The organism is Pseudomonas sp. P9_2, assembly GCF_034008255.1.
Lineage (GTDB): Bacteria > Pseudomonadota > Gammaproteobacteria > Pseudomonadales > Pseudomonadaceae > Aquipseudomonas > Aquipseudomonas synxantha_A.
The window spans coordinates 2,298,843-2,354,407 of the sequence record NZ_CP125376.1; the positions used below are offsets into that span (position 1 = coordinate 2,298,843).

Consider the following 55,565-nt stretch of genomic DNA (forward strand, 5'->3'; position numbering starts at 1 on the left):
TGGCTAAGGGTGTCCCGTGGCTAAGCGTTGGTACGTTGTGCATGCTTACTCGGGTTACGAGAAGCATGTTATGCGCTCTTTGCTGGAGCGCGTAAAGCTGGCAGGCATGGAAGATGGCTTCGGCGAAATTCTGGTTCCCACTGAAGAAGTGGTTGAAATGCGGAATGGCCAGAAGCGCAAGAGTGAGCGCAAGTTCTTCCCTGGCTACGTGCTGGTACAGATGGACATGAATGAAGGTACTTGGCACTTGGTCAAGGACACTCCTCGTGTCATGGGTTTCATTGGCGGTACTGCTGATAAGCCTGCTCCGATCACTGACAAGGAGGCAGAAGCAATTCTGCGTCGTGTTGCTGACGGTAGCGACAAACCCAAGCCGAAGACATTGTTCGAGCCGGGTGAGGTTGTTCGTGTTACAGATGGTCCGTTCGCTGATTTCAATGGCACCGTCGAAGAAGTTAACTACGAAAAGAGCCGGATCCAAGTGGCAGTGCTCATTTTCGGTCGCTCTACTCCGGTAGAGTTGGAGTTCAGCCAGGTCGAGAAGGTCTAGCTGAAAAAGCATCCCAACCCCGCAGCCTTAGGCTGTGGGGTTTTGTCGTCACTGGGATAAACGCGCAAGTAACCGGGGAGCCTTTTTAGGCGTTTGAACCCGTAATTGGAGTGCCTCATGGCCAAGAAGATTACCGCTTACATCAAGCTGCAAGTGAAGGCCGCTCAGGCCAACCCTAGCCCACCCGTCGGTCCAGCTCTGGGTCAGCACGGCGTGAACATCATGGAATTCTGCAAGGCCTTCAACGCCCGTACTCAGGGTCTTGAGCCAGGTCTGCCGACTCCAGTGATCATCACTGTATATAGCGACCGTAGCTTTACTTTCGAAACCAAGTCGACCCCGGCTTCGGTTTTGTTGAAGAAAGCTGCTGGTCTGACTAGCGGTTCCGCTCGTCCGAACACCGTTAAGGTTGGCACCGTAACTCGTGCTCAGCTGGAAGAAATCGCGAAAACCAAAAACGCGGATCTGACTGCAGCTGATATGGATGCAGCCGTGCGTACCATCGCCGGTTCTGCTCGTAGCATGGGCCTTAACGTGGAGGGTGTGTAATGGCTAAGCTGACCAAGCGCCAAAAGGCTATCGCCGGCAAAATCGAAGCAGGCAAGTCCTACAACTTCGTAGACGCTGCTGCTCTGCTGACCGAGCTGTCGACTGTCAAGTTCAGCGAGTCTGTTGACGTTGCTGTGAACCTGGGTGTTGACCCGCGTAAATCCGACCAGGTCGTTCGTAGCGCTACTGTGCTGCCACACGGTACTGGCAAGACTGTACGTGTTGCTGTCTTCACTCAGGGCCCGGCGGCTGAAGCTGCTCTGGCTGCCGGCGCTGATCGCGTTGGTATGGACGACCTGGCTGCCGAAATGAAAGGCGGCGACCTGAACTATGACGTCGTTATTGCTTCCCCGGATGCAATGCGCGTTGTAGGTCAGTTGGGTCAGATCCTGGGTCCACGTGGCCTGATGCCTAACCCTAAAGTCGGCACCGTAACGCCAGACGTAGCTACCGCGGTTAAAAACGCCAAGGCTGGTCAGGTTCGTTATCGCACCGACAAAAACGGCATCATTCACACCTCCGTTGGCAAGGTCGGCTTCGACGCCGTCAAGCTGAAGGAAAACGTTGAAGCCCTGATCGCTGATCTGAAGCGTATCAAGCCAGCTTCCTCGAAAGGCATCTACGTCAAGCGCGTTACCCTGAGCACCACTATGGGCCCAGGTCTGGTCATCGACCAAGGCTCGCTGGACGTATAAGACACAAATTGGCGCAAGCGATTGCGCCAATTGAAAGATTGGGGTCCCTGCCTGGCGGGGGCTATCCAAGACCGTAGGCGACGCAAGTCTTAAACCAACAAGCCTACGCAGATGGTGCTCCCGGTTCCTTACCGAATCAGACACCAAAACGACATCCGGCCTCGGCCAGATGAAACGGTAACAAGCAGGAGTTAAACCCGTGGCAATTAATCTCGAAGACAAGAAGGCCATCGTCGCTGAAGTCAACGAGGCTGCCAAAGCTGCTCTGTCCGCTGTCGTGGCTGATGCCCGTGGTGTGACAGTAGGCGCTATGACCGGACTCCGTAAAGAGGCTCGTGAAGCTGGCGTATACGTACGTGTTGTACGTAACACCCTGCTCAAGCGCGCTGTTGCGGACACTGAATACAGTGTTCTCAACGACGTGTTCACTGGCCCGACTCTGATCGCGTTCTCCAAGGACCATCCAGGCGCTGCTGCCCGTTTGTTCAAAGAGTTCGCCAAGAGTCAGGATAAGTTCGAGATCAAGGCAGCTGCGTTCGAGGGCAAGTTCCTCGCAGCTAACCAAATCGACGTACTGGCAACACTGCCGACCCGCGACGAAGCCATTTCGCAGCTGATGAGCGTGATTCAAGGCGCTACCAGCAAGCTGGCTCGTACTCTGGCTGCAGTTCGCGAGCAAAAAGAAGCTGCCGCAGCCTAAAGCTGAGCAACTTCTCTCGCGTATTTTTGTTTATTTCGATGGCCGCGTAGGCCGTCCCCCAATTCAGGAAATACAGCAATGTCTATCTCCCAAGACGATATCCTCAACGCCGTAGCTGAAATGTCGGTTCTGCAGGTTGTTGAGCTGATCAAAGCTTTCGAAGAAAAATTCGGCGTTTCCGCTGCCGCTGCTTCCGCTGGCCCAGCTGCTGCTGCTGCCGTTGTTGAAGAGCAAACCGAATTCAACGTCATGCTGACCGAAGCTGGCGAGAAGAAAGTAAACGTGATCAAGGCAGTACGTGAACTGACCGGTCTGGGCCTGAAAGAAGCCAAGGCTGTAGTTGACGGCGCTCCTGCCATGGTTCTGGAAGCTGTTGCCAAAGACGCAGCTGACAAAGCCAAAGCTACTCTGGAAGAAGCAGGCGCTAAAGTCGAGCTGAAGTAAGCATCGACCTTGCGTCTCCAGCCCAAGCGTTAAGCTGAAGGCTGATGGCTGGTGGCTCTTGCCACCGGCCTTTTTCCGTTCTTGGCTGTCGACTCGGTCGCCGCCATTAACGCGCTGTAGCCACCCGAAGCGGTGGTGCAAACCATGGGGTTTGCAAGATTTTCTGGCTGCTCCCGTCGGAGGGGCCAAACAAGCAGGTGACCAAGCTGGGGAACGCTGATGGCTTACTCATATACTGAGAAAAAACGTATCCGCAAGGACTTTAGCAAGTTGCCGGACGTCATGGATGTCCCGTACCTTCTGGCTATCCAGCTGGATTCGTATCGTGAATTCTTGCAGGCGGGAGCGACCAAAGATCAGTTCCGCGACGTGGGCCTGCATGCGGCCTTCAAATCCGTTTTCCCGATCATCAGCTACTCCGGCAATGCTGCGCTGGAGTACGTCGGTTATCGCCTGGGCGAACCGGCATTTGATGTCAAAGAATGCGTGTTGCGTGGCGTTACGTACGCCGTACCGTTGCGGGTAAAAGTCCGTCTGATCATTTTCGACAAAGAATCGTCGAACAAAGCGATCAAGGACATCAAAGAGCAAGAAGTCTACATGGGCGAAATCCCATTGATGACTGAAAACGGTACCTTCGTTATCAACGGTACCGAGCGTGTAATCGTTTCCCAGCTGCACCGTTCCCCGGGCGTGTTCTTCGACCACGACCGCGGCAAGACGCACAGCTCCGGCAAACTCCTGTACTCCGCGCGGATCATTCCGTACCGCGGTTCGTGGTTGGACTTCGAGTTCGACCCGAAAGACTGCGTATTCGTGCGTATCGACCGTCGTCGCAAGCTGCCGGCCTCGGTACTGCTGCGCGCGCTCGGCTATACCACTGAGCAAGTGCTGGACGCGTTCTATACCACCAACGTATTCAGCCTGAAGGATGAAACCCTCAAGCTGGAGCTGATCGCTTCGCGTCTGCGTGGTGAAATTGCCGTCCTGGACATCCAGGATGAGAAGGGCAAGGTCATCGTTGAGGCTGGCCGTCGTATCACTGCGCGCCACATCAACCAGATCGAAAAGGCCGGTATCAAAGAGCTGGAAGTGCCTCTGGACTACGTTCTGGGTCGCACGACCGCCAAGGTCATCGTTCACCCGGCTACAGGCGAAATCCTGGCTGAGTGCAATACCGAGCTGAACACCGAGATCCTGGCGAAAATCGCCAAGGCCCAGGTTGTTCGCATCGAGACCCTGTACACCAACGATATCGACTGCGGTCCGTTCATCTCCGACACTCTGAAGATCGACTCCACCAGCAACCAATTGGAAGCGCTGGTCGAGATCTATCGCATGATGCGTCCTGGCGAGCCACCAACCAAAGACGCTGCCGAAACCCTGTTCAACAACCTGTTCTTCAGCCCTGAGCGCTATGACCTGTCTGCGGTCGGCCGGATGAAGTTCAACCGTCGTATCGGTCGTACCGAGATCGAAGGTTCGGGCGTGCTGTGCAAGGAAGACATCGTCGCGGTACTGAAGACGCTGGTCGACATCCGTAACGGCAAAGGCATCGTCGATGACATCGACCACCTGGGTAACCGTCGTGTTCGCTGCGTAGGCGAAATGGCCGAGAACCAGTTCCGCGTTGGCCTGGTGCGTGTTGAGCGCGCGGTCAAAGAGCGTCTGTCGATGGCTGAAAGCGAAGGCCTGATGCCGCAAGACCTGATCAACGCCAAGCCAGTGGCCGCGGCAGTGAAAGAGTTCTTCGGTTCCAGCCAGCTTTCCCAGTTCATGGACCAGAACAACCCGCTGTCCGAGATCACCCACAAGCGCCGTGTATCCGCACTGGGCCCGGGCGGTCTGACCCGTGAGCGTGCTGGCTTCGAAGTTCGTGACGTACACCCGACGCACTACGGTCGTGTTTGCCCGATCGAAACGCCGGAAGGTCCGAACATCGGTCTGATCAACTCCCTGGCCGCTTATGCGCGTACCAACCAGTATGGCTTCCTCGAGAGCCCGTACCGTGTGGTGAAAGACGCTCTGGTCACCGACGAGATCGTGTTCCTGTCCGCCATCGAAGAAGCTGATCACGTGATCGCTCAGGCTTCGGCCACGATGAACGACAAGAAAGTCCTGATCGACGAGCTGGTAGCTGTTCGTCACTTGAACGAGTTCACCGTCAAGGCGCCGGAAGACGTCACCTTGATGGACGTTTCTCCGAAGCAGGTAGTTTCGGTTGCTGCGTCGCTGATCCCGTTCCTGGAGCACGATGACGCCAACCGTGCGTTGATGGGTTCCAACATGCAGCGTCAAGCTGTACCGACCCTGCGTGCTGACAAGCCGCTGGTAGGTACCGGCATGGAGCGGAACGTAGCCCGTGACTCCGGCGTTTGCGTCGTGGCTCGTCGTGGCGGCGTTATCGACTCCGTTGATGCCAGCCGTATCGTGGTTCGTGTTGCCGATGACGAAGTTGAAACTGGCGAAGCCGGTGTCGACATCTACAACCTGACCAAATACACCCGCTCGAACCAGAACACCTGCATCAACCAGCGTCCGCTGGTGAGCAAGGGTGATCGCGTTCAGCGTAGCGACATCATGGCCGATGGCCCGTCCACCGACATGGGTGAACTGGCTCTGGGTCAGAACATGCGCATCGCGTTCATGGCATGGAACGGCTTCAACTTCGAAGACTCCATCTGCCTGTCCGAGCGTGTGGTTCAAGAAGACCGCTTCACCACGATCCACATTCAGGAACTGACCTGTGTGGCACGTGACACCAAGCTTGGTCCTGAGGAAATCACTGCAGACATCCCGAACGTGGGTGAAGCTGCACTGAACAAGCTGGACGAAGCCGGTATCGTTTACGTAGGTGCTGAAGTTGGCGCAGGCGACATCCTGGTGGGTAAGGTCACTCCGAAAGGCGAGACCCAACTGACTCCGGAAGAGAAGCTGCTGCGTGCCATCTTCGGTGAAAAAGCCAGCGACGTTAAAGACACCTCCCTGCGTGTACCTACCGGTACCAAAGGTACTGTCATCGACGTACAGGTCTTCACCCGTGACGGCGTTGAGCGTGATGCTCGTGCACTGTCCATCGAGAAGACCCAGCTCGACGAGATCCGCAAGGACCTGAACGAAGAGTTCCGTATCGTTGAAGGCGCGACCTTCGAACGCCTGCGCTCCGCTCTGGTAGGCCACAAGGCCGAAGGCGGCGCAGGTCTGAAGAAAGGTCAGGACATCACCGACGAAGTTCTCGACGGTCTTGAGCACGGCCAGTGGTTCAAACTGCGCATGGCTGAAGACGCTCTGAACGAGCAGCTCGAGAAGGCCCAGGCCTACATCGTTGATCGCCGCCGTCTGCTGGACGACAAGTTCGAAGACAAGAAGCGCAAACTGCAGCAGGGCGATGACCTGGCTCCAGGCGTGCTGAAAATCGTCAAGGTTTACCTGGCAATCCGTCGCCGCATCCAGCCGGGCGACAAGATGGCCGGTCGTCACGGTAACAAAGGTGTGGTCTCCGTGATCATGCCGGTTGAAGACATGCCGCACGATGCCAATGGCACCCCGGTCGACGTCGTCCTCAACCCGTTGGGCGTACCTTCGCGTATGAACGTTGGTCAGATCCTTGAAACCCATCTGGGCCTCGCGGCCAAAGGTCTGGGCGAGAAGATCAACCGTATGATCGAAGAGCAGCGCAAGGTCGCAGACCTGCGCAAGTTCCTGCACGAGATCTACAACGAGATCGGCGGTCGCAACGAAGAGCTGGATACCTTCTCCGACCAGGAAATCCTGGATCTGGCGAAGAACCTGCGCGGCGGCGTTCCAATGGCTACCCCGGTGTTCGACGGTGCCAAGGAAAGCGAAATCAAGGCCATGCTGAAACTGGCAGACCTGCCGGAAAGCGGCCAGATGCAGCTGTTCGACGGTCGTACCGGCAACAAGTTCGAGCGCCCGGTTACTGTTGGCTACATGTACATGCTGAAGCTGAACCACTTGGTAGACGACAAGATGCACGCTCGTTCTACTGGTTCGTACAGCCTGGTTACCCAGCAGCCGCTGGGTGGTAAGGCTCAGTTCGGTGGTCAGCGTTTCGGGGAGATGGAGGTCTGGGCACTGGAAGCATACGGTGCTGCATACACTCTGCAAGAAATGCTCACAGTGAAGTCGGACGATGTGAACGGTCGTACCAAGATGTACAAAAACATCGTGGACGGCGATCACCGTATGGAGCCGGGCATGCCCGAGTCCTTCAACGTGTTGATCAAAGAAATTCGTTCCCTCGGCATCGATATCGATCTGGAAACCGAATAACACGTGACGCGAATCGAGAGCGTGGCCGTTTGGTCCGCTCTCTGCTCCGCCAGGAGGAAAGGCCTTGAAAGACCTACTGAATTTGCTGAAAAACCAGGGTCAAGTCGAAGAGTTCGACGCCATCCGTATTGGATTGGCATCGCCTGAGATGATCCGTTCGTGGTCGTTCGGTGAAGTTAAAAAGCCGGAAACCATCAACTACCGTACGTTCAAACCTGAGCGTGACGGCCTGTTCTGCGCCAAGATCTTTGGCCCGGTAAAGGATTACGAGTGCCTGTGCGGTAAGTACAAGCGCTTGAAGCACCGTGGTGTGATCTGCGAGAAGTGCGGCGTTGAAGTCGCACTGGCCAAGGTTCGTCGTGAGCGTATGGCGCACATCGAACTGGCTTCGCCAGTCGCCCACATCTGGTTCCTGAAATCCCTGCCGTCCCGTATCGGCTTGCTGATGGACATGACTCTGCGTGATATCGAACGCGTTCTCTACTTCGAGAGCTATGTCGTTATCGATCCAGGCATGACCACCCTTGAAAAAGGTCAGCTGCTGAACGACGAGCAGTACTTCGAAGCGCTGGAAGAATTCGGTGACGATTTCGATGCCCGCATGGGTGCCGAAGCTGTCCGCGAACTGCTGCACGCTATCGACCTGGAACACGAGATTGGCCGCCTGCGTGAAGAAATTCCGCAAACCAACTCCGAAACCAAGATCAAGAAACTGTCCAAGCGTCTGAAGTTGATGGAAGCCTTCCAGGGTTCCGGCAACTTGCCAGAGTGGATGGTGCTGACCGTTCTGCCGGTTCTGCCGCCAGACCTGCGTCCGCTGGTACCGTTGGACGGTGGTCGTTTCGCGACGTCCGACCTCAACGACCTGTATCGCCGCGTGATCAACCGTAACAACCGCTTGAAGCGCCTGCTTGACCTGTCCGCTCCGGACATCATCGTGCGCAACGAAAAGCGTATGTTGCAGGAAGCTGTCGATGCCTTGCTCGACAACGGTCGTCGTGGCCGCGCTATCACCGGTTCCAACAAGCGTCCTCTGAAATCCCTGGCTGACATGATCAAGGGTAAGCAAGGTCGTTTCCGTCAGAACTTGCTCGGTAAGCGTGTTGACTACTCCGGTCGTTCGGTAATTACCGTAGGCCCGACCCTGCGTCTGCACCAGTGCGGTCTGCCCAAGAAGATGGCACTCGAGCTGTTCAAGCCATTCATCTTCGGCAAGCTGGAAATGCGCGGTCTCGCGACCACCATCAAAGCGGCCAAGAAAATGGTCGAGCGCGAACTGCCAGAGGTTTGGGACGTTCTCGCCGAGGTGATCCGCGAACACCCGGTTCTCCTCAACCGTGCACCGACCCTTCACCGTCTGGGTATCCAGGCGTTTGAACCAGTACTGATCGAAGGTAAGGCTATTCAGCTGCACCCTCTGGTCTGTGCCGCGTACAACGCCGACTTCGACGGCGACCAAATGGCCGTGCACGTACCGCTGACACTGGAAGCCCAGTTGGAAGCGCGCGCGTTGATGATGTCGACCAACAACATTCTGTCGCCAGCCAACGGTGAGCCAATCATCGTTCCGTCGCAGGACGTTGTATTGGGTCTGTACTACATGACCCGTGAAGCGATCAATGCCAAGGGCGAAGGTCGTGTGTTCGCTGACCTGCAGGAAGTTGACCGTGTGTTCCGTGCCGGCGAAGCCGCACTGCACGCCAAGGTCAAAGTGCGGATCAACGAAACCGTCAATGATCGTGACGGCGGCAGCGTGAGCAACACCCGTATCGTCGACACCACTGTCGGCCGCGCGCTGTTGTACCAGGTTGTGCCAAAAGGTCTGTCGTACGATGTCGTCAACCTGCCGATGAAGAAGAAGGCGATCTCCAAGCTGATCAACCAGTGCTACCGCGTGGTTGGTTTGAAAGAGACCGTTATCTTCGCTGACCAGTTGATGTACACAGGTTTCGCTTACTCCACTATCTCCGGCGTTTCCATCGGTGTTAACGACTTCGTTATCCCGGATGAAAAAGCTCGCATCATCAGTGCCGCCACTGACGAAGTGAAAGAGATCGAGAGCCAGTACGCCTCCGGCCTGGTAACCCAGGGCGAGAAGTACAACAAGGTGATCGACCTTTGGTCCAAGGCGAACGACGAAGTTTCCAAGGCGATGATGGCCAACCTCTCGAAAGAGAAAGTCATCGACCGTCACGGCGACGAAGTTGACCAGGAATCCTTCAACTCGATGTACATGATGGCCGACTCGGGCGCACGGGGTTCTGCTGCGCAGATCCGTCAGCTCGCCGGTATGCGTGGCCTGATGGCCAAGCCGGATGGCTCCATCATCGAAACGCCGATCACTGCGAACTTCCGTGAAGGTTTGAGCGTACTTCAGTACTTCATCTCCACTCACGGTGCTCGTAAGGGTCTTGCGGATACCGCGTTGAAAACCGCTAACTCCGGTTACCTGACTCGCCGTCTGGTAGACGTTGCACAAGATCTGGTTGTAACCGAGATCGATTGCGGCACCGAGCACGGCCTGCTGATGACTCCGCACATTGAAGGCGGTGACGTTGTAGAGCCGCTGGGTGAGCGCGTATTGGGTCGTGTGATAGCCCGTGACGTGTTCAAGCCAGGTACCGAGGAAGTTATCGTTCCTGCTGGCACCCTGGTTGACGAAAAGTGGGTCGAGTTCATCGAACTCAACAGCATCGACGAAGTGATCGTTCGCTCGCCGATCAGCTGCGAAACCCGCTATGGCATTTGCGCCAAGTGCTACGGCCGTGACTTGGCTCGTGGTCACCAGGTAAACATCGGTGAAGCGGTCGGCGTTATCGCTGCCCAGTCCATCGGTGAGCCGGGTACCCAGCTGACCATGCGTACGTTCCACATCGGTGGTGCGGCAAGCCGGACCTCCGCAGCCGACAGTGTTCAGGTGAAGAATGGCGGTACCGTCCGCCTGCACAACCTCAAGCACGTTGAGCGAGTGGATGGCCACCTGGTTGCTGTGTCCCGTTCCGGTGAGCTGGCAATCGCTGATGACTACGGTCGTGAGCGCGAGCGTTACAAGCTGCCGTACGGTGCTGTGATTTCGGTTAAAGAAGGTGACAAGGTCGACGCTGGCGCAATCGTGGCCAAGTGGGATCCGCACACTCACCCAATCGTTACCGAAATGAAAGGTACCGTGACCTACGTGGGCATGGAAGAAGGCATCACGATCAAGCGTCAGACTGACGAATTGACCGGTATGACCAACATTGAAGTACTCGACGCCAAAGATCGTCCAGCTGCCGGTAAAGACATCCGTCCTGCCGTGAAGATGGTTGATGACAACGGCAAGGATCTGTTGCTGCCAGGCACTGACGTAATCGCTCAGTACTTCCTGCCAGCCAACGCCCTGGTCGGTGTAGCGGATGGTGCGAAGATCGCGATCGGTGATGTTATCGCGCGTATCCCGCAAGAAACTTCGAAGACCCGTGACATCACCGGTGGTCTGCCGCGTGTTGCCGACTTGTTCGAAGCTCGTCGTCCGAAAGAAGCGTCGATTCTGGCTGAAGTCAGCGGCACCATCGCGTTCGGTAAAGAAACCAAAGGCAAGCGCCGTCTGGTCATTACTCCGAACGACGGTAGCGATCCGTATGAAGAGCTGATTCCGAAGTGGCGTCACCTGAACGTGTTCGAAGGCGAACAGGTAAACCGCGGCGAAGTTATCTCCGACGGCCCGAGCGATCCACACGACATCCTGCGTCTGCTGGGTGTGAGTGCGCTGGCCAAGTACATCGTTAACGAGATCCAGGACGTTTACCGTCTGCAAGGCGTGAAGATCAACGACAAGCACATCGAGACCATCCTGCGTCAGATGCTGCGTAAAGTTGAAATCGCTGAATCCGGCGATTCCAGTTTCATCAAGGGCGACCAGATGGAACTGACTCACGTACTGGTAGAAAACGAGCGCCTGGCGAACGAAGAGAAATTCGTTTCCAAGTTCACTCGCGTGCTGCTGGGTATCACCAAGGCGTCGTTGTCCACTGAGTCGTTCATCTCGGCGGCCTCCTTCCAGGAGACCACTCGCGTACTGACCGAAGCAGCGGTAACTGGCAAGCGCGATTACCTGCGCGGCCTGAAAGAAAACGTGGTCGTGGGTCGTCTGATCCCGGCGGGTACCGGTTTGGCTTACCACAGCGAGCGTAAGCGTCGCCGTGATGCTGACAAGCCGCTGCGCGTGAGCGCCAGTGAAGTGGAAGCTGCACTGACCGAAGCACTGAACTCAAGCGGTAACTGAGTTCTGCGATAGATGAGTCTGGGCCCTGACACTCCCGTTCGTCGGATCGAGGCATTTTTGCCCCGGTTCGGCGCGAGGGGAGGTCGGGGCCTTGCCTTGACTGGGGACAAGATCCTCTTTAGACTCTTGTACCCCTAAATTTGGCGGGAATTCGTTCCTGCCATTTTGCTTTTCTTGCAAGACAATAGCGTCGCAAGACAACAGTGGAGCTAGTAGATGGCAACTATCAACCAGCTGGTACGTCAGCCGCGTAAGCGTATCGTCGAGAAATCCGACGTACCTGCGCTGCAGAACTGCCCGCAACGTCGTGGCGTATGCACCCGTGTGTATACCACCACGCCGAAAAAACCTAACTCGGCACTGCGTAAAGTATGCCGTGTGCGTCTGACCAACGGTTTCGAGGTTTCCTCGTACATCGGCGGTGAAGGCCACAACCTGCAAGAGCACAGCGTGGTACTGATCCGCGGCGGTCGTGTAAAAGACTTGCCAGGTGTTCGTTATCACACCGTACGCGGCTCCTTGGATACTTCCGGCGTTAAAGGTCGTAACCAGGGTCGTTCGAAGTACGGTACCAAGAAGCCTAAGTAGTAGCGGCTTTTTGTAAACCTGAATCATCTTATTTTCTGAGTCGATAAGAGTAAGGTCGGAGGCGTCCCGAAAGGGCACCGATTCCGAGCGAACCTGAAGACCGTTTGAGGGCTTATCCATGCCAAGAAGACGCGTAGCAGCCAAGCGCGAAGTGCTTGACGATCCAAAATACGGAAGCCAAATTCTGGCCAAGTTCATGAACCACGTGATGGAAAGCGGCAAAAAAGCCGTTGCCGAGCGTATCGTTTATGGCGCGCTGGAAAAGGTTAAAGAACGCAAGAACAGCGACCCCCTGGAAATCTTCGAGAAAGCTCTCGACGCCATCGCTCCGCTGGTCGAAGTGAAGTCGCGCCGTGTAGGCGGTGCTACTTACCAGGTTCCGGTTGAAGTTCGCCCGTCCCGTCGTAACGCTCTGGCAATGCGCTGGTTGGTAGACTTCGCCCGTAAGCGCGGCGAGAAGTCTATGGCTCTGCGTTTGGCCGGCGAACTGTTGGACGCTGCTGAAGGTAAAGGTGCTGCTGTTAAGAAGCGTGAAGACGTGCACCGTATGGCTGAAGCTAACAAAGCTTTCTCGCACTACCGCTTCTAATTTTAGCTTCACTAATTTTGCGAGGGCTTTATGGCTCGTACTACTCCGATTAGCCGCTACCGTAACATCGGTATCGTCGCTCACGTGGATGCTGGTAAAACCACCACCACCGAGCGCGTACTGTTTTACACCGGCAAAAGTCACAAAATGGGCGAGGTGCATGACGGCGCCGCGACCACAGACTGGATGGTTCAGGAGCAGGAGCGTGGTATTACCATTACTTCTGCTGCTATTACCGCCTTCTGGAAAGGTTCCGAGAAGCAGTACAAAGACGAGCATCGCTTCAACGTAATCGATACCCCGGGCCACGTAGACTTCACTATTGAAGTTGAGCGTTCCCTGCGTGTACTCGACGGCGCTGTCGTTGTGTTCTGCGGCACCTCGGGTGTTGAGCCTCAGTCGGAAACCGTATGGCGTCAAGCCAACAAGTACGGCGTTCCACGTCTTGTTTATGTAAACAAGATGGACCGTGCTGGCGCCAACTTCCTGCGCGTGATCGGTCAGATCAAGCAGCGTCTGGGTCACACTCCGGTGCCTATCCAGTTGGCTATCGGTTCCGAAGACAACTTCCAGGGTCAGATCGATCTGATCAACATGGAAGCTGTTTACTGGAATGATTCCGACAAAGGTATGGTTCCTGTTCGCAAGCCTATCCCTGAAGAGCTTCAGGAGCTGGCTGACGAGTGGCGCAACAACATGGTTGAGGCTGCTGCCGAAGCCAGCGAAGAACTGATGAACAAATACCTCGAAGGTGAAGAACTCACCAACGTGGAAATCAAGGCCGCTCTGCGTCAGCGTACTATCGCTGGTGAGATCGTCTTGGCTGTTTGCGGTTCTTCCTTCAAGAACAAGGGTGTTCCCCTGGTTCTCGATGCCGTTATCGACTACCTGCCTGCTCCAACCGACATTCCTGCTATCAAGGGTACCAACCCTGATAACGAGGAAGAAGAGATGGAGCGTCATGCTGACGACAACGAGCCGTTCTCGGCTCTGGCGTTCAAGATCGCTACAGACCCATTCGTGGGTACTTTGACCTTCGTTCGCGTTTACTCGGGCGTGTTGGCCTCCGGCGACGGCGTGATCAACTCGGTTAAAGGCAAGAAAGAGCGCGTGGGTCGTATGGTGCAAATGCACGCAAACGCTCGCGAAGAGATCAAGGAAGTACGCGCTGGTGACATCGCGGCCCTGATCGGCATGAAGGACGTCACCACTGGTGAGACTTTGTGCGACGCTGCCAAGCCAATCATCCTGGTTCGCATGGACTTCCCGGAGCCGGTTATCTCGGTTGCCGTAGAGCCTAAGACCAAGGATGACCAGGAAAAAATGGGTATCGCTCTGGGCAAGCTTGCTCAGGAAGATCCATCTTTCCGCGTCAAGACTGATGAAGAGACTGGTCAAACGATCATCTCTGGCATGGGCGAGCTGCACCTGGACATCCTGGTTGACCGGATGCGCCGTGAGTTCAACGTCGAAGCCAACATCGGTAAGCCTCAGGTTTCCTATCGTGAGCGCATCACGAAGAACTGTGAAATCGAAGGCAAGTTCGTTCGTCAATCCGGCGGTCGTGGTCAGTTCGGTCACTGCTGGATCCGTTTTGCTCCTGCTGACGAAGGTCAGGAAGGTCTGCAATTCGTGAACGAAGTAGTAGGTGGTGTGGTTCCTAAGGAATACATCCCTGCTATCCAGAAGGGTATCGAAGAGCAGATGAAGAACGGTGTTGTTGCCGGCTATCCGCTGATCGGCCTGAAAGCAACCGTTTTTGACGGTTCTTACCACGACGTCGACTCCAACGAGATGGCGTTTAAGGTGGCTGCTTCCATGGCAACCAAGCAACTGGCCCAGAAGGGCGGTGGTGAGTTGCTTGAGCCAATCATGGCGGTAGAAGTTGTTACACCTGAAGACTATATGGGTGATGTCATGGGCGACCTTAACCGTCGTCGCGGCATGATCTTGGGTATGGAAGACACGGTTTCCGGCAAAGTGATTCGCGCCGAGGTTCCGTTGGGTGAGATGTTCGGTTATGCGACCGACGTTCGCTCCATGTCCCAGGGTCGCGCAAGCTACTCTATGGAATTCAAAAAATACAACACAGCTCCGGCGCACATCGCTGAAACTGTATCCAAAAAACAAGGCTGATTCAGTCCTTTAGGCAAGGAGTTAATTGTCGTGGCTAAAGAAAAATTTGATCGTTCCCTACCGCACGTAAACGTTGGCACCATCGGCCACGTTGACCACGGTAAAACCACTCTGACCGCTGCTCTGACTCGCGTCTGCTCCGAAGTTTTCGGTTCGGCTCGTGTTGACTTCGACAAGATCGACAGCGCACCAGAAGAAAAAGCTCGTGGTATCACCATCAACACCGCGCACGTTGAGTACAACTCGACTATTCGTCACTACGCTCACGTTGACTGCCCAGGTCACGCTGACTATGTGAAGAACATGATCACTGGTGCTGCCCAGATGGACGGCGCGATCCTGGTTTGCTCGGCCGCTGATGGTCCGATGCCACAAACTCGTGAGCACATCCTGCTGTCCCGCCAGGTTGGCGTTCCGTACATCGTGGTTTTCCTGAACAAGGCTGACCTGGTAGACGACGCTGAGCTGCTGGAACTGGTTGAGATGGAAGTGCGCGACCTGCTGAGCACTTACGACTTCCCAGGTGACGACACTCCGATCATCATCGGTTCTGCTCGTATGGCTCTGGAAGGCAACGACGAAAACGAAATGGGCACCACTGCCGTTCGTAAACTGGTTGAAACTCTGGACAGCTACATCCCAGAACCAGTTCGTCTGACCGACAAGCCGTTCCTGATGCCAATCGAAGACGTATTCTCGATCTCCGGTCGCGGTACTGTTGTGACTGGTCGTATCGAGCGCGGTATCGTTCGCGTTCAGGATCCACTGGAAATCGTTGGTCTGCGTGACACTACCGTCACCACCTGCACCGGTGTTGAAATGTTCCGCAAGCTGCTCGACGAAGGTCGTGCTGGCGAGAACTGCGGCGTTCTGCTGCGTGGTACCAAGCGTGACGACGTTGAGCGTGGCCAGGTTCTGGTTAAGCCAGGTTCGGTCAAGCCGCACACCAAGTTCACCGCAGAAGTTTACGTTCTGAGCAAAGAAGAAGGCGGTCGTCATACTCCGTTCTTCAAAGGCTATCGTCCACAGTTCTACTTCCGTACTACTGACGTGACCGGTAACTGCGAATTGCCAGAAGGCGTTGAAATGGTAATGCCAGGTGATAACATTCAAATGACTGTTACCCTGATCAAAACCATCGCAATGGAAGACGGTCTGCGCTTCGCAATCCGTGAAGGCGGCCGTACCGTTGGTGCTGGCGTTGTAGCTAAAATCATCGAGTAATCTCTCTTTTGAGTGAGCTTTGATGTTTTGAGAAAGCCCCCGCTTAGCGGGGGCTTTTTTATTGGGTTGACACCTATCTAGGGCGTCTATAGAATTGCGCCTCCTTTTAACGGGCGTATTGCGCCCGGTGGGAATAGCAGCCGGAGTCTGAAATCCAATGCAAAATCAGCAAATCCGTATCAGGTTGAAGGCTTTTGACCATCGCCTGATCGACCAATCCACCCAGGAAATCGTGGAAACCGCGAAACGTACTGGTGCTCAAGTGCGTGGTCCAATTCCACTGCCTACCCGTAAAGAGCGGTTCACCGTTCTGGTCTCCCCGCACGTCAACAAAGACGCGCGTGACCAGTACGAGATCCGTACTCATAAGCGCGTACTGGACATCGTCCAGCCAACGGATAAAACCGTTGATGCACTTATGAAGCTCGATCTGGCGGCCGGTGTGGAAGTACAGATCAGCCTCGGCTAAGACTTGGGTCTTAGTCGTGTAACGCTCTGAAATGGGCGGCCATAGCGGGTGAAAGCCCCGTACACTCATGAGGTTTACAACATGACTATTGGTGTAGTCGGTCGTAAATGCGGTATGACCCGTATTTTCACCGAAGAAGGTGTCTCCATTCCGGTCACGGTCATTGAGATCGAACCGAATCGCGTCACCCAGTTCAAAACTGAAGAAACCGATGGCTATCGTGCAGTGCAAGTCACTGTCGGCGAGCGTCGTGCTTCGCGCGTGACTGCTGCTCAGGCAGGTCACTTCGCTAAAGCAAACGTTGCAGCTGGTCGTACTGTTATGGAGTTCCGTCTTGAAGACGGCGACTACCAGGCTGGCGATCTGATCAACGCTGAAATCTTCGCCGCTGGTCAACTGGTTGATGTAACCGGTCAGTCCAAAGGTAAAGGCTTCCAGGGTACGATCAAGCGTTGGAATTTCCGTGGTCAAGACAACACTCACGGTAACTCCGTTTCCCACCGCGTCCCGGGCTCTATTGGCCAGTGCCAGACTCCTGGTCGTGTATTCAAGGGCAAAAAAATGTCCGGTCATATGGGCGCTGAGCGCGTGACCGTGCAGTCCCTCGAAGTAGTGCGCGTCGACGCTGAACGCAATCTGTTGTTGGTCAAGGGTGCTGTTCCTGGCGCTACTGGCGGCAACCTGGTTGTACGTCCAGCGGCCAAGGCTCGCGGTTAAGGGGAAGCTGACATGCAATTAAATGTAAATGACGCTCAAGCGATCGAAGTTTCCGAACTGACATTTGGCGGCGAATTCAACGAGACGCTGGTTCACCAAGCAGTCGTGGCCTACATGGCCGGCGGCCGTCAAGGTAGCAAGCAGCAAAAGACCCGTTCCGACGTACGTGGTGGCGGTAAGCGCCCTTGGCGTCAGAAAGGCACTGGCCGTGCTCGTGCCGGTACTATCCGTAGCCCAATCTGGCGTGGCGGCGGTACCACTTTCGCAGCTCGTCCACAGGATCACTCTCAGAAGCTCAACAAGAAGATGTACCGCGCAGCTCTGCGCTCCATCCTTGCTGAACTCGTGCGTACTGATCGTCTGGTCGTGGTTCAGGACTTCGCTGTTGAAAGTCCAAAAACCAAAGATCTGCTGGGCAAACTGAACAACATGAGCCTGACCGACGTTTTGATCGTGTCTGAAGCTGTTGATCAGAACCTGTACCTGGCTGCTCGCAACCTGCCACACGTTGATGTACGTGACGTGCAAGGTTCCGATCCAGTTAGTCTGATCGCATACGACAAGGTGTTGATCACCGTGTCGGCCGTGAAGAAATTCGAGGAGCTGCTGGGATGAACCAGGAACGCGTATTTAAAGTTCTGCTTGGCCCGCACGTTTCCGAAAAGGCTACGGTTCTGGCTGACAAGAAAGGCCAGTTCGTTTTCAAGGTTGCAACTGACGCAACCAAGCTGGAAATCAAGAAGGCCGTCGAAAGCCTGTTCAGCGTGAAAGTAGAGCGTGTTACTACCCTGAATGTTCTGGGTAAGAGCAAGCGCACTGCTCGCGGTCTGGGCAAGCGTAATGACTGGAAGAAGGCAGTTATCTCCCTTCAGCCAGGCCAAGATCTCGATTTCAGCAGCAGTGCTGAGTAAGGAAGGGGTGCATCATGGCAATCGTTAAATGCAAACCGACTTCCCCTGGCCGCCGTTTTGTGGTCAAGGTGGTCAACCAGGAGCTGCATAAAGGCGCTCCTCACGCACCGCTGCTCGAGAAAAAATCGAAGTCTGGTGGTCGTAACAACAATGGTCGCATTACCACTCGTCACATCGGTGGTGGCCATAAGCAGCATTATCGTCTGGTCGATTTCCGTCGCAATGACAAAGATGGCATCGCTGCCACTGTCGAGCGTATTGAATACGATCCAAACCGTACTGCTCACATCGCTCTGCTGCTGTACGCAGATGGCGAGCGTCGCTACATCATCGCCCCTAAAGGCGTGAGTGCTGGTGACCAGCTGATCGCAGGTGCCCTGGCGCCGATCAAGCCGGGCAACGCTCTGCAACTGCGTAACATTCCAGTTGGTAGCACCGTACACGGCATCGAATTGAAGCCAGGTAAAGGCGCGCAAATCGCTCGTTCCGCTGGTGCTTCGGCTCAGCTGATCGCTCGTGAAGGTGTCTACGTGACCCTGCGTCTGCGTTCTGGTGAGATGCGTAAAGTGCTGGCTGAATGCCGTGCGACCCTGGGCGAAGTCTCGAACTCCGAGCACAGCCTGCGTTCGTTGGGTAAAGCTGGTGCCAAACGCTGGCGTGGCGTTCGCCCAACCGTTCGTGGTGTTGCCATGAACCCGGTTGACCACCCACACGGTGGTGGTGAAGGTCGTACCTCTGGTGGTCGTCATCCGGTATCGCCATGGGGCTTCCCGACTAAGGGCGCGAAGACTCGTGGTAATAAGCGTACCGACAAAATGATCGTCCGTCGTCGCAAGTAAATAGAGGGATACGACAGTGCCACGTTCTCTGAAAAAAGGTCCTTTTATTGATCTTCACCTACTGAAGAAGATCGAAGTGGCGGCGGAAAAGAACGATCGCAAACCAGTTAAGACCTGGTCGCGTCGTTCGATGATCCTGCCACAAATGGTCGGTCTGACCATCGCAGTACACAACGGTCGTCAACACGTCCCAGTTCTCGTTAACGAAGACATGGTCGGCCACAAACTGGGCGAGTTTGCCGGTACCCGCACTTATCGTGGGCACGTGGCAGACAAGAAAGCCAAGCGTTAAGGGGTTAGGAAATGGAAGTAGCCGCTAAGTTGTCGGGCGCTCGAATCTCCGCCCAGAAAGCCCGCTTGGTCGCCGACCAGATCCGCGGGAAGAAGGTGGGCGAAGCGCTCAACCTGTTGGCTTTCAGCAGTAAGAAAGCCGCCGAGATCATGAAGAAAGTGCTGGAGTCGGCCGTAGCCAACGCCGAGCATAACGAAGGCGCAGACGTTGATGACCTGAAGGTCAGCACCGTTTTCGTCAACGAAGGGCGTTCGCTGAAGCGCATCATGCCACGTGCCAAAGGCCGTGCTGATCGCATCGTCAAGCGGTCTTGCCATATCACTGTCAAGGTTGCTGACAAGTAACGGAGTCGAAGAGATGGGTCAGAAAGTACATCCCATTGGCATTCGCCTGGGAATCGTCAAGGAGCACACCTCCGTCTGGTACGCAGACGGTCGGACTTATGCGGACTATTTGTTCGCTGATCTGAAGGTGCGTGAGTATCTCCAAGACAAACTAAAAAGCGCGTCCGTAAGCCGTATCGATATCCATCGTCCGGCCCAAACTGCACGTATCACCATCCACACCGCTCGTCCAGGTATCGTTATCGGGAAGAAAGGTGAAGATGTTGAGAAACTGCGTCAGGACCTGACCAAGCAAATGGGTGTGCCTGTGCACATCAATATCGAAGAGATCCGCAAGCCGGAGCTCGACGGTATGCTGGTTGCGCAGAGCGTAGCTCAGCAGCTGGAGCGTCGCGTAATGTTCCGTCGCGCTATGAAGCGCGCCGTACAGAACGCCATGCGCATTGGTGCCAAAGGCATCAAAATCCAAGTGAGCGGTCGTCTCGGCGGTGCTGAAATCGCACGTACTGAATGGTATCGCGAAGGTCGTGTGCCACTGCACACCCTGCGTGCCGACATCGACTATGCCAACTACGAAGCTCACACCACTTACGGTGTGATCGGTGTAAAGGTTTGGATCTTCAAAGGCGAAGTAATTGGTGGTCGCCAAGAAGAACTGAAACCACAAGCACCAGCGCCTCGTAAAAAAGCTGCTAAGTAAGGGGTACGCCAAATGTTGCAACCTAAGCGTACGAAGTTCCGCAAGCAGATGACAGGCCACAACCGTGGTCTGGCTCAGCGCGGTAGCAAAGTCAGCTTCGGCGAGTTCGCGCTGAAGTCTGTAGCTCGTGGTCGTCTCACCGCTCGTCAGATCGAGTCAGCGCGTCGTGCTCTGACCCGTCACGTAAAACGTGGCGGCAAGATCTGGATCCGTGTATTCCCGGACAAGCCGATCTCCAAAAAACCTCTCGAGGTTCGGATGGGTAAAGGTAAGGGTAACGTGGAATACTGGGTTGCCCAGATTCAGCCAGGCAAAGTCCTGTATGAAATCGAGGGTGTTTCTGAAGAGCTGGCGCGTGAGGCTTTCGCCCTGGCTGCTGCAAAGCTGCCGCTCGCCACCTCCTTTGTTAAACGGACGGTGATGTGATGAAAGCGAATGAACTTCGTGAAAAATCCGCACAGCAGCTGAACGAGCAACTGCTCGGCCTGCTGCGCGACCAGTTCAATCTGCGTATGCAGAAAGCAACTGGCCAGTTGGGGCAGTCTCATCTGCTCTCGCAAGTTAAGCGTGACATCGCTCGCGTGAAGACTGTGCTCAACCAGCAGGCAGGTAAGTGATCATGGCTGAAGCCGAAAAGACTGTCCGTACGCTGACTGGCCGTGTTGTCAGCGACAAGATGGACAAAACCATCACCGTTTTGATCGAGCGTCGCGTTAAGCACCCGATCTACGGTAAATATGTTAAGCGTTCGACTAAGCTGCACGCGCACGACGAAACCAATCAGTGCCACATCGGCGACAAAGTCACTATTCGTGAAACTCGTCCGCTGGCCAAGACCAAGTCTTGGGCACTGGTTGATGTTCTCGAACGCGCTGTGGAAGTCTAAGGACTAGGGGTCGGAGAAATTATATGATTCAGACTCAATCCATGCTCGATGTGGCCGATAACAGCGGCGCTCGCCGTGTTATGTGCATCAAGGTGCTGGGTGGCTCCCATCGTCGTTACGCTGGTATCGGTGACATCATCAAGGTTACCGTGAAGGAAGCAATTCCTCGCGGTAAAGTGAAAAAAGGCCAAGTGATGACTGCTGTTGTAGTCCGCACTCGTCACGGCGTACGTCGTGCTGATGGCTCCATTATCCGCTTTGATGGCAACGCTGCTGTTCTTCTGAACAACAAGCAAGAGCCGATCGGCACCCGTATCTTTGGGCCAGTGACCCGTGAACTTCGTACTGAGAAGTTCATGAAGATCGTCTCGCTCGCCCCAGAAGTGCTGTAAGGAGATCCGACATGCAAAAGATTCGTCGTGACGACGAGATCATCGTGATCGCCGGCAAAGACAAAGGTAAGCGCGGTAAGGTGCTTAAGGTTCTCGCTAATAACCGTCTGGTTATCGGTGGTCTGAACCTGGTCAAGCGTCATACCAAGCCTAACCCGATGTCGGGCGTGCAGGGCGGTATCGTCGAGAAAGAAGCTCCGCTGGACGCTTCTAACGTCGCCATCTTCAATGGCGAAACCAACAAGGCTGACCGCGTTGGTTTCAAAGTAGAAGACGGTAAGAAAATTCGTGTCTTCAAGTCGACCCAAAAAGCGGTTGATGCTTGAACACTGCTAGGTAGATTAGACCATGGCACGACTACAAGAGATTTACCGGAAGGAAATCGCCCCTAAGCTTAAGGAAGAACTTAAGCTCGGGAACGTGATGGAAGTTCCGCGCGTCACCAAAATCACCCTGAACATGGGTCTGGGCGAAGCGATCGGCGACAAAAAAGTCATCGAGCACGCTGTTGCCGACCTGGAAAAGATCACCGGTCAAAAAGTCGTTGTGACTTACGCTCGGAAATCCATCGCTGGCTTTAAAGTCCGTGAAGGTTGGCCGATCGGCGTCAAAGTGACTCTGCGCCGTGAGCGTATGTACGAATTCCTGGATCGTCTGCTGTCGATCTCCCTGCCTCGGGTCCGCGACTTCCGCGGCCTGAATGCCAAGTCCTTCGATGGTCGTGGTAACTACAGCATGGGCGTGAAAGAGCAGATCATCTTCCCGGAAATCGACTACGACAAGATCGATGCTCTCCGCGGTCTGGACATCACCCTGACCACCACTGCCAAGAACGATGATGAAGGTCGCGCCCTGTTGCGTGCTTTCAAATTCCCGTTCCGCAACTGATTGGAGTAGGACCATGGCCAAGATGAGCATGAAAAACCGCGAGCTGAAGCGTCAGCTCACGGTTGCCAAGTACGCCAAGAAGCGTGCAGCACTGAAAGCAATCATCGTTGATCTGAACGCAAGTCCAGAAGCACGTTGGGAAGCTACAGTTGCTCTGCAGAAGCAGCCACGTGACGCAAGCGCTTCGCGCATGCGTAACCGCTGCCGCCTGACCGGTCGTCCACACGGCGTTTACCGCAAGTTCGGCCTCGGCCGTAACAAACTGCGTGAAGCGGCAATGCGTGGTGACGTACCAGGTCTGGTTAAAGCCAGCTGGTAAGTACTTTCAACGTCAAGGTGGTCTGAATCGCAAGATACTGACCGCCGGTGACCTTGAATCTGGATCAAGCCCCTTTTGGGGCTTGTTTCATTTCTGGAGTGTGTCTAAAATACGCGGCTCGCCTGAGCCCGTGTTTTTTGTGCTCGGAGATTCTCGGCGACATATGTAGCCGCAAGGCTAATTTTTTTGTATTAGGAGCGTCTAGCCCATGAGTATGCAGGACCCGTTAGCGGACATGCTAACTCGTATCCGTAATGCCCAGATGGCTGAAAAGTCCGTCGTAAGCATGCCATCTTCCAAGTTGAAGGTAGCTGTTGCCAAAGTCCTGAAAGACGAAGGCTACATTGCGGGTTATCAGATCAGCAGCGAAATCAAACCACTGCTGTCCATCGAGCTGAAGTACTTCGAAGGCCGTTCGGTCATCGAGGAAGTGAAGCGCGTTAGCCGTCCAGGCCTGCGTCAGTACAAGTCCGCTGAAGATCTGCCGAAAGTTCGTGGCGGTCTGGGCGTGTCTATCGTCTCCACCAACAAAGGTGTGATGACGGATCGTGCTGCGCGCGCTGCCGGTGTCGGCGGCGAAGTTCTTTGCACTGTGTTCTAAGGGGGGATAAGCATGTCTCGCGTCGCTAAGAACCCCGTTAAGCTGCCAGCCGGTGTCGAAGTCAAATTCGCAGGCCAACAGCTTTCGGTGAAGGGTGCCAAGGGTACTCTTGAACTGAACATCCATTCGTCCGTTGAGATCGTTGAAGAAGCTGGTGAGCTGCGTTTCGCTGCTCGCAATGGCGATCAACAAACTCGCGCAATGGCCGGTACCACGCGTGCGTTGGTAAACAACATGGTCCAAGGCGTAAGCCAAGGCTTCGAGCGCAAGCTCCAGCTGGTCGGTGTTGGTTACAAAGCGCAAGCAAAAGGCACGGTTTTGAACCTTGCCCTTGGCTTCTCGCACCCAGTGGATTACGAACTGCCAGCGGGCATCACTGCTGAGACTCCTAGCCAGACCGATATCCTGATCAAGGGCATCGACAAGCAGCTGGTAGGTCAAGTGGCCGCTGAGATCCGCGACTTCCGTCCACCAGAGCCGTACAAAGGCAAAGGTGTGCGCTACGCGGACGAAGTCGTCCGTCGTAAAGAAGCCAAGAAGAAGTAGGGCATAGCAAATGACCGACAAAAAAGTTACTCGACTGCGTCGCGCTCGCAAAGCACGCCTGAAAATGCACGAACTCGAAGTCGTGCGTCTCTGCGTGTTCCGCTCGTCGCAGCACATCTACGCCCAGGTCATCTCGGCCGACGGCAACAAAGTCCTGGCAAGCGCCTCGACTTTGGATAAAGAACTGCGTGATGGTGCCACTGGCAACATCGACGCGGCCACAAAGGTTGGCCAGCTGGTCGCTACGCGTGCTAAGGCCGCTGGCGTCTCGCAAGTGGCTTTCGACCGCTCTGGCTTCAAGTACCACGGTCGCGTGAAAGCGCTGGCTGATGCTGCTCGTGAAGCTGGGCTGGAGTTCTAAGTTATGTCAAATAACGACCAAAAGCGCGACGAAGGCTACATTGAGAAGCTGGTTCAAGTTAACCGCGTAGCCAAAACCGTTAAAGGCGGCCGTATCTTCACTTTCACCGCGTTGACCGTGGTGGGTGATGGTAAAGGGCGTGTTGGCTTCGGCCGTGGCAAGTCACGTGAAGTGCCTGCCGCGATCCAGAAGGCAATGGAAGCTGCTCGTCGCAACATGATCCAAGTTGATCTGAACGGCACCACTCTGCAGTACGCAATGAAGTCCGCTCACGGCGCTTCGAAGGTGTACATGCAGCCTGCTTCTGAAGGTACCGGTATCATCGCTGGCGGCGCTATGCGTGCTGTCCTCGAAGTTGCTGGCGTTCAGAACGTTCTGGCCAAGTGCTACGGCTCGACTAACCCGGTAAACGTGGTTCACGCCACTTTCAAGGGTCTGAAAGCTATGCAATCTCCTGAGTCCATCGCTGCCAAGCGTGGTCTGACTGTCAAGGAGATCTTCTGATCATGGCTACCGTTAAAGTAACGCTGATCAAAAGCATGACCGGCCGCATCCCTAACCACAAACTGTGTGTTAAAGGTTTGGGTCTGCGTCGCATCGGTCACACTGTAGAAGTCCAGGATACTCCCGAGAATCGCGGGATGATCAACAAGGCTTACTACATGCTGCGTGTAGAGGGTTAATCGATGAAACTCAATGATCTGAGTCCAGCGCCGGGTTCCCGTCGCGAAAAGCATCGTCCGGGCCGTGGTATCGGTAGCGGTTTGGGTAAGACTGGTGGCCGTGGCCACAAAGGTCAAACCTCCCGCTCCGGTGGCACCATCGCTCCAGGCTTTGAAGGCGGTCAACAGCCGCTGCATCGTCGCCTGCCTAAGTTCGGTTTCGTATCCCTGAAAGCCATGGACCGCGCAGAAGTGCGTCTGTCCGAGCTGGCTAAAGTGGAAGGCGACATCGTTACTGTGCAGACCCTGAAAGATGCCAACGTGATCAACGTCAACGTACAGCGTGTGAAAATCATGCTGTCCGGTGAAGTGACTCGCGCTGTCACTATCGGCAAGGGAATCGGCGCCACCAAAGGTGCGCGTTCGGCTATCGAAGCAGCTGGCGGCAAGTTCGAGGAATAAATGGCTAAGCAAGGTGCTCTCTCAGCGCTCGGCAAAGGCGGTATGTCTGAACTTTGGGCTCGTCTGCGTTTTCTGTTCCTGGCGATTATCGTCTACCGAATAGGCGCACACATCCCGGTTCCAGGTATCAACCCGGACCGACTCGCAGACCTGTTTCGACAGAATGAGGGGACCATTCTTAGCTTGTTCAACATGTTTTCCGGCGGTGCGCTGGAGCGGATGAGCATCTTTGCACTGGGGATCATGCCGTACATTTCGGCCTCGATCATCATGCAACTGATGACAGCCGTCAGCCCGCAGCTGGAGCAGTTGAAGAAGGAAGGTGAAGCTGGCCGTCGCAAGATTAGCCAGTACACCCGCTACGGCACTGTAGTCCTCGCCCTGGTTCAAGCTATCGGCATGTCCGTTGGCCTGGCAGGGCAGGGCGTTGCGTTCACTGGTGACTTTGGCTTCCATTTCGTCGCGGTATCCACGTTTGTGGCTGGTGCGATGTTCATGATGTGGCTGGGTGAGCAGATTACTGAGCGTGGTGTTGGTAACGGTATCTCGATGTTGATTTTCGCAGGTATCGTCGCCGGTCTTCCGAGAGCAATCGGGCAGTCTTTCGAGTCTGCGCGTCAGGGTGATATCAATATCTTCGCCCTGGTTGCTATCGGTTTGCTGGCAGTAGCGATTATCGGTTTTGTGGTGTTCATTGAGCGTGGCCAGCGTCGTATTGCTGTTCACTACGCCAAGCGTCAGCAGGGCCGTAAGGTTTTTGCTGCGCAGACCAGCCACTTGCCGCTGAAAGTGAATATGGCCGGTGTTATTCCGGCAATTTTCGCGAGCAGCATCTTGCTGTTTCCGGCTTCGTTGGGTACCTGGTTTGGTCAGTCTGAAAATATGGGCTGGCTGCAGGACCTCTCTCAGTCGATCGCTCCTGGTCAGCCGTTGAATATTCTGCTGTTTAGTGCAGGGATTATTTTCTTCTGCTTCTTCTATACGGCGTTGATGTTCAATCCGAAAGACGTAGCGGAAAACCTGAAGAAGTCCGGTGCCTTTATTCCGGGCATCCGTCCAGGTGAGCAGTCGGCGCGCTACATTGATGGCGTTCTGACTCGTTTGACCCTGTTCGGTGCTCTATATATGACGGCCGTGTGTCTGTTGCCCCAGTTCCTGGTGGTTGCAGCAAACGTTCCGTTCTACCTTGGCGGGACCTCGTTGCTGATCGTGGTCGTGGTTGTGATGGACTTCATGTCCCAAGTACAATCGCACCTCGTTTCGCACCAGTACGAATCCCTGATGAAGAAAGCCAACCTGAAGGGCTACGGCAGCGGCATGTTGCGCTGAGTACCCCATAAGGTTCGAGGAGTTGGTGATGAAAGTTCGTGCATCGGTGAAAAAGCTGTGCCGTAACTGCAAGATTATTCGCCGCGAAGGTGTTGTTCGAGTAATTTGCAGCGCGGAACCGCGTCACAAACAGCGCCAAGGCTGAGTGTGATCCGCTTGAAGCCCGGCAGCTAGTGCGCTGCCGGGTTGATTATTTGTTATTACAGCGATATTATCTCGCGCCCTATTTCTTGGCTTCCGGGGCGTAGGTAGCTGTCAATTGGAGTCCCACTGAATGGCCCGTATTGCAGGCGTTAACATTCCAGATAACAAGCACACTGTTATCTCGCTGACCTACATCTATGGTGTTGGTCGCACTACTGCGCAGAAAATTTGCGCAGTTGCTGGGGTAAACCCAGCCGCTAAGATCAAGGATCTGAGCGACGAGCAGATTGAACAGCTGCGTGGCGAAGTGGCGAAGTTCACCACTGAAGGTGACCTGCGTCGCGAAATCAACATGAAAATCAAGCGTTTGATGGACCTCGGTTGCTATCGCGGTCTGCGTCATCGTCGTGGTCTTCCAGTACGCGGTCAGCGTACCAAGACTAACGCGCGTACCCGTAAAGGTCCGCGTAAGCCGATCCGCAAGTAATCGCCCCAGCGAATCGACAGGAAAATTATCATGGCAAAACCTGCTGCTCGTCCTCGTAAAAAAGTTAAAAAGACAGTGGTTGATGGCATCGCCCACATCCATGCATCTTTTAACAACACAATCGTGACCATCACCGACCGTCAAGGTAACGCGCTTTCTTGGGCTACCTCCGGTGGTTCGGGTTTCCGCGGTTCCCGCAAGTCCACCCCGTTTGCCGCTCAAGTAGCTGCTGAACGTGCTGGTCAAGCTGCGCTGGAATACGGCCTGAAAAACCTCGACGTTAACGTCAAAGGTCCAGGTCCAGGTCGTGAGTCTGCTGTCCGTGCTTTGAACGGCTGTGGCTATAAGATCGCCAGCATCACCGACGTGACGCCAATCCCGCACAACGGGTGCCGTCCGCCGAAGAAGCGCCGCGTGTAATCCAGGAGATTGTAAAGAATGGCTCGTTACATTGGTCCAAAATGCAAACTCGCTCGTCGCGAAGGCACCGATCTCTTCCTGAAGAGCGGCGTGCGCGCGATCGAATCGAAGTGCAACATTGAAGCAGCACCTGGTATCCACGGCCAACGCCGCGGTCGCCAGTCCGATTACGGCACCCAACTGCGTGAAAAGCAGAAGGTCCGTCGTATTTACGGCGTTCTCGAGCGTCAGTTCAGCGGCTACTACAAAGAAGCTGCTGGCAAGAAAGGTGCAACCGGTGAAAACCTGCTGCAACTGCTCGAATGCCGTCTGGACAACGTTGTATACCGTATGGGCTTTGGTTCGACTCGTGCCGAATCCCGTCAGCTGGTATCGCACAAGTCGATCAGCGTTAACGGTCAGACCGTAAACGTTCCGTCTTACCAGGTTCGTGCTGGTGACGTGGTCGCAGTTCGCGAGAAAGCTAAAAACCAACTTCGCATTGTCCAAGCTCTCGATCTGTGTGCCCAACGTGGCCGCGTAGAATGGGTAGAAGTAGACACTGAGAAGAAGTCGGGCGTTTTCAAGAACGTTCCTGCTCGCAGTGATCTGTCCGCCGACATCAACGAAAGCCTGATTGTCGAGCTCTACTCCAAGTAAGGGCTAGAAAATAGGTGCATCCATGCAGATTTCGGTAAATGAGTTCCTGACACCCCGCCACATTGATGTGCAGGTTGTCAGTCCAACCCGCGCCAAAATTACTCTCGAGCCTCTCGAGCGTGGTTTTGGCCACACCCTGGGCAACGCGCTGCGCCGCATCCTGTTGTCCTCAATGCCCGGCTGTGCAGTAGTCGAGGCCGAGATTGACGGTGTGCTCCACGAGTACAGCGCCATCGAAGGTGTACAGGAAGACGTAATTGAAATCCTGTTGAACCTTAAAGGTCTGGCTATCAAGCTGCACGGCCGTGACGAAGTTACGCTGACCTTGTCGAAGAAGGGTTCGGGGGTGGTTACCGCTGCCGATATTCAGCTGGATCATGATGTCGAGATCGTTAACCCCGATCACGTAATCGCTAACCTGGCGTCTAACGGCGCCCTGAACATGAAGCTCACTGTAGCTCGTGGTCGTGGTTATGAACCGGCCGACTCGCGTCAGAGCGATGAAGACGAAAGCCGCAGCATTGGTCGCTTGCAGCTTGACTCTTCGTTCAGCCCGGTTCGCCGTATCGCATACGTGGTGGAAAACGCCCGTGTCGAGCAGCGTACTAACCTGGACAAGCTGGTTATTGATCTGGAAACCAACGGTACCCTGGATCCTGAAGAGGCTATCCGCCGCGCTGCAACCATTCTGCAACAGCAGTTGGCTGCGTTCGTCGACCTCAAAGGTGACAGCGAACCAGTGGTAATCGAGCAGGAAGACGAGATCGATCCGATCCTGCTTCGCCCGGTTGACGATCTGGAACTGACTGTACGTTCGGCTAACTGCCTTAAGGCGGAAAACATTTACTACATCGGCGACCTGATTCAGCGTACCGAAGTAGAACTGTTGAAGACTCCGAACCTTGGCAAGAAATCCTTGACTGAAATCAAGGACGTTCTGGCCTCCCGCGGTCTGTCCCTCGGCATGCGCCTCGACAACTGGCCGCCTGCAAGTCTTAAGAAGGACGACAAGGCGACTGCCTGATCGTCGTAATCACCGAACGTGAGTTTGGTAAGGAATGAACCATGCGTCATCGTAAAAGTGGTCGTCACCTGAGCCGTACCAGCTCGCACCGCAAGGCCATGTTCCAAAACATGGCGGTGTCGCTGTTCGAGCACGAGCTGATCAAAACTACACTGCCGAAAGCTAAAGAACTGCGTCGCGTTGCTGAGCCGCTGATCACTTTGGCCAAGACAGACAGCCTGGCTAACCGCCGTCTGGCTTTCGACCGTACTCGTTCGAAAGCTATCGTTGGTAAGCTCTTCAACGACCTGGGCAAGCGTTACGCTACCCGTGAGGGTGGCTACCTGCGCATCCTCAAGTGCGGCTTCCGCGCTGGCGACAACGCGCCTATGGCGTACGTCGAGTTGGTTGATCGTGCTACTGCCGGCGAAGCTGTAAGCGCCGAGTAAGACGACAAGCTGCAACAAAAAACCGGGCCTCGCGCCCGGTTTTTTGTGCGCGTAACAAAAGCGCAACTTATACAAGCTTCCATAGACGCTGCGCTGCACTATCGCGAGCGGAGTCTTGTTAGTTATTTTCTATCGAAGCCTGCAATTTAATGAATTTGTAGGTGTAGTGTTGATGATCAATACTCCCTCCAAGCCGATTAGCCGGCAGTTCCAAGTCCGACCTGAGGAAGATGCGCATGAGCCAGAATAAAGTCCTTACCACCGCCAGCGGCGCCCCCGTTGCGGATAACCAGAACTCCCGTTCCGCCGGCCCTCGTGGCCCGTTGTTGCTCGACGATTTCCATCTGATCGAGAAGCTCGCTCACTTCAACCGCGAAAACATCCCTGAGCGTCGCGTGCACGCCAAAGGATCGGGTGCCTACGGTACGTTCACTGTTACCCAGGACATCACCCAGTACACCAGTGCCAAGCTGTTCGAATCTGTTGGCAAGCAAACGCCTACATTCCTGCGATTCTCCACTGTAGGTGGCGAGCGCGGGTCTGCTGACACTGAACGTGATCCACGTGGTTTTGCCCTGAAGTTCTATACCGAAGAGGGCAACTGGGACATCGTGGGTAACAACACCCCTGTGTTCTTCATCCGGGATCCGCTGAAATTCCCGGACTTTATCCACACCCAGAAACGCCTGCCGCAGAGCAACCTGAAAAGCGCGCAGATGATGTGGGACTTCTGGTCGCACTCTCCAGAGGCGCTGCATCAGGTCACCATTCTGTTTTCGGACCGTGGCATTCCAGACGGCTATCGTCACATGCACGGCTTCGGTAGTCACACGTACAGCCTGATCAACGCCAAGGGCGAACGCCATTGGGTGAAGTGGCACTACAAGACCAAGCAAGGCATCAAGAACCTGGCCCCGGCCGAGGCTGCACGCCTGGCGGGTACCGACCCTGACTATGCTCAGCGTGATCTGTTTGGTGCGATCGAGCGCGGTGATTTTCCGAAATGGCGCGTCTGCATCCAGATCATGACTGAGGCTCAAGCAAACGCTCATTATGAGAACCCGTTTGACGTGACCAAGACCTGGTCGCAAAAAGAGTTCCCGCTGATCGAAGTGGGCGAGCTTGAGCTCAACCGTAATCCGCAGAACTACTTCGCTGAAGTGGAGCAGGCTGCATTTGGTCCGAGCAACATGGTTCCAGGCGTTGGCCTGTCACCCGATCGTATGTTGCAAGGTCGAGTGTTTGCCTACGCAGATGCCCACCGCTACCGTGTCGGCACTAACCACCAGCAACTGCCCGTAAACGCGCCGCGCAACCCGGTTAACAGTTACCAGCGTGACGGTTCTATGGCCTTCGGCAGCAATGGCGGTGCGGCTCCCAACTACGAGCCAAACAGCTATGCCGATGCGCCCAAGCAAGCCCCGCAGTACGCAGAGCCGGCACTGGCCCTGAGCGGCGCTGCTGATCGTTACGATCACCGCGAAGATATGGACTACTACAGCCATGCGGGCGCGCTGTTCCGCTTGATGAATGATGAGCAGAAAGCCCTGCTGACCAATAACATTGCCGGTGCGATGGCTGGCGTTTCCAGCGATGTGGTCCAGCGTCAATTGCAGCACTTCTACAAGGCCGACCCGGCTTATGGAGAAGCAATCGCAAAGGCACTGGGTGTATCGCTTAACTGACTCTAAACGATAAGCAGAACCGCCCTCATTTGGGCGGTTTTTGCGTTATTTCAGCTACTTTTCTACGGAAATCTTCACTTTTCTGCCGTTGATCCCGTGACCTTCAAGTCATCATGGTTCAAACTACAGTCTTTCAAGCAGGGAGATGTAGGGCGATGCAAGGTCACCCCGACGTAATCGATTACCTCAACACGTTGCTGACGGGCGAACTGGCAGCTCGTGACCAATATTTCATCCATTCGCGCATGTACGAAGACTGGGGCTTTACCGAGCTCTACGAGCGTATCAACCACGAGATGGAAGAAGAGGCACAGCACGCCGACGCACTGATGCGCCGTATTCTGATGCTCGAAGGCACGCCGCGTATGCGTCCTGATGATCTCGATGTGGGGACCACGGTACCGGACATGCTCGCTGCCGACCTTCGCCTCGAGTACAAAGTTCGCGCTGCGCTCTGCAAGGGCATCGAGCTTTGCGAGCAGCACAACGACTACGTCACCCGGGAAATATTGCGGGTGCAGTTGAATGACACCGAAGAAGATCACACCTACTGGTTGGAAAAACAGTTGGGCCTGATCAAGTTGATTGGTCTGGAGAATTACCTGCAATCGCAGTTCTGATTCCCAGCTGTAAAAAAGCCCCTGTCACCGCAAAGTGACAGGGGCTTTTTATTGGGCCGGAAAAAGTCAGGCCCGGTCGCGCTCCAGCAACGGTTTCAAGTAGTAACCGGTGTGCGACTGTGGCATTTCGCAAACTTGCTCCGGCGTACCCACTGCGATGATCTGACCACCCTTGGAGCCACCTTCCGGCCCAAGGTCCACCAGCCAGTCAGCGGTCTTGATCACATCAAGATTGTGCTCGATCACCACCACGGTATTGCCGTGGTCTCGCAGCCGGTGCAGCACGTCCAGCAATTGCTGGATATCCGCGAAGTGCAGACCGGTGGTCGGTTCATCGAGGATGTACAAGGTTTTGCCGGTATCGCGCTTGGACAGCTCGCGAGACAGCTTGACCCGTTGTGCCTCGCCACCCGAAAGCGTGGTCGCCGATTGCCCCAGCTTGATGTACGACAAGCCCACATCCATCAGCGTTTGCAGCTTGCGCGCCAATGCCGGCACTGCGTCGAAGAACTCGCGAGCTTCCTCGATGGTCATTTCCAGGGTTTCATGGATGCTCTTGCCCTTGTACTTGATCTCAAGGGTTTCGCGGTTGTAGCGCTTGCTTTTGCACACGTCGCACGGCACGTAGATGTCCGGCAGAAAATGCATCTCCACCTTGATCAAGCCATCGCCCTGGCAGGCCTCACAGCGCCCGCCCTTGACGTTGAACGAGAACCGCCCTGGTCCATAGCCGCGCGAGCGGGACTCGGGTACACCCGCGAACAGCTCGCGGATCGGCGTAAACAGCCCGGTGTAGGTGGCCGGGTTGGAGCGTGGGGTACGCCCAATCGGGCTTTGGTCGATATCGACCACCTTGTCCAGGTGCTCCAGGCCCTTGATGCTGTCGTGTGCCGCCGCTTCCAGGGTGGTCGCGCCGTTCAGGGCGGTGGCACTCAATGGGAACAGCGTGTTGTTGATCAGCGTCGACTTGCCCGAACCGGAAACACCGGTCACACAGGTCAGTAGGCCCAGCGGAATCTCCAGGTCGACATTGCGCAGGTTGTTGCCGCGCGCGCCCTTGAGATGCAGTGCCATCTTTTTGTTACGCGGCGTACGCTTGGCGGGCACTTCGATCTTCACCCGGCCAGACAGGTACTTGCCGGTCAACGAATCAGGATGTGCCATCACTTCGGCAGGCGTGCCCTCGGCAACGATATGTCCGCCGTGCACCCCTGCGCCCGGGCCGATATCGACCACGTAGTCCGCCAGGCGGATGGCATCTTCATCGTGCTCGACCACAATCACGGTATTGCCGATGTCTCGCAGGTGTTTCAACGTGCCGAGCAGGCGATCGTTATCCCGTTGGTGCAAGCCAATCGACGGTTCGTCGAGGATATACAGCACGCCCACAAGGCCCGCACCGATCTGGCTGGCCAGCCGGATCCGCTGTGCTTCACCGCCCGACAAGGTATCGGCGCTGCGGTCCAGTGACAGATAGTCCAGGCCAACGTTGACCAGGAACTGCAGGCGCTCGCGAATTTCCTTGAGGATCTTGTCGGCAATTTCCCCACGACGCCCGGTGAGCTTGAGGACACCAAAATATTCACACGCATCGCCGATTGGCAGGTTAGTCACTGCCGGCAACGTTTTTTCGCCCACCCACACATGCCGCGCTTCACGGCGCAGGCGTGTGCCACGGCAATCCGGGCAAGGCTGTGTGCTGAGGAACTTTGCCAGTTCTTCACGCACACTTGCCGATTCGGTCTCGCGGTAGCGACGTTCCAGGTTCGGCACGATGCCTTCGAACGGGTGGGAGCGCTTGACGATGTCGCCACGGTCGTTCAGGTACTTGAAGTCGACATTCTGCGAGCCGCTGCCATGCAGAATGACCTTCTGCTGGTCTGCCGGCAGCTGGTTGAACGGCACTTCCAGGCTGAACTTGTAGTGTGAGGCCAATGACCCGAGCATCTGGAAATAGTAGACGTTACGCCTGTCCCAGCCGCGTATCGCCCCTTCGGCCAGGGTCAGGTCGCCATTGACCAGACGCTTGATATCGAAGAACTGCTTCACGCCCAGGCCATCGCACGTCGGGCAGGCGCCGGCTGGGTTGTTGAAGGAAAACAGCTTGGGTTCCAGTTCGCTGATGGCGTGCCCACAGATTGGGCAGGCGAAGCGCGCGGAGAAGATGATCTCTTCGCCCGGCTCGTCATCCATCGGCGCAACCAGGGCAATGCCGTCGGCCAGCTTCAGCGCGGTCTCGAACGATTCCGCCAAACGCTGCTGCAGGTCGGCGCGTACCTTGAAGCGGTCGACCACCACATCAATGGAATGCTTTTTCTGCTTGTCGAGCTTGGGCGCTTCATCCAGCTCATAGAGCTTGCCGTTGATGCGCGCACGTACAAAACCCTGGGCACGCAGCTCTTCGAAGACCGAAAGGTGTTCGCCCTTGCGCTCGCGGATGACGGGCGCCAGCAGCATCAGCTTGGCGCCTTCCGGCTGGGCCAGTACCAGGTCGACCATCTGGCTGACGGTCTGGGCTTCCAGGGGAATATCGTGGTCCGGGCAGCGCGGAATACCCACGCGCGCATACAGCAGGCGCAGGTAGTCGTAGATTTCGGTAATGGTGCCCACGGTGGAACGCGGGTTGTGGGAGGTCGACTTCTGCTCGATGGAAATGGCCGGCGACAAGCCTTCGATGGTGTCGACGTCGGGCTTTTCCATCATCGACAGGAATTGCCGGGCATAGGCCGACAGGGATTCCACATAGCGACGCTGACCTTCGGCATACAGCGTGTCGAACGCCAGGGACGACTTGCCGGAGCCGGACAAGCCGGTGATGACGATCAGTTTGTCCCGGGGCAGGGTCAGGTCGATGTTCTTCAGGTTGTGGGTTCTAGCCCCACGAATCAGGATCTTGTCCAAGATGGCCTCGCACGGCGGGCGTAAATAATGCCGGAGTATACGGCTAAAGACTGGATGAATATACACTGTCAAAAGGCCGCTTGCAGCCTTAGATGAAAGCTGCGCGGCAAAGCGCCGCATATACCCTCTCAATCGATGGGACTGGTAGAATCGCCGCCGGTTCACACGAGGTTTTTCCATGCACGATCCCCACAGCGAACGCATGAGTAGCGGCGAGACCCGAGCGGCAAGCGGTCTGGCCCTGGTGTTCGCTTTCCGTATGCTGGGCATGTTTATGGTGTTGCCGGTGCTGGCGACCTATGGAATGGATCTCGCAGGCGCGACCCCCGCGTTGATCGGCCTGGCGATTGGCGCCTATGGTCTGACCCAGGCGATTTTTCAGATCCCGTTCGGGATTATTTCCGACCGCATTGGCCGTCGCCCGGTGATTTATCTTGGCTTGATCGTGTTCGCCCTTGGCAGTGTGCTTGCGGCCCAGTCCGATTCGATCTGGGGCGTGATCGCCGGGCGCATCCTGCAAGGCGCCGGGGCGATTTCCGCCGCGGTCATGGCGTTGCTGTCGGACCTGACCCGCGAACAGCACCGCACCAAGGCCATGGCCATGATCGGCATGACCATCGGTCTGTCGTTCGCCGTGGCCATGGTGGTCGGCCCGTTGCTGACGAGCGCTTTTGGTCTGCACGGGTTGTTTCTGGCCACTGGCGGCCTGGCCCTGGTCGGGATTGTGATCGTAGCCTTTATGGTGCCGCGCTCTACCGGCACGCTGCAGCACCGAGAATCGGGCGTCGCACGTCAGGCGCTGCTGCCGACGCTCAAGCACCCGGACCTGCTGCGCCTGGATTTAGGTATCTTCGTATTACACGCAATGCTGATGTGCAGCTTCGTCGCCTTGCCCCTGGCCCTGGTGGAAAAAGCCGGCCTGCCCAAGGAGCAGCATTGGTGGGTCTACCTCACCGCGCTGCTGATTTCGTTCTTCGCCATGATCCCGTTCATCATCTATGGCGAGAAGAAACGCAAAATGAAACGAGTTTTACTCGGCGCCGTCGCGACATTGATGCTCACTGAACTATTCTTCTGGCAGTTCGGCGATAGCCTGCGAGCACTGGTCATTGGTACGGTGGTGTTTTTCACCGCGTTCAACCTGCTGGAAGCTTCGCTGCCGTCGCTGATCAGCAAAGTTTCACCGGCCGGCGGCAAGGGCACGGCGATGGGGGTGTACTCCACCAGCCAGTTCCTTGGCTCGGCGTTGGGCGGCATCATGGGTGGCTGGATGTTCCAGCATGGCGGTTTGTCGGTTGTCTTCCTCGGATGCGCCGGGCTGGCTGCACTTTGGCTGGTCTTTGCTGTTACCATGCGCGAACCTCCCTACGTCACAAGTCTGCGTTTGCCGCTATCGCCCGAGGCGATCCGCGAGGCTGGTCTGGTAGAGCGCCTGAAGGCCGTCGTAGGGGTAACGGATGCAGTCGTGGTCGCTGAAGAGGCGGCCATTTACATCAAATTGGACACCGAATTATTGGATCGCGCGACGCTCGAGCAACTGGTCAACCCAGTGCCGACAGCGCGCCCAGCCTAGGAGAACGTTATGGCCCGTGGGGTTAACAAAGTCATATTGGTCGGTACTTGCGGCCAGGATCCCGAAGTTCGCTACTTGCCTAACGGTAATGCCGTGACCAACCTGAGTCTGGCGACCAGCGAACAGTGGACCGACAAGCAGACCGGCCAGAAGGTCGAGAAAACCGAATGGCACCGTGTGTCGATGTTCGGCAAGGTCGCTGAGATTGCCGGCGAATATCTGCGCAAAGGTTCGCAGGTCTACATCGAAGGCAAACTGCAAACCCGCGAGTGGGAAAAAGACGGCATCAAGCGTTACACCACCGAAATCGTGGTCGACATGCAAGGCACCATGCAACTGCTGGGCGGCCGTCCACAGGGCGACCAACAGGGCCAGGGCGGCATGTCCAACTCGGCACCGCGTCCACAGCAGTCGCGTCCACAGCCAACCCAGCAGCCACAGCGTGAGTCGCGTCCAGCGCCACAACAGGCTGCGCCGCAACCGGCTCAGGATTTCGACAGCTTTGATGACGATATTCCGTTCTGATACTCAGCTTTTCAGAACGTAATCCAAAAAAGCGAAGCCATTGATTTGGCTTCGCTTTTTTATGAGCGCAGATCTTGGTGGTGCAAAAAATACAGAGCCGGAACTCAGCTCGTCTGCTGCAGCAACGGATACAGCGATATCACCAGCAACGCCGCCATGCCGAAGTTGAACACGCGTAACCAGCGCGGGTTGCGCAGCACGTTGCGCAACACACTGCCGAATCCTGCCCAAACCCCCACGCTCGGCGCATTGATCAGGGCGAACACCGTAGCGATGATCACCACGTTCATGGTGTAGCCCTGCAACGGTGTGTAGGTGCTGATTGCACCGATTGCCATCACCCACGCCTTGGGATTGACCCATTGAAACGCCGCCGCGCCCCAGAACCCCAGAGGCTTGCCTTTACCTTCAGTGTCTTCGGATGCCGGGCCCGAACGGGCGATGTTCCACGCCAGGTACAGCAAGTAAGCCGCGCCCGCGTAGCGCAGGATGGTGTAGAGCACCGGATAGGCGGTAAACGCCGCGCCCAGCCCAAGCCCCACCGCCAATACAAGCACCAGAAATCCGGAGCTGATGCCCAGGATGTGCGGGATGGTACGCTGGAAGCCGAAATTAACCCCCGAGGCCAGCAGCATGGCGTTATTGGGGCCAGGGGTGACGGACGTGACAAACGCAAATAAAGCAAACGCCAGCATCAAATCAAACGACAAGGACATGGTTTTTTCCTGGAACGGGCCTTAGCAGGTCACCTGCCACCCGGGTTTCGCGGTTACAGGTGCACGGTGGCCACTTAAAGTTGGGGTCAGAGCAGCGAACTGAGAAAGCCGATGGCAACCATCGAGTAGAACGCTGCGCAAATCAGCCCGAATGACTTGCGGGTCCGGGCAAAAAAAGGTTCTGCCGAATGGGCGGAAAACGCCAGGGCGTAGGTGCAGAAAATCAGGAAACCCAACAACGCACAGGCCGCCACCAGCACAAAACTCGCCCATGCCGGTGCGTTGACGCTCAGCCCCACGGTGGTCACGGTGAACCAGGTCAAGGCCGCCTTGGGGTTGGTCAGGTGAATGCCCAACCCCTGTAGATAGAAGCCCAGGTTGCGCGTCTGTTTTGCTCGCGCTTTGGCCACCGTCGTGGCGTTATGCGCCAGCGCACTGCGCACCGACTTCCAGGCCAGGAAGAACAAATAGCAGGCGCCGAACACCTTCAGCCACAGGATGATCTGGGTGTTGGACATTAACAGCGCCGACACGCCGGCAGCGGTCATCGCGCCCCAGCACAACGACCCGGAAATAACCCCCGCCGCCAGCGCCAGGCCCGGTGTGCGCCCGTAGTTCAAGGAGGTATTGGCGATGGCCAGGTTGCCTGGGCCCGGGCTGGCGGTGCCGATCACGTAGACCCCCAGTGCCGCTGCAAAACTTGAAAACTCAAACATAGGTGCACTCATACCCGTGGCGCCAGCGCGCAGTGAGCACTCCAAGCCACCGCGGCTTGAAGTGATGGTCAAAAAAGCTACTTGAAGCAACGATGATCCGGCTCTTGGGCGCGAATCTTCTCCATCCAGGGCTTGAGTTCCGATTGCTTGTACAGGCGCTCGCCCCAATTTTCCGGCGAGACCGGCAATGGCCGCCCCTGCAGGATGTAGTCGGTGAGCAGGTGAATGAACTGCTGCAGGCAATAGGCGCCCACGTGCAGGCGCAGCGAGGAAGCCGTCTCGGCAGGCGCAACGTTGAAGCGCGCCACGTCGATGATCTGCCCGCTGTCCACCGAAGGGGCCAGGTGATGGCAGGTCGAACCGTAGGTTTCATCGTTGTAGTAGATCGCGTAATGCTGGCTGCCCAGGCCCCGATATTTGGGGGGCGCCGGGTGCAGGTTTATCGCGCCTTTGCGGGCATTCTTGTAGATGCTCTGCGGGAAGATGAAGTCGCCACGGTAGGAGATGATCCAGTCGCCTTCCCAATCATCCAGGTGATAAGGGTAGGGATCGCCCGGGTCCCAGCAAAACACCTCGAGGTTGGAGAACACGGTTTTGGCGAATTCCACGCCGTGATCACACCAGTCCATAGTGCACACCGACAGCAGGACTTTGTCCTTGCATGGTTCGATCGTCTGCATCTTCACTTCTCCCTTTCCAGCTAATGTGGGTGACAACGACCGTCCCCCGGTAAGCCCGCTCGATCGCTAGTAGGCGACAGCCCTGACCACTGCATTGAAGCGCTCGACCATTTGCCCCAGTTCCCCTTCGCTGGTGATAAACGGCGGTGCGAACAGCACATGATTGCCTTGTGTGCCTTGCACTGTGCCGCTGCCGGGATAAATCAGCAGGCCGCGTTGCAGCGCCTCTTGCTTGAGGGCCGCGGCATAGGCGCCGCCGCCTCTGAATGGCGCCTTGGTGGAACGGCTCTCGACAAACTCGACGCCCACGAACAATCCGCGCCCGCGCACATCGCCAACGATATCCAGGTCAGCCAGGCTTTCCCTGAGCCAGACGCGCAGTTGCTCACCCCGTTGGCGCACTTGCGTCAGCAGGTCTTCTTCGACGATGACTTGCTGTACCTCCAGGGCAATGGCGCAGGCCAGCGGGTGGTTGACATGGGTTTGGCCGTTGCCCAGTACACCCGAGCCACGGGCCATCACCGAATGCACCCGGTCACTGATCAACAGCGCCGAGATCGGCATGTAACCCGCCGCCAGGCCTTTGCCGACCGCGACCATGTCGGGCACGATGCCGTCGTCGGTATAGGCGAACAGCTGCCCGGTACGCCCCATGCCGGCCATCACCTCATCAAGGATCAGCAGCACATCGTGGCGCTCGCACACCGCCTTGATCTTGCGAAAATAACCGGGCACCGCAGGCACCGCGCCGTTGGTGGAGCCCACTACGGTCTCGGCAAAGAACGCCGCGACGTTTTCACTGCCCAGGCTACGAATCCTGGCGTCCAGTTCATCGGCCAGGCGCGTGGCGTACTGCTCCTGGCTTTCGTCGGGCCGTTGATCACGGTAGGCGTAGCAGGGGGAGACGAACTCGGCGGGTGCAAACAGTCGACCAAATACCGACTGGCGCTGCGGGTTGCCGGAGATGCTCAAGGTGCCCAGTGTGCTGCCGTGATAACTCTGTTGGCGGGAAATGAACACTGATTTGTCGGGCAAGCCGCGCTCGCACTGGTACTGGTAAGCGATTTTCATCGCCAGCTCCATCACCTCCGAGCCGCCGGACAAGAACTGCGCACGCGCCAGGCCGCCACTGGCTGCCACCAGGCGCTCAGCGAGCTCCTCGGCGGCAGCGGTGGTGAAGCTGCCCGCATGGGCCCAGGCCAGTTTCTTCGCTTCGCGCTCGAATGCCGCGGCGATCCGCGGGTGCCCATGGCCCAGGCTCGACACTGCGACACCGCCGCAGGTGTCGAGGTAGCGTTTGCCCGTTGCATCCTCAAGCCAAACCCCGCTCCCGCCGACCGCCAGGATCGGTGAGCTGTTGAGGTTTTTGTAGATCACTTTTGACATGGGCGCAGTTCCTCAGGCAATAGGCGTTACCGTTTACTCACCGCGTGATCCCAGGCTGTCGGCGCCTGGTGAAAGCGCCGGCCGAAACGGGAAGAGTGAAACACCGAACGCGTCAGCCCGATGGGCAGCAACACGACGATAAACATCAAAAACGCAAGAAATCTCAGCACGGTAAAAGCTCCATTGAGTTAAAGGTAAGGATCAATCCAGTGGGATCTCGCTGCGCCAGTCCACAGCCTCGACGAAGGCCGGTTGGCCGGGGCGTTCCAGCACGTAACGGCCCAGGACCAGTACGTCCATTTCGGTGCGCATGAAGCAGGCGTACGCTTCCTCGGGTTTGCACACGATGGGCTCACCGCGTACGTTGAACGAGGTATTGACCAGCACCGAGCACCCCGTGCGTTCCTTGAAACTGCGCAGCAGGTAGGTGAACGGTGCGTTGTTTTCCTCGGTCACCGTTTGCACCCGTGCCGACAGGTCGACGTGGGTCACCGCCGGCAATTGCGAGCGGATATTGTTGATACTGCCCAGCCCGCGCTCCGGGCCGCCTTCTTGCCGCGACTGCTGGGATTTGATCGAGTCGGTGACCGGCGCGACCATCAGCATGTAAGGGCTTTTTTCGCAGATATCGAAATAGTTGCCGGCGTCCTCGGCCAGCACGGCCGGGGCAAACGGGCGGAACGACTCGCGGTATTTGATCTTCAGGTTCATGGTGCGCTGCATCTCGGGGTTGCGTGCATCGCCGAGAATCGAACGCGCGCCCAAGGCTCGTGGGCCAAACTCCATGCGCCCCTGGAACCAGCCCACCACCGCGCCCTCGGCCAGGCGACTGGCAACCTGGTCATACAGCCCGGCGTCGTCATAGCGGGTGAAGGGGTAGTGGTTTTCCAGCAGGAAGCGGGCGATTTCTTCGTCGCCAAAGCCCGGCCCCAGCAGGCTGCCGCTCATGGCATCAGACTTGCCACCTTCCAGGTGCGGGCGACCGCTGTGCTTGACGGCAAAGTCCAACGCCGCCCCCAGGGCGCAACCGGCATCACCGGCCGCCGGCTGGATCCAGATCGAATCAAAGCGCCCCGAGCGGCTGAGCACGCCGTTGGCCACGCAGTTCAAGGCCACGCCACCGGCCAGGCACAGATTGCGCTCGCCGGTCTGCTTGACCGCGGCAGTGGCCAGGCCCAGCACCACTTCCTCGGTGACTTTTTGAATCGATGCGGCCAGGTCGCACTCGCGCTGTGAGATCGGGCTTTCGGGTTGACGGATCGGCCCACCGAACAACTCTTCAAACGCTTCGCCGACCATGCGCTCACCGCGCAGGTACTCGAAGTACTTCATGTTCAGGGTGAACGAGCCGTCCTCGCGGATATTGATCAGCTCGTCGCGAATCTTGTCGGCGTAGATCGGCTGGCCATAGGGCGCCAGGCCCATCAGCTTGTATTCCCCTGAGTCGACCTTGAACCCGCAATAGTAGGTCATGGCCGAATACAGCAAACCCACCGAATGTGGGTAGGAAATCGAGTTTTTCAGTTCAAGATTGGTGCCCTGGCCGTGCCAGATCGTGGTCGAATGCCATTCGCCGATGCCGTCGATGCACAACACCGCCGCGTTCTTGAACGGTGACGGGTAAAACGCCGCCGCCGCGTGGGAGCGGTGATGCTGGGAGGCCTGGGTGCGCGGCGCCTTGCCCCGGCCCAGGATTTCGAGTTGCTCGTCGACGAACTTGAGCACGTTCCACTTCCAGCGAATCCATTCCGGCATCGCATTGATGAACGTACGTGCGCCGCCGATGCCGCCGCTGGCAAACGACGAAATCACCCGGGAGAATTTTTCCTGGGGGTCTTCGTAATAAACCACCGCCTCCAGGTCATCCAGGCTGATGCCCTCGGCGTCCAGGCAATAGGCAATCGCCTGGGCCGGGAACGCCGGGTCATGGCGCACGCGAGTGAAGCGCTCTTCCTGGGCGGCAGCGACGGGCACGCCGTCCTTGACCAGGGCGGCAGCACTGTCGTGGTAGAAGGCAGAAATCCCTAAAACATAATTAGCCATTTAACTGTGCATCCTCATCACATTCCGCCAATCCATGGAGTCGCCTGCGCCAATCGAACTGCTGGCGTGTAGGCAACCTTCTCTGCGTATCAAGACCACCATTGCGCGAATGGCAGGCTTCGTAGAACCGGGATCAAGGACACCACGAGCACCAGGCTCATGGTGATATTGAACGCCTTTAAACGTTGTGGCTGGGTCAGGAAGCGCCGCAGGTACTGCCCGAAAAACACCCAGACCATCGAACACGGTGAACCGAATAAAAAAAACAACAGCGCAATCAGAAACACCTGCACCGTGTACGAGCCCAAGGGCGAGGTGTAGGCCAGCACTGCGCCTACCGCCATCACCCAGGCTTTCGGGTTGACCCACTGGAACAGCGCCGCAGCGGTGAACCCCAAAGGCTTGCCTGATTGGTCACCCAGGTCGGTGGTGGGGGCACTGGCAATCTGGTACGCCAGGAACAACAGGTACAACGCGCCGACCACCTGCAAGCCGTCATGCAACCATGGGTACTGGCGGAACACCGCCCCGGCCCCCAACCCGACCGCCACCAGCATCAGCGGAAAGCCGATGTTGATACCGGCCACATGGCGCATGGTGCGACCAATGCCGAAATTGGCCCCGGACGACATCAACATCACGTTGTTCGGGCCTGGCGTGACGCAGGTGGCAATCACGAACAGCACGATCGAGTAGTAATCCAGTGCCTGCATGGTCATGCCCTGCTCAACGGTAATCTTCCAGCGTGCCCTGTCGACGAATGTCCACGGACACACAATGGAAGCCGCCGCTCAGACTGCGCGCGTGGCGCATCTTCAGCGGTGCCACATCGATGCCGTGTTTTTCCAGTGCGCGAATCAGCGGCACTTGCTGGTCATTGATCACCGCCAGCGACGGGTTGACCATGATGAAGTTCATGCCCTGCCAGATAGAGGCACGCGGGTACGACCAGCAGTAACCGGTGTCCACCATGTCGGGGGCCCAGATGATGTCCCAGTGCTTGAACACTTCGGGCACCTGATCCTTGCCGATGCGTTCGGGGTTCAACACCACCAGCCCTGGACGCACCAGGGTGATGGTGGTGTCCAGGTGCGTACCGTCGTAGAACCCGCTGAGGGCGTGCACGCGATATTGGTCGCCGAGCACGCGCTTGAGCCACTCGTAGCCCATGCGGTTACCGCTGCGCGACACCAGGTAAAGAATGTCGCGGCCCATGCGCAGCACGTTGGCGGCATCGAAAATCGGCTCATCGTTGGCGATGATCGAGCCCTCGCGCGGGTTGACCCGGTAGGTACTGTCGGGCAGTTCCGGCTTGGGCGCGGAAATCCAGTTGGCGCCGCTGGCGAAGTACGCCTGCAGGTGTTCGCGGTAGGCAAAAGGTTCGAAGTAACGGCTGCGCAAGGCCATCGGCGCTTCAATGATGGTTTTGCCGATCGGCAGCAGAACGTCCCTTGGGCAGTAGTTGTATTCGCCGTCGGTCTTCCAGTCGCCGGTGCCGAACAGTGCCGCGTGATAAGTCTCTTTGGGCCGGCGCACGGTCACCCCATGGCCGACCAGGAAGGCGGCAAAGGCGTCCAGGTCTTCCTGTGCTTCTTCAACCAGTTGTTCGGGGTAAGGTCCTGACGGAATCTCATTGGGCGAGTCGTGGTGCTCGCTGTAGTCGAGGGCGAACAGGCCCTTGTCCGGCCGCGGCACGCGCGCGCCATGGGCAATACCCACGATCATTTCCTCGAGGGGGTCCCATTCGTTATGCACTTCTACCAAAGACATAATTGCTCCTCGTGGCGTTATTGTTCGTGGGTTTGCAGCAATACCTGCCGCGTGATCGGCAGGTGATGCAGATAGCCTTTTGAAGCCGCTGTGCGGGTCGGGCGCGGGAGTACATGGTCGGCCGATGAGAGGCGCAAGCGACGCAACATCGAGGTCCATTTGCCGGGCATCGGCGCCAGGGACTCATAGCCCACGCGCACGCGCTGCCATTGCGCGGCGACCTGCTCGGCACTGGTCAACGCGCGCATGTACGCATCGATCGCATCGGCAGCCCAGGCCGAATGCCCGGTGGACACGTTATCAATGGTGTTGTGCAGGTCGACGAACGCCGTGCTGAACCCGTAGTGCCGTAAAAAGCGCCGCGCCGAACGATAGCTGCCGCCCACGCCGGACAGCTCCATGGCCAGGTTCATGCCGAGCACTTCGGGCATGAACGTCACCGGCAGTTTGCCCAGGCACAGCCAATACACGGGCAGGCGGAAGGAGTCTTCGTCCAGGCGCGGGTCTTGGGCGAATTCACGGCTACCGGTGGGGGCCAGTTCGAAATCCATGTCACGCAGGCCATCGCGATAAATTTTCGGATGATTGAGCGCCTCGATGCCGTTGCCCAATTCATCCCAATAGGTCTGGAACAGGGTGTAGCCCACGTGGGAAGACGCCAGCCCCAGGTCGGTAAAGCCTTGCAGCCACGCACCGTCGATCAGCGTCAGCGGCGCCAGTTGCAGGGTCGACTCGATGATTTCTTCACGGCTGGGCATTTGCGCCGGGTCGCTGTCATCGAACTGTTGGCCGTTCTGGTCATGCTTGTCCAGCAACCAGGCGCGCAGCACATTGGGGCCCCACTGCTCGGGCAATTGGCGCTCGGACGTCTTCAGCGACTGGCGCGAACGCTCAAGCCAACGGCTCACATAGGCATGGGCAAACTGGCGGGTGGCCGGCTGCAGCGCACGCCCCTGCAAGACAAAATAGGCTTCGCGCAGGCTCTTGGGCCAGTGCCCGGTGTCGTCGGGGCTGGCTGAGTCAGGGCGGGGCACCGTGGCGGCGCTGTCGACTGGCTGGCGTGGCAGCTGCGGCGTGGCGCCAGCCTGGGGCAACCAGTCGATCCACTGGCGAATCACGCTCAAGTCTGCCTCGCTGAAGATGCGGAACATGCGCCCGGTCGGCGCCACCAGGCTGGTGACCAGCAGGCTTTTTTTCGAGTTGCCCGGCACGATCAAACGGCTGCGCGACAGCACATCCAGCAGGGGCAACGGGTCGCGCTGCGCTTCTTCGATCCACAGCGCCAGGCTGCGCCCTTCAATCAGGTAATTCTGGTGATACACCGCGCCCACCCGCGCCAGACGCTGCATCAAATGCGCCATGGCCTGTTGGGGCGAAGTGGCGGTCAGCGAGGCGTTATACAGCCGCGCATTCCAGCGTTGCAGCGCGCCGAACAGCCAGTTGGCGCCGCGTAGCAGACGGGCCTGGCGCTCTTCGCCCTGCTCGATGATGCGGTGCGCGACCCATTGGCTGATATGGCGCAACGAAGCCGGCTCCAGGCCGGGGAATGACGCGCTCAGATCCAGCCGGCCGAGTTCCAGCGCCAGCCCTTCAAGCTGGCCCATGGCTGCCCAGCCCGGGCAAAGCCCGACGGCGCGCAAGGCCCAATCGACACCGCAGAGTTCATCACCGTAGGCGTCGCTGCGCCGGCTGAGGGCAAGCAACAGCGCGGGCAGTTCGAACGCGTCGTCATGCAGGTCCGGCAGGGTCGCCAATTGCGCCGGCGCCAAGGCGTAGGTGGTCAGCTGTAGCTGGCCCAACAACGCGTTGAAGTGATGGCCGCGGGAGGCGTTCGGGTAGCCGACGCCGATGTCATGGGCAAACAGTTGCATCAGGCGCAGCTGCGCGGGGTCTTCAAATACCCCGGGTGCGCTCAGGCCCTGCAGCCAGCAGCCGAGCACCGAGGCCATCGGTGCCGAATAAACCGCCAATGCCTGGGCAAAAGCGCGGGCGTTGTGCTGTTCGACGGCGGCGGTGGCGGCGCCGGCATACGCCGACGCCTGTTCCGACTGCCACGCATCGATCCGCTGTGACAGCAGCGGCAACTGCACCGGCTCGACGTCTTTGCCCAGCAGGGTGTCGAGGTACTCCGTATCCAGGAAACATTCAGGCTCCAGCGCCAAACGATAGAGTTCGCGCCACCTGTCGTCTGCGGGGATGCGTGTTGGAATCGAGCCATCCATAGCCATTACCTTCCAGTGCCGCGTCAGAACATCGGATAAATGGAGGAGTCAGGTTTCTTCTTCTTTTTTCCAAACAGGCGCTGGAAAAACTTCTTGATGGATTTCATGTGCAAGTCCTTTTAGCGGGTGACATCGAGAATAAGTTTTGAAACCAGGTCGTTGCCGGCATCGGTGAAATGGATGCGGTCGACGAACTGCCAGTCTTGCGGGCCCAGTGCCTCGGCCAGCAATGGCGTGATGTCGACAAACTCCACCCCCATGGCCCGCGCCCCGTCGCGCAAGCGCTGGGCGTAGTCTTCGCGCACCGAGGTTTGCAGGATGTCGCCATACACCTCGGTGAAATTGCCGAGTTGGTCGAGTTCGGCAAACAGTTGCTCTTCCTGATGGCTGCCGGTCTCGCGGACCCAGCCGGCGAGCGGTTGCAGGATGAACGTCAGCTTCGCACCCATGTCGGTGGCCAGGGCGCGCCAGATATCCAGGTGCTGCAAGGTCAGGTTGGCGGCGTAGTCGATCTGTTCCTGCATCGACGGCGGCGTGGGTTGCTCGGGCTCCTGAGGCTTGCCGAACAGATTCGACAGGCTCCAGTTGCTGGCGGTCGGCTGCTGTGGCGTCAAGGCATCGAAAAACTGATGGCAGTTGAAAAACGCGCCATGCTCGCCCCGATAGGCGTGAGGCTGACGTGCCAGGCCAAGGTTGTTGAAACCGGAGAACAGCACGATTTCATCCACCTTGGGCAGGTGGTGCCGGTTGAGGGTGAACAGCACCAGCTCTTGGGTAGAGTTGAAGCTGCGGCCGCCGAAATTGACCCAGCGCTGGCCACGGGGATCGTTCTTCGTGAGGCGCGAAGCAAGGGTCCAGCTGTCGGCGCTGGCGCCAATGCCGAACACGGTGGAGCTGCCCGCCAACAGGCGTACCGGGCCATTACCCTTGATACCATCGACCACAGAATAGCGGGTGCCCAATGACTCGGAGTAGCGAAAGCCGGATGAATCGGTATTGACCACGGGGGAAGCATGGTCAGTGGGGTGGAAGTACATCAAATAGGGCAGCCATCGAACTTCACCGGCATCGGTGAATTTCTGTTCGTACTCGGCCATCTGCGGTGTGAGCGTCGTCCTTGTCGTCATAGCGCTTGATCCATTTGGTATTCGCTGGGCAGATTCAAACACCTGGTTGGTTTGTCAGGTGCTTGCTTTGTAGGGCATTTCTGAAAATTTGGTGCGTACAGTGCTGCTTTACTATTTTGTAACTACATTTGTACCCACCTTGTCCAAGGTCTCGTGCACTGTTATGGGACCTATCATCCCAAGGCGACGACGTGTATTGCAGATACAGCAGAACTCAATCTTTTGAATACAGATTGGGGTTTTATGCTGAAAATTTTTCAAAAAAAGGCCAATCTGTAACTTCTTAAGCGACAGATCAGAAGCTACAGTCGGGCCTATGACTCTATACCTGAACCTCGCCGAATTCATCAGCAGCCGCATCGAGCAGGGCCTGTACGGGCCCGGTGAGCGGTTGCCATCTGTACGCACCCTCAGCCATGAGCACGGCGTCAGCCTGACGACCGTGCAACAGGCCTACCGTGTATTGGAATGTTCGGGGTTGGCGGTATCGCGTCCCAAGTCGGGCTATTTCGTGCCGTCGGACCGGCGCGTGGCGCCTTTGCCGCAGATGGGCCGACCCATCCTGCGGCCGGTGGACATTTCCCAGTGGGACATGGTCCAGGAACTGATACGCCTCGATCAAGGCGCCGGTATCGTGCAACTGGGGTGCGGTATGCCGGACATCAGCGTGCCGACTCTCAAGCCGCTGCTGACCGCCATGGCCCGTATCAGCCGGCGCAGCGACAACACCAGCCTGCAATACAGCCACATCCAGGGTGTATTGGCCTTGCGTGAACAGATCGCCCGGCTGTCCATCGATGCGGGTGTTCGCCTGACCCCGGCCGACCTGATTGTCACCAGCGGCTGCCAGGAGGCCCTGTCCACCGCGATCCGCGCGATTTGCGCGCCCGGCGATATCGTGGCGATCGCCTCGCCGAGCTATTACGGGATGATGCAGATCCTCAAGGCGGCCGGTCTCAAGGCGCTGGAGATCCCCAGCGACCCGGTGACCGGCATCAACCTGGAAGCCCTTGAGATGGCCCTGGAGCAGTGGCCGATCAAGGTCATCCAATTGACCGCCAACTGTAACAACCCCATGGGCTACATCATGCCCGACGAGCGCAAGCTCAAGCTGATCCGCATGGCCCAACGCTTCGACGTGCCGATTATCGAAGACGATATCTACGGTGATCTGTCGCATCGCTATCCGCGGCCACGCTCGCTCAAGTCCTTCGATGAAGACAACCGCGTGGTGTTGTGCAGTTCGTTTTCCAAGACCGTGGCCCCTGGCCTGCGCGTCGGCTGGATCGCCCCGGGGCGTTACCTGCCCCAGGTGCTGCATATGAAGTTCATCGGCTCTGGCGCCACCGTCACCCAACCGCAATTGGCCGTGGCCGAATTTATCGCCAAGGGTAATTACCAGTTGCACCTGCGGCGTATGCGCAAGCAATACAAGCGCAACGGCGATCTGATGAGTGAATGGGTCAACCGCTATTTCCCGGCGGGGACCCGCGTCAGCCAGCCTCAGGGCGGCTTTACGCTGTGGGTCGAATTGCCCGGGGAGTTCGATACCTACGCCCTCAACCGACTGTTGGAAGCGCAGGATGTGCAGGTGGCCAACGGCAATATTTTCTCGGCAGCGGGAAAATACCGTAATTGCATCCGGCTGAACTTCGCCAACCCACCCACCCGCAAGGTCGAGATGGCCGTGCAAAAGGTCGGGCAAACCGTTGGCCAGTTGATACAGATGGAGTTGGAGAACCCCCTCACCGCGCAACAATGGCAGCCTCAGCCCTCTGCGTTTTGATCGGCTGTCTCCACGATTGAGCCGTGCGGTCCAGGTGGCCACCCATCACGCCAATAGAACGCTTGTTGTAACAGGGCGGTATTTGTTCTCATGGGTCATAAGATTTAGGCTGTAGCCCTCTCTAAAAAGAAGGACAGCAGCGATGACCTGGTCTGCCAAGCAGTACACCCTGTTCGAACAACAGCGCACTCGCCCGGTCCGTGACCTGGTGGCGGCGATTCCCGAAACCGACGTGCGCACTGCCGTCGACTTGGGCTGCGGGCCGGGCAACTCCACAGCGGTACTGGCCGAGCGCTTTCCCCAAGCGCGAGTCACCGGCATGGACAGCTCCGACGACATGCTGGCCGACGCCCGCGAGCGCTTGCCGGCGTTGAGCTTCGAGTTGGCAGATATCGGCGCCTGGAGTCCAGCACAAAAATTCGATGTGATCCTGGCCAATGCCTCACTGCAATGGCTGCCCGACCACGCCGGGCTATACCCGCACTTGGTCAATCAACTGAACCCCGGCGGTACGCTGGCGGTGCAAACCCCGGACAATCTCGACGAGCCCGCCCACCGGTTGGCCCGCGACGTTGCGGCCGACGGCCCATGGTCGGCGAAGATCGGCGCGGTCAAACACAATGAGCGGCATACCGCGAGTTACTACTACGAGTTGCTGAGCAAGCACTGCAGTACGGTGGATGTGTGGCGCACCACCTACCAGCACCCGTTGGCAGATCATGCGGCGGTGGTGGAGTGGTTCAAGGCGTCGGCATTGCGGCCCTTTCTTGCGCCGTTGACCGACGATGAAAAGGCCGCCTTCCTGCAGCAATACCAGGCGCGAATTGCCCAGGCTTATCCAGCCTTGGCCGATGGCACTGTGTTGCTGCCGTTTCCGCGCCTGTTCATCATCGCGACACGCTAACGTGATCGGCGTAAGTGGCGGTCACGCGGCCGCCGTTTGCGTCTGCAAGTATTCCTGCGCCGACATGATGCCCGCATAGCCAAATGCCAGGGATGCCATGAACGCCCCATGCACCTGCGGCGCTGGAATCACCTGGCCGTTGAATGCCTGATCGCGAGTAGCACAAGCGTCATGGATCACCGTGACCTTATAGCCCAGGTCCGCCGCCGCCCGCACCACGGCGTCCACACACATATGACTCATGCTGCCGACCACCACCAGATCGGTGATGCTGCGCTGCTCCAGCAACTCGCGCAGGTTGGTTTGGCGAAACGCATTCACAAAATGCTTGAGCACTACCGGTTCATCACCCTCGTTCAACACCTTGTCGTGCAAGCGGGCGCCGTCGGAGCCGGGCGTGAAGAAAGGCGCGTCGTCGCCTTCAAACTCATGGCGTACATGAATCACCGCATCGCCTGCCTGTCGAAATGCCTGTAGCACCTGCGCCGCCTTGTCCGCCGCGGCTTCTACGCCGTCAAGCGGCCACTTGCCCTGAGGGAAGTAGTCGTTCTGGATATCGATTAGGATGAGCGCTTGCTTGGCCATGTATGTTGCCTCCTGATGGGTTGATGGGCCCAGTATCTTAGCTGGCGCCGAGGTTGAGAATTGGCCGCACCGACAATAACAGGGGGAAAACTGACAATGGCCGTGGAACGCGCGACGCTCGAACTGGGTGTATTGATCTATCAGGGCGCGCAACTGGCCGCCGTGCATGGCCTGACCGACCTGTTTGGGGTCGCCAATCGCATCGCCGCCGAGTACCAATCTGCGCAACTGCCGCTGCTGCGGGTCAGCCACTGGCAGGTGGACGCCCACGGCACGCCTGCGCGCGTGTTCGACAGCGACCCAGCGCCGGCCCAACCGATGATGGCTCTGCTGGTACCGCCGTCGATTGGCGAGTTCACCGAAGACCAGGCGCCGCCGGCACTGCTGGAGTGGATCCGCCAGCAGCATGCCGCTGGCACGGTGCTTGGTGGTGTGTGCATTGGCTCGATCATGTTGGCGCGTAGCGGTCTGTTGGATGGGCGCAGCGCCACCGCTCACTGGTCGTCCTCGGAATCCTTCGCAGCCCGTTACCCGGCAGTGCGCCTGGAAGCGGATAAACCCATCGTCGATGACGGCGACCTGATCACCACCGCCGGGCTGATGGCTTGGTCCGAACTGGGCCTGCGCCTGGTCGACCGGCTGATGGGTCCCAGTGTGGCCGCCGACACTGCGCGTTTTCTGGTGATCGAACACAGCGACAGTGCCCGCCAGTGCGCAAGCAACTTTGCGCCGATCCTCAGGCATGGCGACAGTGCGATCCTGAAGGTCCAACATTGGCTGCAAGCCAGTGGCGCAGTGGATGTTTCGGTGGCGGCGATGGCGCAGGAGGCAAACCTGGAAGAGCGCACGTTTTTGCGCCGTTTTCGCAGTGCGACGGGGCTTAAACCCACCGAGTACTGCCAGCATCTGCGGGTCGGCAAGGCGCGGCAGATGCTGGAGTTCACCAACGGCACGATCGACCACATCGCCTGGACCGTGGGTTATCAGGACCCCAGCGCTTTTCGTGCAATTTTCAAGAAGATTACTGGCTTGACCCCCAGCGACTACCGCACCCGGTTTGGTGTTTGAATCGTGCAGAACGCAGGGGATTTGGGGCATCGTCGTGCAGAATAGAGCAGGCTAACTGCCATCGCTTTTAGTGCAACTCATTGATTTAAGAAACATCCCTCACAAAGCGGCGTTGGCCTGATCCCTGCAACTTTCCCACCACACACATGGCGGGATAGCCAAGGGGGACGCATGACCCCGACAAATCGCAACAAATTGGTGGTCGCACACTCGACGCGCGAAGGTGCGCCATTGCATGAGGTTGAAACCAACCGCGCATTGGCCCGCTGGCTGGCGCAGATATTGGGGCTCAAGTTTGGTGGCAGTTACGACCCCCAGATGCACGCCGGTCGCGAGCTGTACCTGCTACCCACGCAAACTCTGGTCGGTCCCGCCCTGGCGTTGACGCTTGACGTCAGAGGGCCGCGAGATTTGTGGGGAGGCTATGTCGATCACGATTTCATTTGTACCAAAGCGATCAGCCACGGCCTGTTGAGCCCTGAAGCAAAGGCACCTGAAGGTTGGTCGCCGATCTTCTGCGAGCGCGTACGCGACGTTGTGTTGGATGGCTTGAGTGTGTTCGCCCTGGAAGACGCCAAGCCCGCCGCCGCGCGCTTGCTCTATAGTGGCCCGATCCGTATGAAACCGGTGCACGCCTGTGCTGGACGGGGCCAGGAAGTTATCCACAGTCTCGATGAGTTCGACGCGATAGTGGCGCGTCCTGACGCCGCAAAGTTGTTCAGCGCCGGCGTGGTGCTGGAACAAGACCTGCACGACGTGGTTACCCACAGCGTGGGCCAGAGCTTTATCGGTGAGCACGTATTCAGCTATTGCGGCGAGCAATACCTGACCCAGGACGGGCAGGGCGAGGAGGTCTACGGCGGATCCAACCTGCTGGTCGTGCCCGGCTACTATGAAGACTTGCTGCAATTGGCCCTGCCTGACGATGTGCGGCAAGCCATCGAGCAAGCCCGGGTTTTCGATAATGCTGCCGACGAAGCCTACCCGGGGTTCTACGCCTCGCGGCGCAATTACGACATCGCCCAGGGCCTGGACAGTAACGGCCAGCGCCGTAGCGGCGTGCTCGAACAGTCCTGGCGCATGGGCGGGGCCAGCAGCGCGGAAGTCGCGGCGCTGCAGAGTTTCATCAACAACCCGAGCCTCAAGGCCATCCGCGTGTCCTCGGTGGAAACCTACGTGGATCAAGCGCTGCCGGCGGATGCCATTGAGGTGTACCGAGGCCCCGCCGAAAACAGCGACTTTCTTCTCAAGTACGTGACGGTTCAATCTTATGACGGCTAGAAGCGAGAGCATCAGTATCGATGTAGATGACGAACAGATGAGTGGGACATTCCTCAGCCCCAAGTCCAAAGTGCCCGGCGTATTGTTTGTGCACGGTTGGGGCGGCAGCCAGGAGCGCGACCTGGACCGCGCCAAAGGTATAGCGGGGCTGGGTTGCGTATGCCTGACCTTCGACCTGCGGGGGCACGCCGGCACCGGCATTCCCTTATCGCGCGTCACCCGCGAAGACAACCTGCGCGACCTGCTGGCCGCCTACGACCGGCTGCTGTCCCACCCTGCCATCGACACCTCGGCAGTGGCGGTGGTGGGCACCAGCTACGGCGGATACCTGGCGGCGATTCTCACTTCGTTGCGCCCGGTGCGTTGGCTGGCGCTGCGGGTGCCCGCGCTGTACCGCGACCAGGAATGGCTCAAGCCCAAGCGCGAGCTGGATAAAGCCGACCTGATGGATTACCGCGGCACCTTGGTGCGTGCCGAAACCAACCGTGCCCTGCACGCCTGCGCGCAATTTACCGGTGATGTGCTGATTGTCGAATCGGAAACCGACGACCATGTGCCCCATGCCACCATCATGAGTTATCGCGCGGCGTGCCAGCAGACTCATTCCCTGACCCACCGCATCATCGACGGCGCGGACCATGCCTTGAGCGACCCGGTGTCGCAACAGGCCTATACCTCGATCCTGGTGGACTGGATTACCGAAATGGTAGTGGGTGAGCGGTTGAGCATTATCCAATCCCGATAGACGTTAAGCGGGTGTCTTCTTCACCCGCAACGCCTTGGCCTTGGCCTCCACCCCCAGGTACATCACCAACGCAATCAGCAATGGGCAAATAAAGTAGATTGCCCGATACGCGATCAACCCGGCCAGCAGACTCCCGCGCGACGCCTCATGCTGCAACAACCCGATAAACACTGCCTCCAACACCCCAAGCCCGGCGGGTATATGGGTGACCACACCGGCAATCGCGCTGATCAGCAACACGCCCAATACCAGCGGGTAATCGAGTTTGGCGGGCAGCAAGGTAAAAATAACCGCTGCCATGAGTGACCAGTTCAAGGCGCCCAGGGCCAGTTGCAGGCAGGCCATGCGCAGCGACGGCAAATTGATCTCGATGCCGCGGATCGACCACGCACGTTTTTTCGAAAACCGGCACGCCGCCAGGTAACCCAGGCTCGCGATCACCAGCAACACGCCCACACCTTGCAGGGCGCCGGTGCTGAGCTTCCAACCTGGTGGCAGGGTGACCAGCCCGCTGCTGAACACTACCCCGGCCAAGGCCATATAGCCGAACCAATTGGTGGCCAGGCTCAGGCCGAGGATCTTGGCGATATTGCTGGTGCTCACCCCCAATCGCGAATACAGCCGGTAACGCATGGCGATGCCGCCGACCCAGGCGCTCAGATTGAGGTTGAACGCATAACTGATAATGCCCACCGGCAGGATCTGCTTCCAGCGCAGGGGCTGGCGAATGTAGGTCCGGCCGATCAGATCGAAGCAGGCGTACACGATAAAACTGCACAGCGTCAGCGCGCCGGCGATCAGCAATGTGCTGACTTTGAAGTCGCTCAACGTCTGCAGCACTTCGCTCCAGTCGATGCGCCGGGCAAGCAGGGTGAAGAGCACGATCAGCAGCAGGAAGAACGCAATGGTCAGAGGCTTCTTCCAGCGCTGGAACCGTGAGCCGTTTTTCTCAGACGTCATGGGCCGGACTCTCAATGGGTTTCAAACGCGGCTTGTGTGCCGGCAACCAACTCGCCAGCGCGGGAAAGTGGCGCATGACATGGAACACCAGAAACCCCACGGTCAGGCGCCACAACCACAGACGCGGCTTGCGCTTGGCCGGCATGGTCTGGCAATGGTCTCGTGCCAGGGCTTCCAGGCTCTGGTACAGCTGCTGGTTGAAGGCGCGGTCACGAATCAGCACGTTGGCTTCCAGGTTCAGCGCCAGGCTCAGCGGGTCGAGGTTGCTTGAGCCCACGGTGCTCCATTGGTCGTCCACCAGCGCCACTTTGCCGTGCAACGGGCGTTGGCAGTACTCGTGAATCACCACGCCGTCCTTGAGCAGATAGTCGTAGAGCATG

The 55,565-nt window shown here is 57.5% G+C and carries 63 protein-coding genes (2 of these 63 cut by a window edge); 49 read left to right on the top strand and 14 right to left on the bottom strand.

Annotated elements, in window-relative coordinates; translation table 11 throughout:
- The 42 genes from secE to bfr form a co-directional block, all read left to right on the top strand.
- Positions 1–7 carry the 3' end of a preprotein translocase subunit SecE gene (gene secE, locus QMK52_RS10180; protein WP_005791990.1) on the top strand. 362 nt of this gene lie to the left of the window's left edge, so the window shows 7 of its 369 coding nt (coding positions 363–369); its start codon lies beyond the left edge, outside the window; it ends in the stop codon at positions 5–7.
- Positions 8–16: 9 nt separating this feature from the next.
- Positions 17–550, top strand: a complete 534-nt coding sequence (gene nusG / locus QMK52_RS10185; protein WP_003176436.1) for a transcription termination/antitermination protein NusG — start codon at positions 17–19, stop codon at positions 548–550.
- Positions 551–667: 117 nt separating this feature from the next.
- Positions 668–1,099, top strand: coding sequence for a 50S ribosomal protein L11 (rplK, locus tag QMK52_RS10190; protein WP_003176435.1), 432 nt, complete (start codon positions 668–670; stop codon positions 1,097–1,099).
- Entirely contained in the window at positions 1,099–1,794 is a 696-nt protein-coding gene (rplA, locus tag QMK52_RS10195) for a 50S ribosomal protein L1 (protein ID WP_003176434.1), read from the top strand. Before rplK ends, rplA begins: the two co-directional genes overlap by 1 nt.
- Before the next feature lie 199 nt (positions 1,795–1,993).
- Complete coding sequence (gene rplJ, locus QMK52_RS10200) at positions 1,994–2,494, top strand: 50S ribosomal protein L10 (protein WP_003232405.1); 501 nt, start codon at positions 1,994–1,996, stop codon at positions 2,492–2,494.
- Between the two features lie 78 nt (positions 2,495–2,572).
- Entirely contained in the window at positions 2,573–2,938 is a 366-nt protein-coding gene (rplL, locus tag QMK52_RS10205; RefSeq protein WP_005791984.1) for a 50S ribosomal protein L7/L12, read from the top strand.
- Positions 2,939–3,157: 219 nt separating this feature from the next.
- Positions 3,158–7,231, top strand: coding sequence for a DNA-directed RNA polymerase subunit beta (rpoB, locus tag QMK52_RS10210; protein ID WP_034109566.1), 4,074 nt, complete (start codon positions 3,158–3,160; stop codon positions 7,229–7,231).
- 64 nt (positions 7,232–7,295) lie between these two features.
- On the top strand, positions 7,296–11,495 hold the full coding sequence (gene rpoC, locus QMK52_RS10215; RefSeq protein WP_005791982.1) for a DNA-directed RNA polymerase subunit beta': 4,200 nt from the start codon (positions 7,296–7,298) through the stop codon (positions 11,493–11,495).
- Positions 11,496–11,711: 216 nt separating this feature from the next.
- Positions 11,712–12,083 (top strand): 30S ribosomal protein S12, encoded by a 372-nt coding sequence (gene rpsL / locus QMK52_RS10220; protein ID WP_002555494.1) that lies wholly within the window; start codon positions 11,712–11,714, stop codon positions 12,081–12,083.
- A 118-nt stretch (positions 12,084–12,201) separates the two neighbouring features.
- Positions 12,202–12,672 (top strand): 30S ribosomal protein S7, encoded by a 471-nt coding sequence (gene rpsG / locus QMK52_RS10225; protein WP_002555493.1) that lies wholly within the window; start codon positions 12,202–12,204, stop codon positions 12,670–12,672.
- A 30-nt stretch (positions 12,673–12,702) separates the two neighbouring features.
- Entirely contained in the window at positions 12,703–14,808 is a 2,106-nt protein-coding gene (fusA, locus tag QMK52_RS10230) for an elongation factor G (RefSeq protein WP_005791981.1), read from the top strand.
- 30 nt (positions 14,809–14,838) lie between these two features.
- Positions 14,839–16,032, top strand: coding sequence for an elongation factor Tu (gene tuf / locus QMK52_RS10235; protein ID WP_005791980.1), 1,194 nt, complete (start codon positions 14,839–14,841; stop codon positions 16,030–16,032).
- A 157-nt stretch (positions 16,033–16,189) separates the two neighbouring features.
- On the top strand, positions 16,190–16,501 hold the full coding sequence (gene rpsJ / locus QMK52_RS10240) for a 30S ribosomal protein S10 (RefSeq protein ID WP_003186070.1): 312 nt from the start codon (positions 16,190–16,192) through the stop codon (positions 16,499–16,501).
- An 81-nt stretch (positions 16,502–16,582) separates the two neighbouring features.
- Positions 16,583–17,218, top strand: a complete 636-nt coding sequence (gene rplC / locus QMK52_RS10245) for a 50S ribosomal protein L3 (RefSeq protein WP_003194649.1) — start codon at positions 16,583–16,585, stop codon at positions 17,216–17,218.
- Positions 17,219–17,230: 12 nt separating this feature from the next.
- Entirely contained in the window at positions 17,231–17,833 is a 603-nt protein-coding gene (rplD, locus tag QMK52_RS10250; protein WP_003176424.1) for a 50S ribosomal protein L4, read from the top strand.
- A complete protein-coding gene (rplW, locus tag QMK52_RS10255) occupies positions 17,830–18,129 on the top strand; it encodes a 50S ribosomal protein L23 (RefSeq protein WP_002555488.1) in 300 nt (99 codons plus the stop codon). The genes rplD and rplW overlap by 4 nt, the downstream gene beginning before the upstream one ends.
- A 14-nt stretch (positions 18,130–18,143) precedes the next feature.
- The gene (rplB, locus tag QMK52_RS10260) at positions 18,144–18,968 is read left to right on the top strand and encodes a 50S ribosomal protein L2 (RefSeq protein ID WP_003186055.1); all 825 of its coding nucleotides are present in this window, start codon (positions 18,144–18,146) and stop codon (positions 18,966–18,968) included.
- 16 nt (positions 18,969–18,984) lie between these two features.
- Positions 18,985–19,260 (top strand): 30S ribosomal protein S19, encoded by a 276-nt coding sequence (gene rpsS, locus QMK52_RS10265; protein ID WP_002555486.1) that lies wholly within the window; start codon positions 18,985–18,987, stop codon positions 19,258–19,260.
- Between the two features lie 11 nt (positions 19,261–19,271).
- Entirely contained in the window at positions 19,272–19,604 is a 333-nt protein-coding gene (rplV, locus tag QMK52_RS10270; RefSeq protein WP_003103908.1) for a 50S ribosomal protein L22, read from the top strand.
- Positions 19,605–19,617: 13 nt separating this feature from the next.
- Positions 19,618–20,304 (top strand): 30S ribosomal protein S3, encoded by a 687-nt coding sequence (gene rpsC / locus QMK52_RS10275; RefSeq protein ID WP_003176422.1) that lies wholly within the window; start codon positions 19,618–19,620, stop codon positions 20,302–20,304.
- A gap of 12 nt (positions 20,305–20,316) precedes the next feature.
- Positions 20,317–20,730 (top strand): 50S ribosomal protein L16, encoded by a 414-nt coding sequence (gene rplP / locus QMK52_RS10280; protein ID WP_003176421.1) that lies wholly within the window; start codon positions 20,317–20,319, stop codon positions 20,728–20,730.
- Positions 20,730–20,921 carry a 50S ribosomal protein L29 gene (rpmC, locus tag QMK52_RS10285; RefSeq protein ID WP_002555481.1) on the top strand — a complete coding sequence of 64 codons (192 nt, stop codon included), beginning with the start codon at positions 20,730–20,732 and terminating at the stop codon, positions 20,919–20,921. Before rplP ends, rpmC begins: the two co-directional genes overlap by 1 nt.
- A gap of 2 nt (positions 20,922–20,923) precedes the next feature.
- Positions 20,924–21,190, top strand: a complete 267-nt coding sequence (gene rpsQ / locus QMK52_RS10290) for a 30S ribosomal protein S17 (protein ID WP_003176419.1) — start codon at positions 20,924–20,926, stop codon at positions 21,188–21,190.
- 23 nt (positions 21,191–21,213) lie between these two features.
- Positions 21,214–21,582 carry a 50S ribosomal protein L14 gene (rplN, locus tag QMK52_RS10295; RefSeq protein WP_002555479.1) on the top strand — a complete coding sequence of 123 codons (369 nt, stop codon included), beginning with the start codon at positions 21,214–21,216 and terminating at the stop codon, positions 21,580–21,582.
- A gap of 11 nt (positions 21,583–21,593) precedes the next feature.
- Entirely contained in the window at positions 21,594–21,908 is a 315-nt protein-coding gene (rplX, locus tag QMK52_RS10300) for a 50S ribosomal protein L24 (RefSeq protein ID WP_003176416.1), read from the top strand.
- A 22-nt stretch (positions 21,909–21,930) separates the two neighbouring features.
- Positions 21,931–22,470 carry a 50S ribosomal protein L5 gene (rplE, locus tag QMK52_RS10305; protein ID WP_003194642.1) on the top strand — a complete coding sequence of 180 codons (540 nt, stop codon included), beginning with the start codon at positions 21,931–21,933 and terminating at the stop codon, positions 22,468–22,470.
- Between the two features lie 13 nt (positions 22,471–22,483).
- Positions 22,484–22,789: a 30S ribosomal protein S14 gene (gene rpsN, locus QMK52_RS10310; protein WP_003176414.1), complete on the top strand. Its 306-nt coding sequence runs from the start codon at positions 22,484–22,486 to the stop codon at positions 22,787–22,789.
- A 208-nt stretch (positions 22,790–22,997) separates the two neighbouring features.
- A complete protein-coding gene (gene rpsH, locus QMK52_RS10315; protein WP_003176413.1) occupies positions 22,998–23,390 on the top strand; it encodes a 30S ribosomal protein S8 in 393 nt (130 codons plus the stop codon).
- Positions 23,391–23,402: 12 nt separating this feature from the next.
- Entirely contained in the window at positions 23,403–23,936 is a 534-nt protein-coding gene (gene rplF / locus QMK52_RS10320; RefSeq protein ID WP_003194640.1) for a 50S ribosomal protein L6, read from the top strand.
- Positions 23,937–23,946: 10 nt separating this feature from the next.
- The gene (rplR, locus tag QMK52_RS10325) at positions 23,947–24,297 is read left to right on the top strand and encodes a 50S ribosomal protein L18 (protein ID WP_003186037.1); all 351 of its coding nucleotides are present in this window, start codon (positions 23,947–23,949) and stop codon (positions 24,295–24,297) included.
- Positions 24,298–24,300: 3 nt separating this feature from the next.
- Positions 24,301–24,801, top strand: coding sequence for a 30S ribosomal protein S5 (rpsE, locus tag QMK52_RS10330; protein WP_003176409.1), 501 nt, complete (start codon positions 24,301–24,303; stop codon positions 24,799–24,801).
- Positions 24,802–24,803: 2 nt separating this feature from the next.
- On the top strand, positions 24,804–24,980 hold the full coding sequence (gene rpmD, locus QMK52_RS10335; protein ID WP_003176408.1) for a 50S ribosomal protein L30: 177 nt from the start codon (positions 24,804–24,806) through the stop codon (positions 24,978–24,980).
- 3 nt (positions 24,981–24,983) lie between these two features.
- Positions 24,984–25,421, top strand: a complete 438-nt coding sequence (gene rplO / locus QMK52_RS10340) for a 50S ribosomal protein L15 (RefSeq protein WP_003176407.1) — start codon at positions 24,984–24,986, stop codon at positions 25,419–25,421.
- Positions 25,422–26,750, top strand: coding sequence for a preprotein translocase subunit SecY (gene secY, locus QMK52_RS10345; protein WP_003194637.1), 1,329 nt, complete (start codon positions 25,422–25,424; stop codon positions 26,748–26,750).
- Between the two features lie 28 nt (positions 26,751–26,778).
- Positions 26,779–26,895, top strand: a complete 117-nt coding sequence (rpmJ, locus tag QMK52_RS10350) for a 50S ribosomal protein L36 (protein WP_002555468.1) — start codon at positions 26,779–26,781, stop codon at positions 26,893–26,895.
- 129 nt (positions 26,896–27,024) lie between these two features.
- Positions 27,025–27,381, top strand: coding sequence for a 30S ribosomal protein S13 (gene rpsM, locus QMK52_RS10355; protein ID WP_003194635.1), 357 nt, complete (start codon positions 27,025–27,027; stop codon positions 27,379–27,381).
- Between the two features lie 30 nt (positions 27,382–27,411).
- Positions 27,412–27,801: a 30S ribosomal protein S11 gene (rpsK, locus tag QMK52_RS10360; protein WP_002555466.1), complete on the top strand. Its 390-nt coding sequence runs from the start codon at positions 27,412–27,414 to the stop codon at positions 27,799–27,801.
- Between the two features lie 18 nt (positions 27,802–27,819).
- The gene (gene rpsD / locus QMK52_RS10365; RefSeq protein WP_003176404.1) at positions 27,820–28,440 is read left to right on the top strand and encodes a 30S ribosomal protein S4; all 621 of its coding nucleotides are present in this window, start codon (positions 27,820–27,822) and stop codon (positions 28,438–28,440) included.
- 22 nt (positions 28,441–28,462) lie between these two features.
- Positions 28,463–29,464 (top strand): DNA-directed RNA polymerase subunit alpha, encoded by a 1,002-nt coding sequence (locus QMK52_RS10370; protein ID WP_003176403.1) that lies wholly within the window; start codon positions 28,463–28,465, stop codon positions 29,462–29,464.
- Between the two features lie 41 nt (positions 29,465–29,505).
- Entirely contained in the window at positions 29,506–29,892 is a 387-nt protein-coding gene (rplQ, locus tag QMK52_RS10375; protein ID WP_003176402.1) for a 50S ribosomal protein L17, read from the top strand.
- A gap of 236 nt (positions 29,893–30,128) precedes the next feature.
- Positions 30,129–31,577 carry a catalase gene (locus QMK52_RS10380; protein WP_320404066.1) on the top strand — a complete coding sequence of 483 codons (1,449 nt, stop codon included), beginning with the start codon at positions 30,129–30,131 and terminating at the stop codon, positions 31,575–31,577.
- A gap of 155 nt (positions 31,578–31,732) precedes the next feature.
- On the top strand, positions 31,733–32,197 hold the full coding sequence (gene bfr, locus QMK52_RS10385) for a bacterioferritin (protein WP_003176400.1): 465 nt from the start codon (positions 31,733–31,735) through the stop codon (positions 32,195–32,197).
- A 66-nt stretch (positions 32,198–32,263) separates the two neighbouring features.
- On the opposite strand, the gene uvrA is transcribed toward bfr, so the two are convergent.
- The gene (uvrA, locus tag QMK52_RS10390) at positions 32,264–35,098 is read right to left on the bottom strand and encodes an excinuclease ABC subunit UvrA (RefSeq protein ID WP_005791907.1); all 2,835 of its coding nucleotides are present in this window, start codon (positions 35,096–35,098) and stop codon (positions 32,264–32,266) included.
- Positions 35,099–35,276: 178 nt separating this feature from the next.
- Here uvrA and QMK52_RS10395 point away from each other — a divergent pair, with 178 nt between their 5' ends.
- Positions 35,277–36,671, top strand: a complete 1,395-nt coding sequence (locus QMK52_RS10395) for an MFS transporter (RefSeq protein WP_005791905.1) — start codon at positions 35,277–35,279, stop codon at positions 36,669–36,671.
- A 9-nt stretch (positions 36,672–36,680) separates the two neighbouring features.
- On the top strand, positions 36,681–37,196 hold the full coding sequence (locus tag QMK52_RS10400) for a single-stranded DNA-binding protein (RefSeq protein WP_005791904.1): 516 nt from the start codon (positions 36,681–36,683) through the stop codon (positions 37,194–37,196).
- Positions 37,197–37,300: 104 nt separating this feature from the next.
- On the opposite strand, the gene QMK52_RS10405 is transcribed toward QMK52_RS10400, so the two are convergent.
- The 10 genes from QMK52_RS10405 to QMK52_RS10450 all read right to left on the bottom strand — a co-directional run bounded on the left by QMK52_RS10405 (position 37,301) and on the right by QMK52_RS10450 (position 47,856).
- Positions 37,301–37,912 carry a LysE family translocator gene (locus QMK52_RS10405; protein WP_032879215.1) on the bottom strand — a complete coding sequence of 204 codons (612 nt, stop codon included), beginning with the start codon at positions 37,910–37,912 and terminating at the stop codon, positions 37,301–37,303.
- 86 nt (positions 37,913–37,998) lie between these two features.
- Positions 37,999–38,628, bottom strand: coding sequence for a LysE family translocator (locus QMK52_RS10410; RefSeq protein ID WP_005791901.1), 630 nt, complete (start codon positions 38,626–38,628; stop codon positions 37,999–38,001).
- 77 nt (positions 38,629–38,705) lie between these two features.
- A complete protein-coding gene (locus tag QMK52_RS10415) occupies positions 38,706–39,308 on the bottom strand; it encodes a formyltransferase family protein (protein ID WP_005791900.1) in 603 nt (200 codons plus the stop codon).
- Between the two features lie 66 nt (positions 39,309–39,374).
- Positions 39,375–40,694 carry an aspartate aminotransferase family protein gene (locus tag QMK52_RS10420; protein WP_194439370.1) on the bottom strand — a complete coding sequence of 440 codons (1,320 nt, stop codon included), beginning with the start codon at positions 40,692–40,694 and terminating at the stop codon, positions 39,375–39,377.
- A gap of 26 nt (positions 40,695–40,720) precedes the next feature.
- A complete protein-coding gene (locus tag QMK52_RS10425) occupies positions 40,721–40,864 on the bottom strand; it encodes a hypothetical protein (protein ID WP_005791897.1) in 144 nt (47 codons plus the stop codon).
- A 31-nt stretch (positions 40,865–40,895) separates the two neighbouring features.
- Positions 40,896–42,737 carry a carbamoyltransferase gene (locus tag QMK52_RS10430; RefSeq protein WP_005791895.1) on the bottom strand — a complete coding sequence of 614 codons (1,842 nt, stop codon included), beginning with the start codon at positions 42,735–42,737 and terminating at the stop codon, positions 40,896–40,898.
- 89 nt (positions 42,738–42,826) lie between these two features.
- Positions 42,827–43,450, bottom strand: a complete 624-nt coding sequence (locus QMK52_RS10435; RefSeq protein ID WP_320404193.1) for a LysE family translocator — start codon at positions 43,448–43,450, stop codon at positions 42,827–42,829.
- A gap of 13 nt (positions 43,451–43,463) precedes the next feature.
- Positions 43,464–44,507: a hypothetical protein gene (locus tag QMK52_RS10440; protein ID WP_005791891.1), complete on the bottom strand. Its 1,044-nt coding sequence runs from the start codon at positions 44,505–44,507 to the stop codon at positions 43,464–43,466.
- A 17-nt stretch (positions 44,508–44,524) separates the two neighbouring features.
- Entirely contained in the window at positions 44,525–46,729 is a 2,205-nt protein-coding gene (locus QMK52_RS10445) for an iron-containing redox enzyme family protein (protein WP_005791890.1), read from the bottom strand.
- Positions 46,730–46,848: 119 nt separating this feature from the next.
- Positions 46,849–47,856, bottom strand: a complete 1,008-nt coding sequence (locus QMK52_RS10450; protein ID WP_320404067.1) for an SGNH/GDSL hydrolase family protein — start codon at positions 47,854–47,856, stop codon at positions 46,849–46,851.
- Positions 47,857–48,172: 316 nt separating this feature from the next.
- Here QMK52_RS10450 and QMK52_RS10455 point away from each other — a divergent pair, with 316 nt between their 5' ends.
- Positions 48,173–49,642: a PLP-dependent aminotransferase family protein gene (locus tag QMK52_RS10455; RefSeq protein WP_005791888.1), complete on the top strand. Its 1,470-nt coding sequence runs from the start codon at positions 48,173–48,175 to the stop codon at positions 49,640–49,642.
- A 142-nt stretch (positions 49,643–49,784) separates the two neighbouring features.
- The gene (gene tam, locus QMK52_RS10460; protein WP_005791887.1) at positions 49,785–50,546 is read left to right on the top strand and encodes a trans-aconitate 2-methyltransferase; all 762 of its coding nucleotides are present in this window, start codon (positions 49,785–49,787) and stop codon (positions 50,544–50,546) included.
- A 21-nt stretch (positions 50,547–50,567) separates the two neighbouring features.
- On the opposite strand, the gene QMK52_RS10465 is transcribed toward tam, so the two are convergent.
- Positions 50,568–51,131: a cysteine hydrolase family protein gene (locus tag QMK52_RS10465; RefSeq protein ID WP_194439368.1), complete on the bottom strand. Its 564-nt coding sequence runs from the start codon at positions 51,129–51,131 to the stop codon at positions 50,568–50,570.
- A gap of 96 nt (positions 51,132–51,227) precedes the next feature.
- Between QMK52_RS10465 and QMK52_RS10470 the strand changes: the two genes are divergently transcribed.
- From QMK52_RS10470 to QMK52_RS10480, 3 genes are all read left to right on the top strand, one after another.
- On the top strand, positions 51,228–52,199 hold the full coding sequence (locus tag QMK52_RS10470) for a GlxA family transcriptional regulator (RefSeq protein ID WP_005791885.1): 972 nt from the start codon (positions 51,228–51,230) through the stop codon (positions 52,197–52,199).
- Positions 52,200–52,370: 171 nt separating this feature from the next.
- Entirely contained in the window at positions 52,371–53,480 is a 1,110-nt protein-coding gene (locus QMK52_RS10475) for a DUF3182 family protein (protein WP_194439366.1), read from the top strand.
- Complete coding sequence (locus QMK52_RS10480) at positions 53,470–54,225, top strand: alpha/beta hydrolase family protein (protein ID WP_005791883.1); 756 nt, start codon at positions 53,470–53,472, stop codon at positions 54,223–54,225. The genes QMK52_RS10475 and QMK52_RS10480 overlap by 11 nt, the downstream gene beginning before the upstream one ends.
- A 3-nt stretch (positions 54,226–54,228) precedes the next feature.
- On the opposite strand, the gene QMK52_RS10485 is transcribed toward QMK52_RS10480, so the two are convergent.
- A complete protein-coding gene (locus tag QMK52_RS10485) occupies positions 54,229–55,185 on the bottom strand; it encodes a lysylphosphatidylglycerol synthase domain-containing protein (RefSeq protein WP_005791882.1) in 957 nt (318 codons plus the stop codon).
- A protein-coding gene (gene clsB, locus QMK52_RS10490) for a cardiolipin synthase ClsB (RefSeq protein ID WP_005791881.1) crosses the window boundary here: on the bottom strand, positions 55,175–55,565 show its final stretch. It continues 872 nt past the right edge of the window; 391 of the gene's 1,263 nt are visible here — the last part of the coding sequence; the start codon falls outside the window, past its right edge; the stop codon is at positions 55,175–55,177. Before clsB ends, QMK52_RS10485 begins: the two co-directional genes overlap by 11 nt.

Excerpts from the sequence above, each read along its gene's own strand:
- rplK (WP_003176435.1), top strand. The coding sequence starts at position 668 with ATGGCCAAGAAGATTACCGCTTACATCAAGCTGCAAGTGAAGGCCGCT.
- rplA (WP_003176434.1), top strand. The coding sequence starts at position 1,099 with ATGGCTAAGCTGACCAAGCGCCAAAAGGCTATCGCCGGCAAAATCGAA.
- rplL (WP_005791984.1), top strand. The coding sequence starts at position 2,573 with ATGTCTATCTCCCAAGACGATATCCTCAACGCCGTAGCTGAAATGTCG.
- rpoB (WP_034109566.1), top strand. The coding sequence starts at position 3,158 with ATGGCTTACTCATATACTGAGAAAAAACGTATCCGCAAGGACTTTAGC.
- rpsL (WP_002555494.1), top strand. The coding sequence starts at position 11,712 with ATGGCAACTATCAACCAGCTGGTACGTCAGCCGCGTAAGCGTATCGTC.
- rpsG (WP_002555493.1), top strand. The coding sequence starts at position 12,202 with ATGCCAAGAAGACGCGTAGCAGCCAAGCGCGAAGTGCTTGACGATCCA.
- fusA (WP_005791981.1), top strand. The coding sequence starts at position 12,703 with ATGGCTCGTACTACTCCGATTAGCCGCTACCGTAACATCGGTATCGTC.
- rpsJ (WP_003186070.1), top strand. The coding sequence starts at position 16,190 with ATGCAAAATCAGCAAATCCGTATCAGGTTGAAGGCTTTTGACCATCGC.
- rplC (WP_003194649.1), top strand. The coding sequence starts at position 16,583 with ATGACTATTGGTGTAGTCGGTCGTAAATGCGGTATGACCCGTATTTTC.
- rplD (WP_003176424.1), top strand. The coding sequence starts at position 17,231 with ATGCAATTAAATGTAAATGACGCTCAAGCGATCGAAGTTTCCGAACTG.
- rplW (WP_002555488.1), top strand. The coding sequence starts at position 17,830 with ATGAACCAGGAACGCGTATTTAAAGTTCTGCTTGGCCCGCACGTTTCC.
- rplB (WP_003186055.1), top strand. The coding sequence starts at position 18,144 with ATGGCAATCGTTAAATGCAAACCGACTTCCCCTGGCCGCCGTTTTGTG.
- rplV (WP_003103908.1), top strand. The coding sequence starts at position 19,272 with ATGGAAGTAGCCGCTAAGTTGTCGGGCGCTCGAATCTCCGCCCAGAAA.
- rpsC (WP_003176422.1), top strand. The coding sequence starts at position 19,618 with ATGGGTCAGAAAGTACATCCCATTGGCATTCGCCTGGGAATCGTCAAG.
- rplP (WP_003176421.1), top strand. The coding sequence starts at position 20,317 with ATGTTGCAACCTAAGCGTACGAAGTTCCGCAAGCAGATGACAGGCCAC.
- rpmC (WP_002555481.1), top strand. The coding sequence starts at position 20,730 with ATGAAAGCGAATGAACTTCGTGAAAAATCCGCACAGCAGCTGAACGAG.
- rpsQ (WP_003176419.1), top strand. The coding sequence starts at position 20,924 with ATGGCTGAAGCCGAAAAGACTGTCCGTACGCTGACTGGCCGTGTTGTC.
- rplN (WP_002555479.1), top strand. The coding sequence starts at position 21,214 with ATGATTCAGACTCAATCCATGCTCGATGTGGCCGATAACAGCGGCGCT.
- rplX (WP_003176416.1), top strand. The coding sequence starts at position 21,594 with ATGCAAAAGATTCGTCGTGACGACGAGATCATCGTGATCGCCGGCAAA.
- rplE (WP_003194642.1), top strand. The coding sequence starts at position 21,931 with ATGGCACGACTACAAGAGATTTACCGGAAGGAAATCGCCCCTAAGCTT.
- rpsN (WP_003176414.1), top strand. The coding sequence starts at position 22,484 with ATGGCCAAGATGAGCATGAAAAACCGCGAGCTGAAGCGTCAGCTCACG.
- rpsH (WP_003176413.1), top strand. The coding sequence starts at position 22,998 with ATGAGTATGCAGGACCCGTTAGCGGACATGCTAACTCGTATCCGTAAT.
- rplF (WP_003194640.1), top strand. The coding sequence starts at position 23,403 with ATGTCTCGCGTCGCTAAGAACCCCGTTAAGCTGCCAGCCGGTGTCGAA.
- rplR (WP_003186037.1), top strand. The coding sequence starts at position 23,947 with ATGACCGACAAAAAAGTTACTCGACTGCGTCGCGCTCGCAAAGCACGC.
- rpsE (WP_003176409.1), top strand. The coding sequence starts at position 24,301 with ATGTCAAATAACGACCAAAAGCGCGACGAAGGCTACATTGAGAAGCTG.
- rpmD (WP_003176408.1), top strand. The coding sequence starts at position 24,804 with ATGGCTACCGTTAAAGTAACGCTGATCAAAAGCATGACCGGCCGCATC.
- rplO (WP_003176407.1), top strand. The coding sequence starts at position 24,984 with ATGAAACTCAATGATCTGAGTCCAGCGCCGGGTTCCCGTCGCGAAAAG.
- secY (WP_003194637.1), top strand. The coding sequence starts at position 25,422 with ATGGCTAAGCAAGGTGCTCTCTCAGCGCTCGGCAAAGGCGGTATGTCT.
- rpmJ (WP_002555468.1), top strand. The coding sequence starts at position 26,779 with ATGAAAGTTCGTGCATCGGTGAAAAAGCTGTGCCGTAACTGCAAGATT.
- rpsM (WP_003194635.1), top strand. The coding sequence starts at position 27,025 with ATGGCCCGTATTGCAGGCGTTAACATTCCAGATAACAAGCACACTGTT.
- rpsK (WP_002555466.1), top strand. The coding sequence starts at position 27,412 with ATGGCAAAACCTGCTGCTCGTCCTCGTAAAAAAGTTAAAAAGACAGTG.
- rpsD (WP_003176404.1), top strand. The coding sequence starts at position 27,820 with ATGGCTCGTTACATTGGTCCAAAATGCAAACTCGCTCGTCGCGAAGGC.
- QMK52_RS10370 (WP_003176403.1), top strand. The coding sequence starts at position 28,463 with ATGCAGATTTCGGTAAATGAGTTCCTGACACCCCGCCACATTGATGTG.
- rplQ (WP_003176402.1), top strand. The coding sequence starts at position 29,506 with ATGCGTCATCGTAAAAGTGGTCGTCACCTGAGCCGTACCAGCTCGCAC.
- QMK52_RS10380 (WP_320404066.1), top strand. The coding sequence starts at position 30,129 with ATGAGCCAGAATAAAGTCCTTACCACCGCCAGCGGCGCCCCCGTTGCG.
- bfr (WP_003176400.1), top strand. The coding sequence starts at position 31,733 with ATGCAAGGTCACCCCGACGTAATCGATTACCTCAACACGTTGCTGACG.
- QMK52_RS10395 (WP_005791905.1), top strand. The coding sequence starts at position 35,277 with ATGCACGATCCCCACAGCGAACGCATGAGTAGCGGCGAGACCCGAGCG.
- QMK52_RS10400 (WP_005791904.1), top strand. The coding sequence starts at position 36,681 with ATGGCCCGTGGGGTTAACAAAGTCATATTGGTCGGTACTTGCGGCCAG.
- QMK52_RS10405 (WP_032879215.1), bottom strand. The coding sequence starts at position 37,912 with ATGTCCTTGTCGTTTGATTTGATGCTGGCGTTTGCTTTATTTGCGTTT.
- QMK52_RS10410 (WP_005791901.1), bottom strand. The coding sequence starts at position 38,628 with ATGTTTGAGTTTTCAAGTTTTGCAGCGGCACTGGGGGTCTACGTGATC.
- QMK52_RS10415 (WP_005791900.1), bottom strand. The coding sequence starts at position 39,308 with ATGCAGACGATCGAACCATGCAAGGACAAAGTCCTGCTGTCGGTGTGC.
- QMK52_RS10420 (WP_194439370.1), bottom strand. The coding sequence starts at position 40,694 with ATGTCAAAAGTGATCTACAAAAACCTCAACAGCTCACCGATCCTGGCG.
- QMK52_RS10430 (WP_005791895.1), bottom strand. The coding sequence starts at position 42,737 with ATGGCTAATTATGTTTTAGGGATTTCTGCCTTCTACCACGACAGTGCT.
- QMK52_RS10435 (WP_320404193.1), bottom strand. The coding sequence starts at position 43,450 with ATGCAGGCACTGGATTACTACTCGATCGTGCTGTTCGTGATTGCCACC.
- QMK52_RS10440 (WP_005791891.1), bottom strand. The coding sequence starts at position 44,507 with ATGTCTTTGGTAGAAGTGCATAACGAATGGGACCCCCTCGAGGAAATG.
- QMK52_RS10445 (WP_005791890.1), bottom strand. The coding sequence starts at position 46,729 with ATGGATGGCTCGATTCCAACACGCATCCCCGCAGACGACAGGTGGCGC.
- QMK52_RS10450 (WP_320404067.1), bottom strand. The coding sequence starts at position 47,856 with ATGACGACAAGGACGACGCTCACACCGCAGATGGCCGAGTACGAACAG.
- QMK52_RS10455 (WP_005791888.1), top strand. The coding sequence starts at position 48,173 with ATGACTCTATACCTGAACCTCGCCGAATTCATCAGCAGCCGCATCGAG.
- tam (WP_005791887.1), top strand. The coding sequence starts at position 49,785 with ATGACCTGGTCTGCCAAGCAGTACACCCTGTTCGAACAACAGCGCACT.
- QMK52_RS10465 (WP_194439368.1), bottom strand. The coding sequence starts at position 51,131 with ATGGCCAAGCAAGCGCTCATCCTAATCGATATCCAGAACGACTACTTC.
- QMK52_RS10470 (WP_005791885.1), top strand. The coding sequence starts at position 51,228 with ATGGCCGTGGAACGCGCGACGCTCGAACTGGGTGTATTGATCTATCAG.
- QMK52_RS10475 (WP_194439366.1), top strand. The coding sequence starts at position 52,371 with ATGACCCCGACAAATCGCAACAAATTGGTGGTCGCACACTCGACGCGC.
- QMK52_RS10480 (WP_005791883.1), top strand. The coding sequence starts at position 53,470 with ATGACGGCTAGAAGCGAGAGCATCAGTATCGATGTAGATGACGAACAG.
- QMK52_RS10485 (WP_005791882.1), bottom strand. The coding sequence starts at position 55,185 with ATGACGTCTGAGAAAAACGGCTCACGGTTCCAGCGCTGGAAGAAGCCT.